We start from the raw sequence: 57,671 nt of genomic DNA on the forward strand, positions 1-57,671 counted from the left end.
TTTTTGGCCAATATTTTATCGGTATAAGAGCGGGCCCAGTGGCGGGCGGTGTTTTCCTGCATAAAATCATAATTGCCGCCTTTTAAGCCTTCGATGCGTACGGTGTCGTCTTTATAGTATTTGAAACGAACGGTATCGAAGTTATACATGCCTTTGCGGGTCGGCAGGTTTTGCGCCCAGTAGTTTTTATCGCGTTGAAATTCGCTTAAGCGCCCGTTTTCGGCTTTGCTTAAACGGTATGGGCCGGAACCGATGGGTATGGCATTGGCGCCGGCGGCCAAGCCTTTGGGGTAGCTTTTGTGTGAGAATACGGGCAGTTGCCCCAAAATCATGTGCAGTTCGGCATTCGGTTTTTTAAAGCGAAACACAACGGTGCGCTTACTGGGTGTTTCCACCCGATCAACATCGGCCCAATAAAATCGGTATTGCGGTGAGGCGGCTTTGTCTTGGGTGAGGGTGTTGAACGAGGCGGCTACATCTTCGGCCAAAACAGGGTCGCCGTTTTGAAAGCGGGCTTTGGGATTGATTTTGAAGGTGACCGCAAGGCCGTCGGGCGCCAGTTCCATATCTTCGGCAATCAGGCCGTACATGGCAAACGGTTCGTCCTGTCCTTTGGCGGTTAGGGTGTCGAGGGTTAACGTGCCGACACCTGCTTCATGGTCGCCTTTTAGCGTAAATGGGTTGAGGGTGTCGAAGCCGCCCGGAAGCGGTAGGGTAAACGTGCCGCCTTTGGGGGCGTTGGGGTTAACGTAATTAAACGATTGGAAGCCGGCCGGATGAAGCACTTGTTGCCCTAATGCCAAGCCGTGGGCGGCATAGGCGGATGTGGAAATGGTGGTAAACAGTAAGAATAGGGCGGTGGAAAGTTTCATTGTCGGGGCGGCGCTTGGTCGATATAAAGGCGTATTGTAGCGCAAAAACGTTTTTTCAGATTGGGGCGGCCGTCTGAAAGAATGAGCCGTCTGAAATTAGTGATCATACCGTTTACTATTCTCTACACAATCAGCACGGTTAATTTGTTACACTTGGCTTTATCTGTTTTGATGCCTGATATTTATGCTGACTTATACGCCGACCCCGCCCCGTTCCTCACCGTCTTTCCGCGAAAGACCATGGCTGCTTTTATTGCTGGCTGTGGCTTGGTTGTTGCCGGGTATTTTTTCTCGTGATTTATGGCATCCGGCGGAACCGGCTGTTTTTACGGCAATTGAGGAATTTTTTGCAGGCGGCAATATGTGGTTGCCGACCGTATTGCAACAGCCTTATTTTGAGGCCTCTCCGGTTTATATTTGGGTGGCTGCGCTGTTTCAGAAACTACTTTATCCTTGGGCGGCCGATGCTTATGCCGCTACCCGCTTTGCCAGTTTGCTGTTTACCGTTATCGGTTTGATGTGTTGCGGAAATGCCGGGTTTCGTTTGTTGGGGCAGCATCAGGGGCGTAGTGTTGCGTTGATTCTGATTGGCTGTACCGGTTTGCTGACGATGACGCATTTTCTTACCGGCTATTCGGTTGTTTTTGCTGCGCTGGGTATGTGTCTTTACGGGTTTTCACTTGCACCGACCCGTGTGATTATGGCGTCGCTATTGCTTGGCGGCGGTTGGGCGTTATTGTCGGTGTCGGTTGGCTTCTTGGTGCCATCGACACTCATGTTGACAGCGTTGGTGTTGCCGCTCAGTTCGCACTGGCGCTTCAAACGTTATTATCTGACTTTAATCGGTGCGTTTGTATTTGCTTGGCCGCTGATGTCTGTTTATCCGTTTGCCTTATTGAAAAGCAATACGGCGGCTTTTTCTCTCTGGTGGAATGATTTTATGTTTGGCCCGTTTGGTGGCATGAATAATTTTCAGACGGCCTTTTCTCTGCCTTATTATTTGAAAAATATATTATGGTTTGCCTTCCCCGCTTGGCCGTTGGCAATATGGACGCTCACCCGTAGCAAGTTGGCGCAACATGGTTGGGGGGTGTTGGCTTCGGCATGGCTGTTGGTTATCGGCTTTTTGCTGGCGATCAATCCGCACCAGTATCAGGAGCATCTGGTTTGGCTGCTGCCGCCACTGGCATTGTTGGGCGCTGCACAGCTTGACGGATTGCGCCGTGGTGCCGCTGCTTTTATTAACTGGTTCGGCATGATGACTTTCGGCCTGTTGGCTATTTTCTTATGGATTGGTTTTTTTGCGATGAATTACGGTTGGCCGGAAAAACTGGCTGAACGTTCGCATTATTTCAGCCCTTATTACACACCTGAAATTAATACCATACCGCTGGTGGTCGCACTTTTGTTTACGCCTATCTGGTTGTGGGCGATTACCCGTAAGCATATTCGCGGCAGGCAGGCGGTGACCAACTGGGCGGCAGGGGTAACATTAGTGTGGGCATTGATGATGACTTTGTTTCTGCCGTGGCTGGATGCTGCCAAGAGCCATGCGCCTGTGGTTCGGCAGATGGAGGCGGCGCTAAGCCCCGAGTTAAAAACAGCCTTATCGAATAAATTGGCCTGTATCGGTGTTGACCGCAATGCGAGAACCGCCCGCATTGCTTGGGCGCAATACGGTACGATAAATTTGGCAACGGATGCGGATGAGTGCCGGTACCGTTTAGTGCAACAGCCTAAAGGCAGTGCTGTGCCGCAAGAGTGGGATTTGATCTGGGAAGGTGCACGCCCTCGAAATAAAACAGAAGGTTTTGCTTTACTGGCCAGACATAAACCGAAAGACGATATAAAGCCAATAGAATAAAGCCGAAGTGATTTAGGCCGTCTGAATTTTTTTCAGACGGCCTAAAAAATAGCCGGAATAGATTGATAATGAAGTTTCTTCGACCATCATGCGCCTTCGCTATATAATACCTACTTGTTTACTTTTATTAATAACTTTTAACCATTATGAATACTTCACAAAACGGTTTATTGGAACGCTTGTTTAAGCTCAACGAACACGGCACCAATGTACGTACCGAGCTTCTGGCCGGATTTACCACGTTTTTAACCATGTGTTATATCGTGATTATCAATCCGAGTATTTTATCAATCACGGGTATGGATTTCGGCGCAGTATTTGTCGCTACTTGTATTTCCGCTGCCATCGGCTGTTTTATTATGGGAGCTTTAGCCAATTATCCGATTGCGTTGGCGCCCGGTATGGGATTGAATGTTTATTTCACTTTTTCTGTGGTGAGCGGCATGAAAGTGCCTTGGCAGGTGGCCTTGGCTGCTGTGTTTGTATCGGGCATTATTTTCCTGTTGTTTAGCTTTTTCAAAATTCGTGAAATGTTGGTTAACGCGCTGCCCATGAGTTTGAAAATGGCGATTGCGGCGGGTATTGGTTTGTTTTTGGCGCTGATTGCCTTAAAAAATGCCGGCCTGATTGTCGGCAGCCCGGATACCCTGGTGAAGATGGGCGAGTTTTTTGTGATAGAAGAGGGCGTTAAGCTGCCTAACTGGCCGGTGTTGTTGGCTTTGTTGGGGTTCTTTTTGATTGTGGTATTGGATTATTTCCGCATACGCGGTGCCATTATTATCAGTATTTTTGCAGTGACTCTGCTTGCTATTGTGATGGGTTTGACCGAATTTCAAGGCGTTATCGATCCGATTCCGAGTGTGGCACCGACATTTATGCAGATGGATTTTAACGGCCTATTTAACGGCAGCATGATTGCGGTGATTTTTGTTTTCTTCTTGGTGGATTTGTTTGACAGTACCGGCACGTTGGTCGGCGTATCGCATCGTGCGGGTTTATTGGTAGACGGTAAGCTGCCACGCCTGAAAAAAGCCTTGTTTGCTGATTCGACCGCGATTGTGGCAGGTGCCGTTTTGGGTACTTCTTCAACCACACCTTATATCGAAAGTGCTTCCGGTGTATCGGCAGGTGGGCGTACCGGATTAACGGCGGTGACTGTGGGCATATTGATGCTGGCGTGTTTGTGGTTTTCGCCTTTGGCTAAAACCGTACCCGCTTTTGCGACTGCACCGGCCTTGTTGTATATCGGTGTTCAGATGTTGCGCAGTGTGATTGAAATCGACTGGAAAGACATCACCGAAGCCGCCCCCGCTTTCCTGACTATTGTGTTTATGCCGTTTACTTATTCGATTGCCGACGGTATCGCTATGGGCTTTATCAGCTATGCGGTCATCAAACTGCTGTGCGGCCGCACCAAGGATGTGCCGCCGATGGTATGGATTGTGGCGATTGCATGGATAAGCAAATTCTGGTTCTTAGGGGCTTGATAGCTGTTTGTTGCCATAAACGGTTGATAATAGAGTAAAGGCCGTCTGAAAGAGATTTCAGACGGCCTTGTTGATTACTGATAAACCGATAGCGGGTTAGAGCACGGCAGTGGGGTAGGAACCGATTACTTTCACAAAAGAAGCACGCTCGGCCAATTCGGCTAAGGCTTCCTGTATTCTCGGTTCGTCTTTATGCCCTTCGATATCGATAAAAAACAGATAATCCCATAAACCCGAACGGCTGGGGCGGCTTTCAAATTTGGTCATCGAAATGCCTTTTTCGGTAAACGGTTTCAGCAGCATACTGACCGCACCGGCTTTGTTGGGGGTGGAAACCACCAGCGATGTTTTATCGTGGTCGGTCGGGGTGGTAGCTTGATGGCCGAGCACTAAAAAGCGGGTGGTATTGTTGGGTTCGTCTTCAATGCTGTCGGCAATTTTGGCGAGCTGGTAGATTTCAGCGGCAATTTGTCCGGCAATCGCAGCAACGGTAGAATCGTCGGATTCTGCGGCTAAGCGGGCAGCTTCGGCATTGCTGGATACGGAAATCCGCATGGCGCCGGGCAGGTTGCGGTTCAACCATTCATGGCATTGTGCCAATGCTTGCGCGTGGGCATATACTTTGGTGATATTGCGGGTGTCGGTATGGTTTTTGCTCAATAAATGATGATGGATACGCAAAACTACTTCGCCGCAGGCATAAAGCGGGGTGACGGAAAGCAGATCAAGGGTACGACCGACGCTGCCTTCAGTGGAGTTTTCAACCGGTGTCACCACATAATCGGCTTGGCGTGCTTCTACCAAGCGGAAACCCTCGTCAATGGTGGCGCAGGCTTGTGTTGTGGCGGCATGGCCGAAATGTTTGATGGCGGCTTGTTGGGTAAACGTACCTTCTGGGCCTAAATAGCTGATGGTGAGCGGCCGCTCTACTGCCAAGCATTCGCTCATGATTTCACGAAACAGGCGGGCAACGGCTTCATTTGGCAGCGGGCCGGGGTTTAAATCTTGAATACGGCGCAACACTGCTGCTTCTCGTTCGGGACGGTAAACCGTGCCGGTGCCTTTTAATTCGCCGATGGCGCGGGCATGGCCGGCACGTTTGTTTAACAGGCTGAGAATGGTGGCATCGATTTCATCAATGGCATTGCGGTGTGGCAGTAATTTATCATCGGCAGACATGGCGTATGATTCCGTGTTGGCTGAATTATAGAAGTGATTATTTTAACATTAATTTTTGTTTTCACCTTTTCTGAACGCATATCATGCCGTATCCGGACAGTTTTATATCAGATGCATGTGTTTTTACGGTATATCGTGTTTGGATTGGATAAAACTTTAATGCGCTATAGCAGAGACGATTTTAAAAATGCCATATCCGGCTGTGTCAGGATACATTAAAAGGCCGTCTGAAATCTTTTTCAGACGGCCTTTGGGCTTTACCGAAATTGCCCAGTCAGAAACTGCATGCTAATCCCGATAGATTTTATTACCGAACCGAATCGGGCAGTTTTTGTGTTTTGATATCAAACTCAGCCAAGCTCATGCCAAGGGTTTCCAAACAAGGTTGCATAATATTGCCCACCACCACATTCACATGATCTTTATTCATGGCATTGGGTTTATAAACAAATAATTTAAATAAATCGGCCAGCTCGATAGATTCGGCATTGGTTTTTAAAACCCAGCCCTGTTTGCCTTGATAAACATAGCCGTGCCGCGCCAGTTTTTCCAATAGTTCGCCCAATTCGTCGTAGCCCATATTAATAGTTGGGCGGATATCTTGTACTTTTAATGCCTTGCCTTCTACTTGGGCTTCGTGGAGCATCAGTAAGATTTTTAATACATCGTCAAAACGCCCGCGGGCATCCAGATTGCGGCGGAACGCTTCACCCTGCCAGTATGACAGCGAAGACGTTAATACCGCGCCTGAAAGCACCAGCATCCATAGCAGGTTTAACCACAATAGGAATAAAGGCACGGCCGCAAAAGCACCGTAGATTAGCGCATAGCCTTGGAATGTGCTGATATACCAAGCAAAGCCGTAGCGGGCAGCTTCGAGTAATACTGCGGTAATCGCTGCACCAATCAAAGCATGCTTCGCAGGAACAAAGCGCTTGGGAATCAAACGGTATAGTAGCCACAATAGAATCGTGCTGAATAACAGTGACATCACCAACCGCACAATAGAAGACAAGAAAGAATATTCGGCACCGAAAAGATTATATTTCAGCATGGAAGACCACAATGATGCCCCAATGGCTAATGCCAACGGCCCTAAGGTTAACAAAGCCCAATACACTAAAAACTGCATCAGCATAGGCCGTTGCGAATTCATACGCCAAATACGGTTGAAGGTTTGGTCGATAGTTTGAATCAGCATTAGCGAAGTCACACCCAGCATAATCACACCGATGGCCGTTAGCTGACTGGCTTTGTCTTTGAATTCGCCGATATATTCAAAAACCGTATCCGCTCCTTGCGGTACAATGGTTTTATTCACAAATTGAATAAAAGAAGCAGAAAGACCGTCGAACATTGGAAAGGCCGACACCACCGCCAAGGTTACCGTTAATACCGGTACCAGTGCCAACAATGTGGTAAAAGTGAGGCTGGCGGCTACCTGAGGTACCCGTATTTCGTTAAAACGTTTCAATACAAACAACAGAAACCCGACCAAACGGGAATCACGCATGGCTTGCACCTTGGATAAATTCGGCATAATCTTCTCTACTTATTTTTAAACAACCCTGCATTGTAACGGAAACTATGATGAATCAAAAACCACTTAAAATACTTGTTGTCTATTATTCGCTACATGGCAGCACCCTCAACCTTGCCCGCCAGATTGTACGCGGTATCGAAAGCGTTGAAGGCTGCGAAGCCGTTTTGCGTACGGTGCCGAAAGTATCGGCTGTTTGCGAAGCTGTTGAAAACGATATTCCCGAACAAGGTGCGCCTTATGCTAGTGCTGAAGATCTGAAAAATTGTGCCGGCTTGGCATTGGGCAGCCCGACCCGTTTCGGCAATATGGCGGCTCCGGTCAAATATTTTTTGGATGGCACCGCATCCGAATGGCTGGGTGGCGAATTAATCGGCAAACCCGCTACCGTCTTTACCAGCACATCCGGCCAACATAGCGGGCAGGAATCGACCCTATTAACCATGATGCTGCCGTTGCTCCATCACGGTATGGTTATCAGCGGGGTACCGTTTAGTGAAGCCGCTTTGATGCAAACACAAGCAGGTGGCACGCCATACGGTGCATCGCACGTGGCAGGGCATGATGGTAGAACACCGTTAAGCCATGAAGAGCAACAGATTGCGTTTGCCCAAGGCAAACGGTTGGCAGAGTTGGCGCTCAAACTGGCTAAAAATTAGCAGCAAAGTACGCATACTGAGTTATCTGTTTCTGAATGTTATAAAATTGATAATATTCAGAAAAGGCCGTCTGAAAAAGTTTCAGACGGCCTTTTTAGCTATAAAGTATCCCTGTATGTGTTTTTATATTTTGTTGATAAACCTATTTATCTGTTTGGTGCAGCATTGTGTTTAATATTTCACTTGGAGTTGTGATTATTTAGCGAATAGCGGGCAGAAACTGGAATATAGTTGGAATTCTGTAAAGAATGATTGGGTATAAGCGGGCTATGGATACTTGAGCAGTGATAGGCAGCCATATAGCTATTACCAACTTCAATAGGGTGTATTGCGATATGCTTCTCATTTGCGATTTCAGGTAAACTCACCTTGCTGTAAAAATTGCCATGAATCTGGGTTACATTCAGATGATACATCCGATAGGCATGAAAAAGTTCGGGATTGGGCGGTGTTGGCTGTTTCCAGAACTGAGCCAAACTATTTTGGTAGGTGATGCCCGCAATATCATAGCTGCAACGACCGAGAACCTTAACCGGCATATTGTGAATCAATGCAGAAAGCCCGCTAGTACTATTGAGCGTTACCATGCCTATGCCATGTCGTAGTAAGGTGGGCAGGGAAGTATCGTGAACATAAAAAATACGTTTCTTAAGCTCGGGGTGTTTTTTTATAAGCTGTTGAATATCTTTACGATAATTGGTAAAGCCTCTATCCATTGGATGATGTTTGACAATCAGGTTGGTATCTTCAGGTGCATGGGTGGCAAAAGAAGTTAAGACATGCAATAGAAAACTTCGTACCGATGAAAAGTCGCTGTGAACACGTACTTGGCTGTCGTTAAACACTTGTAATGGCAAAATATAAAATTTGCCATAGCGCCCGTTTTTAACGGCGCGTGCAAATTTATAATCTTTCAATACATAAAGCAGACGTTTGATACCCGAAAGTGCCCAAGAGCGGATATAAACGGGTATATCCATCATGCGATGGTGAATATAATGCGGATATGATTTACTGCGGCGGTTGGCTGCCCAATAGTAGCGCATAGCGCATTTTGCCATTGGCACAAAGCCGCCTTTGATAACGGGTGGTTCCTGATATACGGTTTGTGGTAGTGATGATAATTGTTTTTGAAAGAAAGTGGCGCAGCGGGGGAGGGGAGAGAAGGCATTCACACCGCTTTTTTCCAAGGTAATATAAAACGGACGGAAATAACCTTCCTCAAATGCCCAAAAATCCAAGCCTTGAGCGGCTGCTGTTTGTTTGGCTATTTGATGATAAGGCCGCGCATCACCAAAGCATACAATTGTATCGATTTCGTGCTCGGCAATAAAAGCAGCCAACTTATCAGGAAAAGCCTGATAAGTATCGCGATAGGCAAAAGTGTTCGGTATATCTTCCGGATAAAAATACTCATCACCATAATTAAAGTTTAATTTAAAAACGGTTTTGGCATGTTTATCCGTGAGCCATTGTGAAAAATCTTTAAAAAAAGATCCGATAGGCCCTTGAAGCAGTAGCAGACGTTTGCTTTGGAACGTTAAAGTTTCCAAATTACTTTTGGTATATATTTTTCCCATATTTATTATTTGTTATTTTTTTAAAATATTTGTAATTATAACATATATTAAACAATTAATTAGGTATTAGTAATGCAGTGAGCTGTTTTAATTTGCCTAATTGCTTGGATAAATAGTTTTTTTGAATTAAATCATTGTTTTTATTGTTTTGTTTGTATAGTGATAGAAGATGTATAGCCGTGTCGACAGAAATAAAACGACGGGTTTCCGGGTGGATATAGCTTGGATAATAAATAAGTGTCCCGGCAATTAATTCCCATAAATCCAGTTTTCGCGTTCTTCTCGTAGCCGATAAATCATCATGGGTTAGCCCCCATCCGGCATAAAAAGGCAAGCCGTAGCAGTGAACCGTTTTACCGCGCAATAATGCTTCAAAGCCTGTCAGCGAAGTCATGGTGTGTACTTCATCTACAACTTCCAAACAGGTGAGGATATCGCAATCCACCACCAATTGATCTGCATATTTTGCCACGTCTTCAACCGAAACCGCCCCGATACGGTTGCCGCTAATCACATCAGGATGCGGTTTATAAATAATATAAGCTTTGGGATTGCATTCCCGAACTTTTTTCAATAAGGCCAAATTGGTGTGAATTTTTGGCGAACCGAAACGGATAGAAGCATCATCTTCCACCTGGCCGGGTACCAGCACGATTTTGCGTTGGGTTTCGGGTATATTGAGCTTGCTCCCACCTAAGTTGTATTTACTGATTTTCGCTTGAGTGAGCATATCCCTGATATAAGTGGCCGTCTGAAAGTCTTGTTCGGTAAATATTTGGTTTTCTAAAATAGACTCCAAGCGGGAGGGGCGGGATGCATCAAAATAAATACCGATATCGTCGGTAACCAATGAAAGCGGCGCCACCAGATTCGATCCCAAGCCGACCGAACGGATAAAGCCGTCTTCCATATGAACCACGGGCAGGCGGCGGTTTTCGGCAAATCTGTTGATTTCATCATTACCACGGCCCCATATTAAAAGCCGTGCATCTTTAGGAAGTTTTTCTTTTTCCAGCTTTTTAATGGAAGAAACAAATTTCAGACGGCATGAGGGTACATTAAAAAAAGGCTTGATAATCGCACGCTTCCACAAAGACATACCGACGCAATAAAAACAACCGCGCAGCTTCTCATTCAGACGGCGGGCAGTAGTCAAATAATCAATCACATCAAATATCGTGCCCGGCTCGCCTGTATTAGGATTGATATAGCGGCTATATTGCAGATAAGCGGCCGCAAAAAGCTGCACAACCGAGCGGGGAGAGCGGCGGTTTTCCCGAATCAGATCAGGTAACGCTTCATGGCGGTCATCTGAAACACCCCAGCCTGCATACCAAGGCAGGCCGAAAGTAACCACATGTTTGTCCAGCAATAATGCTTCAAACCCCATTTGAGAAGTAACGCAATAAACCTTATCGGCTTTTTCTAAAAGGGAAATCGGATTAATATCTTGAGCCAATAAACGGATACGGTTATCCGATAAAGAAATATCAGTCAGGTAGCCGCGTTTTTTACCACTCAAAACATCAGGGTGTGTTTTTACCCAGATTTCCGCATCCGGGTTTTCAGATAAGGCCGTCTGAAACATTTCATAAAACGTATGCTCGTCTGCACCACCATGCTTCACCGCCATATCACCGAAAGTTTGATCAACAACCAAAACAATAGGCCTTTCAGACGGCGATCCTCTTTTGAGGCCGTCTGAAAATTCTGGTGCATGGTTATATTTGGAAAGTTTGTTTTGAATAATGAGGCTGATGGCTTTTTCGGCATCGGCAAGCATTTCAGGCGCAATTGAATCTGCACTCAAAATCAGATGTTCCAAATGAGAGGGGCGGTTAGTGTCATAATAAATCCCCACATCATCGACGACCAAAGAAAGCGGCGGATGGCCTTTCGCACCTAACCCAAGAGATCGGATAAAGCCGTCTTCCAGGGCAATATAAGGAAGACTGTATTGTTTGGCGTAAGCCCGCGCTTTTCGGGTAGATGGACGCAAGCCCCAACCGAAAACAGCATCTGCCTGAGCAATATTTTTCTGAAAATGATATTCGGGAAAAAAATTACAGGCAGAAACTATTTTCCAAATGCCTTTAGAAAGGATAAGCGGCTTTGTTTTCATTTTGAAAAATTTTATTCGTAGCCGTTAGGATTTTTAGTTTGCCAACGCCACGCATCTGTCATCATTTCAGTTAAATTACGTCCTGCGCGCCATCCTATTTGACTTTCTGCAAATTTGGTATCGGCAAAACAAATGGCAATATCACCGGAACGACGTGGCTTCAATTCATAAGTAATATTTTTACCCGAGGCCGTTTCAAACGCTTGAATAATTTCCAATACCGAGTAGCCGTTCCCTGTTCCCAAATTAAAGGTATGTACACCAGGACAACCATTTTTTGCTTCCATTGCTTTCAGATGGCCTTCAGCCAAATCCACTACATGGATATAGTCTCGAATACCTGTTCCGTCAGGTGTCGGATAGTCGTTACCAAAAACTGATAAATAAGGTAGTTTCCCAGAGGCTACCTGACAGATATAAGGTAATAAATTATTTGGAATACCATTTGGTTGTTCACCAATTAATCCACTTTCATGAGCACCGACAGGATTGAAATAGCGCAATAAAACCATACTCCAACGGGGATCCGATTTTTGAATATCACTCAAAATCCGCTCTGCCATATATTTCGAAGTCCCATAAGGGTTGGTTGTTCCGCCTGTGGGCATATCTTCAGTAATCGGTGTACGAATGGGATTCCCATAAACCGTAGCGGAAGAACTGAATACCAAATTAAAAACGCCTGCTGCTGCCATTTCTTCTGCCAATATTAAACTGCCTACAACATTGTTTTCATAATATTTAGAAGGATAGCTATTGCTTTCGCCAACAGATTTCAGGCCGGCAAAATGCATAACGGTTTGTATTTTGTGAGTGGAAAAGATTTTTTTCAGCAGCACACGATCGCGGATATCACCTTTGTAAAATGTAATTTTTTTCCCTGTAAGATGTTCTAATCTAGGGAGAATTTTAATAGATGAATTACATAAGTTGTCTAAAATAACTACTTCATAATTAGATTGGATTAGAGAAATAGCAGTATGGGAACCAATAAAGCCTGTTCCTCCTGTAATTAGTATGGTCATAACATATCCCCTTGATTTTCATAAATATGATGTAAATAAAAATAATCAATATTAATCGGTGTGTCATGATTATCTACGGATAATTCAATTTGCAGAGCATCATATTTTGTTTTAGTAGCATGTAAAGCTATAGAACTTTCAAGCTCATATCCTATTGGATGTTTTATTTTATGTATTTCGGTATGATTAATTGCTCCATTTATAAAATAAAGAACTTTTAGATTAATAAACAAATGGCCTTTTTTATCTTTATTTATATTATTAAATTTAAATGAAATAGATAACCTTGAATTATTTTTAATTTCAATGATTTCTGAGTTGTTTAATTTATTAAATACAACATTTTCAAATTTTATTAATTGCTTTTTATGCTCAACCTTGGAGTGTTTAATAGAAAAGTTATCATTGATATGATTAAACAATATATCTCCTAAAAAATCACTCCCTTTCCAGTTTAAATGAACATTGTCATAAAAATATAATTCAGATTTTGGAATAATATTATCAAGATCTATTAATTTATATCCAAATGAGATGTTATTCCTAATAATATCATTCATGATTTTTAATTGACGTTTTGATGATATAGAACAACAAGTAGCTATACTGAGCTTAATATCATTAATTTCACATAATTTAGATACTAAACAAATATTATTTAAAATTTGTTTAGCATTGTTTTCTATCGTTTCAAAATATGGTGTATCTTTTTCAGAAGAAGGCACTAGATTAGAAAAAAATTTACTATCATTAAAATAGCCTTGTTTATACAGTAATGCGCTAAAATCACAACAAGGTTGTACATAAATAATCAAATCAGGTTTTAAATATACTATTTTATTTAAAATAGTATTTAACATGCCTAATCCAGTCGCCCCCGAAACTCCTGCATTATAAACCTTAACCTTTTTGCCTATATTGAGAAATCTTGTTTCTATTATAGAGTGGATGCGTTTTGATTCATCTACAAAAATATTTTCTACAAATGAATCACCGATGATTACTACTTTAAAATCTTCATTAAAAAATAAATTTGATTGAATAAAGCCATTTTCATCAGTACGTTGAAAATAAGCTTGTTCCTTATTTAATGATGGCGATTTTTTTAAATATTCATCAGTTGGTATATGAATTTTCTCTATATTAGCTTCAAATTCTTTCATTCTAATATTACGTTTAGCCATTTTTTAAAACCTCCGCTAAAAGTCTTTCTGAGTTTTGATTGTCCATATACTGATGAATATTGGAAATACGATTGATATATATATTATCCATATACATATTAGTTTCCATCATTTTTATGATTTCCCAAGTTAAAAGATTTAAATCAGTAATAATTTTACCTGGCGCCATAGTTTCAAAGTCAAAATAACCTTTTTTATAATGATTTCCATAAAATTCGTCTGTATCGAATTGAAAAAATAAACATGGTTTTTTTGTATATGAAAAATCAAAAAAGACGCTGGAGTAATCAGTAACTAGTAAACATGACTCATTAAATAGTTTATTGTAAGAAAAAGATACCTCATCAATAATTTCAATTACATCATTATCTAATGGTTTAAAATATTTAACATATTGTTTAAATCCTGGGTGTAAGATAAATTTGATTTTATATCCATATTCTTTTAATTTTTCATATAATTCTTCATTACTTAATAAATTAAAGAAATTATTAAAATATGCAGAATCCTTAAAAGAATCTATTTCTGCATGTAAACCACTTGGGAGGATCCGTCCACTTAAATAAGAGCGCCAAGTTGGCATAATTAAAATAGTTTTTTCATTTCCTTTTCTGAGTTTATCATAACGAGGGAAGCCAGTTTTATATAAGTCATTGTCTTGATAGAAAAATTTCTTTTGGCTAAATATTTGAGACTCAAAGGTTGCTCCTGTAACAATCTTACTCACTTGTTTATTAAATTTATTTGCAGCAGATTCAATATCGTTCATTGTAATACCGTGTTGCAACCAAACAATTTTAGATTCAATTAAGTCGTTATAATATTTTAAATGCTTAAACGATATGGGTTTAAAAAATGAAGTTGCTAAATGTGAAGTAAAAATATATTTAGCGTTTAAATATAAATACTTATGCTTAAAACTATTTTGAATAACTACTTTTCCAATTTTTCTCATCCTATCTATATCAGGTGAATCTTTACTCAAAATAAAGTAGCATTTTTTTGCAATTTTTTTATGATTTTTGTTGATGTATTCAAAAAAATACTCAGCATTATCATTTGCATTTATTGGACGATCATTAAATAACCAATAGCAGTTTTTCTCTTTTTTCAATAATCGAAGCCATTTAAATGTATTATGCTTTTTTCTTTTTTATAAAATGCTTTAATTCTATTAGATAGTTTATTAAAATAATTTGTTTTTCTATAAGAAACTCTTTGAAATAAGGTCACTGATGTATCTACATCAGAATATAGTTTAAATAATTTACTATTAAAAACACCACTTGGGAGGAAAGGGCTTTCGCTATATGTTCTTATTCTATTAATAATATGTAGGTAGTTATTATATTTACGTTTAAAGTAAAATTTAAATGAGTTGGCTTTCAAAAGAGGAATTTCAAATCTAACATATAAAATATTTTCTGAAGATTTAAATCCAGCAGATTTTTTGATGTAAATACTATCGCATACATATTGTTGTACTGGTTTAATAATGCATTTATGTTTATCCATTAAAACGATATCTAAATCGTTTAAATCATAATTATTAAATAATACTTCAATAATAAAAGTATTTTTTTCTACAGACATGCTTTTAATATCTATAGGTAATTCATTGCATTTGAATATTTTTTCGTTATCTATTGTAATAAATGCATCGTGATTTATAGATATTTTTTTGCTATATATATTTGTTAGAAAAGCAATTTTGTCATCATATTCAGGTAGAAATTTGGTTTTTTTGAGAATAAATTCTTTAGGAATATATGCAATAAATTCTCTATATTTTGAAATAATATAGTTATATTCATCTATACTTTCAAAGATTTCCGGTTTTATATTCTTTAATCGTGAACGAAGCTGATAGATACATAGCTCATAGAATAGATGACTTTGTTGATCAATATTAGTTTGAGTAATAATATTGTTCAATAAATTTATCGGTGTATGGAATGCTTGAGGTTTCACTGAGCTTAAATCAACTTGAGAACCCCCGATTGTTCTTTTTCTATAATGATAATAAACATTGTTTTCACATACATACCCAATTTTATCTATATTTTTATATAAATTAAAATTGAATAAAGTGTCTTCTTCTCCAAATAAGGAAGTATCAAAAGTCATATTTTTTATCATGTCTAGTTTATAGAAAGAACTAGCGGATGATAAAATAAAATTTTGCCCTTCTTTTTGTAAATCTATAATTCGATTTTTATTGCCAAATAATACATACTTAGGATGCATTCCTGATGCTGCTTCAAAAAAAACTAACGGTATAGATACGTGGGCAATATCTTCTTTATTTTCATTAAAGAATTTATTGACTTCATACAGAACTGAATCAGAAAGTTTGTCATCTGGGTCGAAAAAGTTGACGTATTTCCCTCTCGCATGTGTAAGTCCATTATTTCTAGTTGCAGAAAGTCCTTGATTTATCTTGTTCTTTACATAAAAAATATTATTAGGGTAGCGTTTTTGATATTTTAAACAAATATCTTCAGAATTATCGGGACTGCAATCATTAACTAAAATTAATTGTACATCTTTTTCAAAGTTGATATTTTTTTGTGCGAGAATGCTATCAATAGCTTCTGAGAGCCATTGCTCAACATTGTAAATTGGCATAATGATACTAAATAAAAAATGCTTTGAGAGCATGACGATATCCCTTAATTAAAAATTAAATTTGATAATATTTGCGTAGCGTTGATATGAGATTTTCTTGGTAATTAATAATATTATGGGTACTGTTAAAGTCATTGGCGCAAAAAGAATGAGGTTGTTTCCCTATACCATTATTTCTAAGTAATTTTGTATATTTGGCAGGGGCATCTGCGGAACGTATATTGAAGTAATAGCAAATCTCACGGGTAGATACTGCTTTACCCTCACAATAAGTCAGCCAAGGTATTAAAAATGTAGCCATATTTAAGTCATCATTACTACGAAGTTGATTGCTTAAAAAACAGTTAATTTCATGCTCATACAATTTCCATGCTAGTTGATACATACTTTTTTTCAAAGGAACATATGTGTGAACCAATGGCCTGTCTAAATAAATATCATAATGTCGATTTAATAGATTAATACTATTGAATGAGGCGAATAATGTAGGGGTCATTACGCCTTTTTTTTTCATGGCGTTTAATGTTTTCCCTGATAAAAAAATCGAAGCAATACCATTAGGGCGAAAAAAATGCTCTTTACTCAATGGGCGGGCAACAAATACATCATCATTGAAATAGATAAAATTTTCACTTAAATTAGGTATTTTATGTAAATTTGCTTCTATTACATGAGAATTGAAAGTTGGTAAGTATTGGTGCTCAATAATTTCAGTATGATTAATAATAAAGATATTGTCATTGTTGTCATTATTTAACCAAGTTGGTAGCTGATTATCGGTGACTATATAAATATTACGAACCCAAGGCATAAATTTTTTGACGCTATAAATGGAGTAATATAGCTCATTGTGATTATTGAACCTTGCGATATCGTTGTTATAAAGACCCTCATAAGAGATTTCTTTTATACAGTTTTGGTATTTATCTTGCCAATTAGGGTCGCTGTTATCCACCCATGTGAATACAACATCAACAGGGAATTTTGTCTTGTTTATGTTGGATTCAAATGATGATAATTTCAAATCATTTTCAATTAATAATGCTTCATGTTCTTCAATTACCAGTTGCTCTCCGTTGGTAACTGGATATTTTTTGTTTAGAAAGTCTCGAAAAAAAATTCCCGGGTGGTTTGTTAACTTTTTTAATTTCTTCATTTGTATAAAATTTTATATTTTATAATATACATTTATTATAATAAGCATAGTCATTTTTTTAAACATATCTATTGACATTTATTATAAAAATATTACAAATAATTATTTTGGGTATATTTTTTTTACGAGATAGTATTCTAATTTTTCATAAAATGATAATATATTGCAATTGTTTTGAATCTTTTTGTTTTGATATGTAAGGAAATTTTAAAAAATGATTAGCTTGAGGAAGCTTAATATCTGGGTAATATTAGCTGGTTTGACTGCATGTGGTAATTTACCAACATCAGGCCCTAGTCAAAAACAGATTAACGGCCTGCAGTCACAAAATACTCAAGAGCAACAAGTGCCGGATGTGGCTGTTGTCGATATAAATGAGCATGTGGTTTCTTCACTTTATGCTGCCGACTATAAACAGTCGCTTGCTGATTTTGGTGCTTCCGGATCGGGATTTGCCGATAGGGTTGGCGAAGGTGATGTTTTGGAGATTACTTTGTGGGAAGCGCCTCCGGCGGTTTTATTCGGCGGTTCGCTGACTTCATTGGGATCGGGCGCCGCGCAGACGGTGAGCCTGCCGCCTCAGGCTGTGAATTCCCAAGGCATGATTTCCATGCCTTTTTTGGGCAATGTTTCGGTGAGCGGTAAAACACCGGCTGAAATTCGTCGGCATATTATAGGCCGTCTGAAAAAGATGGCGAATCAGCCGCAGGCCATGGTGCGGGTGGTGCAAAATAATTCTAGTAATGTAACAGTGATTCGCAGCGGTAAAAGCCTCCGTATGCCGTTAACGGGGCATCATGAACGGGTATTGGATGCGGTGGCTGCTGTTGGTGGTGCGGATAGCAATATTCAGGATATATCGGTGCAGCTGGCACGGGGTAATATGGTTCGAACGGTGGCGCTGGAGAAGATTACGGCGGATCCGTCTCAAAATGTGGTATTGCGCTCCGGTGATGTGCTGACCTTGCTGAGCAATCCGTTTAGTTTTACCGCTTTGGGTGCATTGGGGCGGAATCGGCAGGTAGGCTTTTCGGCTAAAGGAATGAATTTGGGCGAAGCACTCGGCACGGTAGGCGGTCTGCAAGACAGGCGCTCTAATGCGGGCGGTGTGTTTGTATTCCGCTATCAGCCTGTTTCGGCACTGCCTGATAATGAGCAGGGCAGGTGGTTGGATAAGGGATATAGTTTGGCAATGGATGTGCCTACTGTGTACCGTATGGATCTTTCTAATGCCAATTCTTTATTCTGGCTGCAACGGTTTCCGGTAAAAAACAAAGATATTGTTTATGTGGCAAATGCACCGTTGGCTGAAGTACAAAAATTCCTACAATTTGTGTTTTCTCCAGTTGTTAGCGGTGTGAACAGTATTAATAATTTGGGTGAATAATCGGGAAAAGTGCAATGTCTGAACAAAAATTAGGTACGGAAAAAACACAGTCTGAACAAGCTGCGAAAGAACAAGAAGCAGCTAAGGCAAAACAGGCGGCAGAGCAGGCAGCGAAAGAACAGGACGCGGCCAAAGCCAAACAGGCAGCGGAACAGGCGGCAAAAGAGCAGGAAGCGGCTAAAACCAAACAGGCTACAGAACAGGCAGCGAAAGTACAGAAAAAACGTAAGCCTTTTATACGGCGTTTTAGCAAGCTTTTTTGGGTAACGGTGATTATTCCAACGGTATGTTCCACGGTTTATTTTTCTGCATGGGCAGCTGATCGTTATGTATCTGAATCCAGTTTTGTGGTGCGCTCGCAAAGTAATCAGGCTTCAGTGTCCGGGTTGGGTGCTTTGCTGCAAAGTGCAGGTTTGAGCCGTGCTCAAGATGATACCTATACCGTACGCGAGTATATGGGTTCGCGTACCGCTTTGTCTGAATTGGGTAAGTCAATGCCCGTGCGCTCTTATTATGAAACCCAAGGCGATATTTTCAGCCGTTTTAATGGGTTTGGCTGGCGCGATGGTGAAGAGGCGTTTTATCAATATTATAAGGATAAGGTGAAAATTTCTTTTGATCCGATATCAGGCATTTCCGTTTTGGGAGTTGAATCTTTTAATGCTGCTGAGTCGCAGGCGATTAATAGTGCTCTGTTGCGTGCAGGCGAGGATTTGATTAATAAACTGAACGAGCGAGCGCGAAAGGATACGTTGACTCAGGCAGAGCAGAATGTTTCGGTTGCCGAAGAGCGGGTGAAGCAAGCGGCGGAAGATATGGCGGTGTATCGTACTCAAAACGGTATTTTCGATTTGAAGGCCCAATCGGAAGCGAAAATGGGGCTGGTCTCTAAATTGCAGGATGAGTTGATTGTGATTCAAACCCAATTGGATCAGGTGCGGGCGATTGCACCGGAAAACCCGCAAATATCAGGCCTGCAAGCGCGTGAAAGAAGTCTGAAGCGCGAAATCAGGCAGCAGATGCAAATGATTTCCGGCAGTTCGGATAAATCTATTACTGCTCAAGCCGCATCTTACCAACGCGTGTTTCTTGAAAACGAATTGGCGGAAAAGCAGTTGGCAGCGGCTATTGTGTCTTTGGAAAATGCCAAAGCCGAAGCAGAGCGCAAGCAGCTTTATTTAGAGGTAGTTTCCTATCCGAGTAAACCCGATTTGGCATTAAGGCCGCAAAGGCTTTATAACATCATTGCCACTTTGGTTATCGGTTTGATGCTGTATGGCATTATCAGTTTGCTGACTGCAAGTGTGAGAGAGCATAAAAACTGATGAAAACGTTATATGAAACCTCATTAAAAGAGTCTTTGGCTATTCAGAAAAGGGTGATCGGCGCACTACTGATGCGAGAGATTATTACCCGCTACGGGCGCAATAATCTGGGTTTTCTGTGGTTGTTTGTCGAGCCGTTGATGTTGACTTTGCTGATTGTTTTTTTATGGAAGTTTTTGCGAGCCGACAGAATTTCATCTCTAAATATTGTGGCTTTTATATTGACAGGATATCCGATGGCAATGATGTGGCGCAATGCTTCTAACCGTGCCATTGGAGCGATTTCTGCTAATGTTAGCTTGTTATATCACCGCAATGTGCGTGTGTTGGATACGATTATCAGCCGTACATTATTAGAAGTGGCAGGTGCGACAATCGCCCAAATTGCGATTATGGCAGTGTTGATTGCCATACGTTGGGTTGATGTGCCGAATGATATTTTTTATATGCTCTTGGCTTGGTTGCTAATGGCATTGTTCGCATTCGGATTGGGTTTGATTATCTGCTCAATTGCATTTAAATTCGATGCCTTCGGTAAAATTTGGAGTACTTTGAGTTTTATTTTGTTACCGTTATCGGGAGCATTCTTTTTTGTTTCCTCACTGCCTATACAAGCGCAAAAATATGTATTGTGGATACCGATGATTCACGGTACGGAAATGTTTCGACACGGCTATTTCGGCAGCTCGGTGATAACGATGGAAAACCCGTGGTATTTGTTATTGTGTGATTTGGTTTTATTGTTTGTCGGGTTGGCCATGGTGGCTGGATTCAGTAAAGGGGTGGAAGCGCGATGATTTCGGTAGAGCATGTTTCCAAACGGTATAAAACACGTTTCGGCTGGCGTACTGTATTAAAAGACATTCATTTCCAGCTGCAAAAAGGGGAAAAAGTCGGTATTTTGGGTAGAAACGGGGCGGGTAAGTCAACGTTAATCCGCCTGATTAGTGGGGTGGAGCCGCCAAGTGAAGGTGAAATCAAGCGTACGATGAGTATTTCTTGGCCGCTGGCGTTTAGTGGGGCGTTCCAAGGCAGCCTTACAGGTATGGATAATTTACGCTTTATTTGTCGCATTTATAATGTAGATACTGATTATGTGAAAGCGTTTACCGAAGAATTTTCAGAGCTGGGTCAGTATTTATACGAACCGGTCAAAAATTATTCTTCCGGGATGAAAGCGCGGCTGGCGTTTGCTTTGTCTTTGGCGGTGGAATTTGATTGTTATCTGATTGACGAAGTGATTGCGGTAGGGGATTCGCGGTTTTCGGCAAAATGCCGTTATGAGTTATTTGAAAAACGCCAAGACCGTTCGATTATTTTGGTATCGCACAGCCCGAGCGCGATGAAGCAATATTGCGATAATGCCATGGTGTTGGAAGCAGGCAGTCTTTATCAGTTTGAGAATATGGAAGAAGCTTACCGCTATTATAATAATCAGGCTTAAATAGTATGCTTTATTGGCGTAGCTGAATAATGTGTTTCAGACGGCCTGAAATGAAACATTACTAACCAATCCCTTATTGATGATGTTGCCAGTAGCCTATAAAAAAGCAGCATAAATATGCTGCCGTATCCGTTTTATCTTAGTGATGTTTTTTAACTTCGCCTTCTAATTTGTAGATAGTGCCGCAGTAGGGGCATTCGGCCATACCGTTAGACTCAATCGGCAGAAAGACACGCGGATGTCCGTTCCAAGATTCATTAGTTGGGCCCGAACAGTATAAAGGTAGATCGTCAGGCGTAATCACTACGGTGGATTTGGGTTCGTTCATATTTTTTCCTTTATTTATTATTTATCATCACAAGATAAAGCGGATATATATTGGGCCGAATACTTTGGCAATAATGAATAGCTTATATGGTACGTCATGCCCGCATAATTTAAAAGTATAGCGGGAAACTTTCATCACTGTTTTGAGTGTTTTGTTGCTGATTGATACGGGGATAAATAGTTTGATTATCCGATCGGATACGGTATTGAGCCGCTTGCCGTATCCGGCTTCACATGCTGTTTGAAAACACTTAGAATACTTTTTTCATAAATCACTTTTATTATAAATATTATGCCTGTTTGCACCTGCCCACACTGCAAAACCCGGCTTTGGGTTAAAAACACACAGTTTAACGTTGCCCAAGGCTTCGTGGTATGTAGCAAATGCGATGGCCTATTTCAGGCCAGAGGCCACATTACGGCTACGCCGGACGAACCCGAACCTATTGATTTGCCCAATGCTTTAACCGATACTAAGCTGATACATGCGCTTGGCCCTAAAGTTCGGGCTAAAAAAGTGTTGTCAAAAAACGAAATTGCCGAGTTGTTGGATAATATACATTCCGGGGATGAAACCAAACTTTCGGCCGAGTCTTCTCCGATTGAGCAAAAAGTAGAAGTTGTTCCAACACCGCCTGAAGCAGCCGTAACACCGGTCGTGGTACCTGCTGCCGCACAGCCTGCGAAAGAAAGTGTCAATTGGACGTTGGCGACACTGATTGCGCTAACAGTGCTGATTATGCAACTTTTTTACATAATCTTATTAAATTAATATGACTAATGTTGTCGACTTTATCAGTGATTTTCGGGAAGCCGCGCCTTATATCCAATATTTGCGCGGTAAAACGCTGGTGGTCGGCGTGGCCGATAGTTTGCTTTCCGGTGAAACACTCCGAACGCTGGCAACGGATTTAAATCTGATTGCCGGCTTAGGTGTGCGCTTGGTGGTTGTACATGGTTCCCGTACGCAAATCAATGCCTTAGATACCGTTGCCGGCCGTTCGCCGGAATATTACAATGGCCGTCGCATTACTGACGACGATACTTTAATCCATGCAAAGCAGGCTTGCGGTATGATTCGTAGCGATATTGAAGCTGCTTTGTTGACAGGTATCGCTCACACACCTTTCCGCAGCCGCCCGTTAAGTATTGCCGGCGGCAATTTTGTTTCCGCCCGGCCGCTCGGTGTGATAGACGGAATTGATATGTGCCACACCGGTATTGTGCGCAAAGTCGATACTGAAGGTATCCGCAGCCGTCTGAATGACGGGGCTTTGGTGCTAATCAGCCCGATAGGTCATTCACTCAGCGGTAAAACATTCAATTTGAGTATGGGCGATATTGCCGAAGCGGCGGCGATTGCGTTGCAGGCGGAAAAACTGGTATACCTAATTGAAGAAGAAGGCATTATTGATGCGCAGGGCGAGGTATGGAGCAACCTTTCCGCACAAGAAGCCCGCACCTTACTCGATAATCAAACAGTTTCCCCAGAGCAGCGCAGATTGTTGCAATCTGCTGTGAATGCGGTGGAAAATGGTATTAAGCGTACTCAGATTCTCAGCGGCCGTAAAAATGGCAGCCTGATTGCGGAATTGTTTACCCGTCACGGGGTGGGCACTTCTATTGCACTGGATGCGTTTATGCATATTCGTGAGGCGCAAATCGGCGATATTCCGGAAATTACTAATCTGATACGCCCGCTTGAAGAACAGGGGGTTCTGTTGCGCCGCAGCCGGGAATATTTGGAAAACCATATCGGTGAGTTTTCGGTTTTGGAGCATGATAATCAGATTTACGGTTGCGTCGCCCTGAAAACCTTTCCTGATAGCGATGCGGGGGAGTTGGCCTGTTTGGTGGTGTTGCCTGAAGCGCGAGACAGCGGCTATGGGGAACGCCTGCTCGAACACTTGATTCATCAGGCACGCAAACGCCATATCCTCCGCCTGTTTGCTTTATCAACCCATACCGGGGAATGGTTTATCGAACGTGGTTTTCAGACGGCCTCTTCCGAAGAATTACCTGCGGGTAGGTTGAGTGAGTATCTTGAAAGCAAGCGCCGTTCTAAAGTATTTGTTTATCATATTAAACCTGAGTAGTATTTGAGAATTATTTTTATAAACTCAATAACAAGGCCGTCTGAAATTATTTCAGACGGCCTTGTTTATAATAAACCCGACTTCTACATCATTGCCGTAGATAGCGGCTTAATCCGATTATTCCGCCGAGCGTTTAAATTCAGCACTGAAGCTGACCGGAACTTGTTCAACAATGGAAGACAAGCCCATTACTTCTACCAGTTTGGCCACACCTTGAACCATATCCATTTTTTTCACATCCAATAATACAGGTGCTAAGGTATTCACTGAGATGCTGTCTGCGCTATTGCGTTGAACAGATAAATCGGCCTCAATATCTAGTTTTTGGCCGTGAATATTTAAACTTAGTGGCTGTTTCAGATGTAGGGATTCGCCTACTTCCAGCATATTGACTGCGTTTGGATCTAATTTACCGCTAATTTCTGCTTGTGGGAATTGGGCAATTTCAAAAACCCAATCTTTTAAACGTTGGTCGCGTATATCAATATTGGTTTTTACACTGGATAAGTCCACATTCATGGTGAAATTGCCTTCTTTATCCAAGCGGGCGGTAGAAGTGGTAAAAGATGATTGTTCGGTGATGCTATTGAGTTGTTTGTTGATTTTGCTGCTTAAAAAGATAACTTGGCTGTTTTCTGCTGTCCATGCCGCAGCGTCATGGGGAACTTGTTGAGCGGCAACAGGTGCATTTTCAGCTTGGTTGGTATTGGCTTGGTCGGGGGCACAAGCTGCCAATGCAAAAACAGTCATAATAGCGGCAATACTTTTTTTCATGATAATTTCCTTTTATTGAGAATATAAGAGTAAAAAAATTTCAATGATTATGTAAAAAAGATACGAGTATTATTAATGACGATTTAAAAGGTAATTTCTAACAAATTTTTGAAAAATATTTATAATATTTTGTTTAATAAGAATATTAAATTGAAATAAAATGATAATACCGAACTATTAAATTGGGCATTATTTATATCTTATTAAAAGGCTTGGATATTTTAGATGGCTTGATGATGGCGTTTATGTGCCTTCTGCAAACTCGGAACAAATTCCCAAGACTTCGTCACCAAACTGCTTGATTTTAGCGTCGCCCATGCCGTAGATATGGTGTAAGTCGGCATGGCTGTGCGGCATGTTTTCCACAATTTCCCTAAGCGTGCGGTCACCGAAAATGACATAAGCGGGCACGTTATCATCGTCTGCCCGTTGTTTACGCCAGCTTCTCAGCGCTTGCCAGATACGTTCTTCGCGTTCGGTACGCAGCCATGCTTCTTGCGGTTTTTGGGTGGCGGCTTTGTCGCGTTTGAGTGGTCGCAGCCAAACTTGGGCATCGCCTTTGAGTACTTTTTTGGCTGCTTCGGTGAGTTGCAGCGATTGGTGAAGTAGTGGATTAACGGTCAGATAGCCGAGGCTGATGCATTGACGGATGATGCCGCGCCATTCTTTGTCGGTAAAATTATCGCCGATACCGAAAGTGGATAAACGCTGATGACCGTTGCGGATAATCCAATCATCATTTTTACCTTTGAGTACATTAATCACATAGCCGGTGGCAAATTGCTGGCCGACGCGGTAAATGCAGCTTAATAGTTTTTGTACCGGTATGGTGCCGTCAAAACGGGTAGGGGGATGCAGGCAGTTGTCGCAATGGCCGCAGGGTTCGCTGTCTTCACCGAAATGTTTGAGCAGCAATACGCGGCGGCATTCGGCGGTTTCGCAAACGGCCAGCATGGCATCGAGTTTTTGCAGTTCGACCTGTTTTTGTGCTTCGTCGCTGTTGCCGGTTTGAATGCGCTCGCGTAGTAATACCCAATCGTTCAGGCCGTAACATAGCCAACTGGCGGCGGGTAGGCCGTCGCGTCCGGCTCGGCCGGATTCCTGATAAAAATGCTCTACGCTTTGCGGCATATCAAGGTGGGCGACAAAACGCACATCGGGCTTGTCGATACCCATGCCGAACGCCACGGTGGCAACAACAATTACGCCGTCTTCACGGGTGAAACGTTGCTGGTTGGCTTCGCGAATGTCCATACTCAGGCCGGCATGATAGGGAATGGCATCCAAACCGTGTTCACATAAAAAACGGGCGGTATCTTCCACTTTTTTACGGCTCAGACAATAAACAATGCCGCTTTGTCCGGCCATCTGTTTCATAATGAAATCAAGCAGCTGTTTTTTGCCGTTGTTTTTTTCAATGACTTGATAATAGATATTGGGGCGGTCGAAACCGGCCACAAATTCGGCGGCATCTTCCAAGTGCAGATGGTGCTTGATATCGGCACGGGTGGCGGCATCGGCGGTGGCTGTGAGCGCAATGCGGGGTACATTCGGATAGCGGTTGGCAAGGATGCCGAGCTGTTGGTATTCCGGGCGGAAATCGTGCCCCCACTGGCTCACGCAATGGGCTTCGTCGATGGCAAACAGGCTTAAAGTATGTTGGTCGAGAAAACGCAGGAAGCGTTCGGTAACCAAACGTTCTGGTGCGACATAAAGCAGTTTCAGACGGCCTGTTTGAATATCGTCGGCAATTTGTCTGGCTTCGTCCGGCGTTGTACTACTGTGTACGCATGCAGCGGGCACGCCGGCGGCGTGGAGTGCGGCAACTTGATCGTTCATTAAGGCAATCAGCGGCGATACAACGATGGCTACCCCTTCGCGCATTAGGGCGGGAATCTGATAACAGAGTGATTTGCCGCCGCCGGTCGGCATCAATACCAATAAGCTTTGGCCGCCTGCCAGTGTCTCCACAATTTCGGCTTGGCTGCCGCGAAATTCGGGATAGCCGAAAACATCATGCAGAATCTGGTGGGCGGATGGGGGCATCGGGGGGCGTCCGTATCGGGGAAAATGGGAAATGTGTATTTTAGCGTTTTTTCGGTATGTCTGCCGAAATGAGGGTGATAGAAGTAGGAAGAGGTAGTACTGATAATATATATGAGCTGGTTTGACTAGGTTTTTTTATGACGTTTTTACGATAACTTTTTAAATAGGCCGTCTGAAAGGTTTCAGACGGCCTATATTATAAGCTGAAGGAGTAAATCAGTTAATGGTATAACCGCGTAAATATTGGCTGCGCTCGCGGGTCATGCGGGTGTCGCATTGAAGGCGTAAATATTCTGCCTGTAAGTTGCTATCGGCTTGGGCAGCAGCTTGGCGGCAATGATTGTCTTTACTTTGAATCCAGCTGCGCTGTTCGTTGAGCAGTTCTTTTTGAACATTTTGATCAATACTGCGCCATATTCTGTTGATTTCGTTATTGGCCGCCTGATTGTTGCCTTGAGCCTGCTCCAATTCATTGGCGGAAAACGTAATCTCATTACGGCGGGATTCGGGGCTCAATATTTCGGGTGATGAGGCGGCATTGGCCGATTCATCGAAGACATTACTGGCGGCATTGTTTTCTAAAATATCTTCGGGATCGGCTAATGGCGGATCATCATAAGCTTCTTTGCTCATATTGAGCGCATCTTCACGTTTTACAGCCTTGCCATCGATAATCAAAATATTTTTCACGCCATACGGGAGCAGAGCGGAACTGATGTTTTGAGCCATCACGGTCACGGCATTGTCTTCATAATCCACGGAAGCAGTATTGGTGGAAATTTCTGGGGTGTAGCTGATTTTTTGCGTGAATGCACCTTGATTGTAGTTAAGATTGCTGCCTTGAATACGCTCCTGTATCAGTTGGCCGATGGTTTTGCCACTGCCGTAAATCAACGGGCTGTTGGTTTCGGCCATAGTGAGAATATTGCTCGGAATTTTGATGGTTAAATCAGCACCGCAAATCGGGCTGCCGCTTTGATTATCTTGGGCGGCATTCTCCAATGAGATTTCCAATTGGGTGGCGGCAGCAATCACTTTATCGGCATCGATAAACTGGCGGCTGTCATTGCGGGCAAAGGATTGCGCTTCTTCTTTAATAATGTCTTGGACATTGGTGCGGATATTCTGGGCGACGGCCGGGTTGCTACAGGCCAGTTCGGGGGTGTTTTGTTTAGGCGCATCTTCACTGCAGGCTGCAAGAGAGGCTGCTATGATAGATAAAGTGAGTAGTTTTTTATACATTGTTGTCCTTATGGGTAGGAATGGTTTTCAGACGGCATCATAACAAAAGCACCGACAACAGTTAATATGTTGCCGGTGCTTTTTATTTTGCTTGCATTTTATTGGATGAAATTTACAAAAACGGTGAGAATGGTGGCATTAACTATATCAACGAAAAACGCACCTACCATCGGCACAATTAAGAAGGCTTTGTGGGAAGGGCCGAAGCGTTCAGTAACCGATTGCATATTGGCAATCGCCGTAGGGGTCGCACCCATACCAAAGCCGCAGTGACCGCCGGCGAGCACGGCTGCATCGTAATTGCGTCCCATCAATACATAAGTCACAAAAGTTGCATAAAGCACCATCACCACAACTTGTACGATAAGGATAATGGTAACAGGGCCTGCCAAACCGGCAAGATCCCATAATTTCAGGCTCAATAGTGCTATCGCCAAAAATATCGACAGCGAAGCATTGCCGAATACATCAATGGCACGGTCGAACATATTGAATTTGAATACGAATGTTAGAATATTGCGTAAAATCACGCCGCCGCCCAATGCCCATACGAATTTAGGCAGATTGAATAAATATTCTTCGTCGATACCGTCCATGATTTCTGCAAAGGCCAAACATGCGGCAAACATGGCGATGGTTTCAATGGCTGAGCTAGCGGTAATCAGGCGGGTTTGTTCGGGATGTTCGAATACGTCGCCTGCACTTTTTTCCGGATCATCATCGCTATAACCGGCTGCCTGTGCTTTTATTGTTTCTGCATCTAAAGGCTTGAGCCCCATTCTGTTAATCAAACGACGGGCAACGGGGCCGCCAATCAAGCCGCCGGCAACCAAGCCGAAGGTGGCGCTGGCTATACCTAAACCGGTAGCGCCGGTCAAACCATATTCCTGTTCGAAAATCGGCCCCCATGCGCCTGCTGTACCATGACCGCCGGTAAGGGTGACCGAACCTGTCATCAGGCCGATTAAGGGGTTTTCACCCAAGGCAGTCGCAATACCTACGCCGACGGCATCTTGGATAAAGATAAAGAAGCTGACAATGGCAGTAAATAAAACCAAAGGCACCCCACCGGCTTTCAAGCGTGAAAAGTCGGCACTCAAGCCGATAGAGATAAAGAAAATCAACATAAAGGTATCTTGCAACGGCTTTTCAAATGTAAAGACCACCCCGTAAGCCGCATGCAGGGCATACAGTATAGCGGCGGCAACCAACCCGCCTGCTACCGGCTCGGGAATATTGAAGTTTTGCAAAAATTTGATTTTGTTGACCAACAGTTTGCCCACTAACAAAACGATCGTGGCGGCAATCAGGGTGTAATAACTGTTAAAGACCCATTCCATAATTTCTTCTTTCTGAGGATAAAGCAGTCAAAATAAAAGACGGCGGCAAACACCGTTAGGGAATTGGATATTAGGATAATGGTTAAAGTTTGTCAAAACGTGTTTTTATTATGGGGTGGTAATGTGTTTTAATCGTATGTTTTTATAAATAAAGGTTATTTTGTAAGTATATTGTTTTGTAATCATTTATGCGGTCGGAAGTAGGTAAATTATTTCAGACGGCTTTTATAAAATGTTCAAAATTATTGATTGCCACTATAGGAAAAATCCTTTTATCTGTTGCCGGTTATTTGATTATATAATCGCTCATTTGTGTGTCGGCAAAAGCCGATTAATCCTGATTGAGGTGCTATGTTTTCCGATATATCTGCCGACAACCGCTTACCGCTGCAACGTTGGGCATTGATATTGTCTTACGATGGCAGCGGGTTTCACGGCTGGCAGAAGCAGGCGGATGCCGCTACCGTGCAAGAAACATTGGAATCCGCGCTGGCGCAAATAGCAGGCGAACCGATTCATACCGTTGTGGCGGGGCGAACCGATGCGGGCGTGCATGCTACGGCACAAGTGGTTCATTTCGATACAGTCGTAAAACGCCCGTCTCAGGCGTGGATAAGGGGAGTAAATGCATTTTTGCCACCGACTGTGGCGGTGTGGCATGCTCAAGCGGTAGCACCGCGTTTTCATGCCCGTTTTGATGCTTATGGGCGCCGCTACCGTTATGTATTGTCTTCATCGGCTGTTCGTAATCCGTTGTTGGCGGGTAAAGCAGGGTGGGTGCACTACGGCTTGGATATGCAAAAAATGCGGCAGGCGGCGGCTTTGTTAATCGGACGGCACGATTTCTCAAGTTTCAGAGCTTCCGAATGTCAGGCTAAATCACCGGTTAAGACGATTTACAGTGCCGAATTAAACGGAACGCCCGAGTTAATGACGCTCGACCTACACGGCAATGCGTTTCTTCACCACATGGTGCGCAATATTATGGGCGCGCTGGTATATGTAGGCAGCGACCGTTTGAGTGTTGAGGGGTTTGCCGAGCTGATGGCCGCGCGCAACCGTCAATATGCACCGCCGACATTAATGCCGGATGGTTTATATCTGACCGGTGTAGATTATCCGCCGGAATGGGGCGTGGCAACACCACCTGTTCCGTCATGGTTATGGTGAAGTTGATAGATTAAAAAGCCGTCTGAATATGTTCAGACGGCTTTTTAACTTAAATGCATACTTTATTTATAAATTTATAACAGCTGCCAAATAAAGAAAATAAAAGTATGGATGATAAACAGCGGCACTAAAATACCAAACGACCAAGCCATATAGCCGAAGAAGCTCGGCATCGGTACTTTACGTTGTTCGGCAATGGCTTTCACCATAAAGTTTGGCGCATTCCCGATATAGCTTAAAGCACCCATAAAAACCGAACCCATAGATACAGCCAGTAAAGTATGGAAAAGATGGCCGGTCATTAAAGATTGGGCATCGCCGCCTGCCATATTGAAGAAAACCAAATAAGTCGGTGCATTATCTAAGAAGGCAGAGAGAATACCGGTCATCCAGAAATACATGGCGTTAATCGGTTCTCCTGCATTATTGTGTACCAACGCAATCAAGGCGGAAAAAGCACCGGCTTCACCTGCCTGCAAAATTGCAATAACAGGAGTGATGGTAATAAAAATACCTAAAAACAATTTGCCTACTTCCAAAATCGGATCCCAGTTGAATTCGTTACCGGCACGAACCTGTTTGGGCGTGATGGCTAGAGAAATCAAAGCAAATACCAATAGCAGAATATCACGCAGCAAATTGGGCAATAAATAATGCGTACCTAAAACATCAATACCCGGGTGATCGGGTTTCCACAAGCCGGACATCAATACTGAAGCAACCACACCGGCCAACAATAGGAAGTTCCATTTGCCGAAAATCCGCAAAGGGCTGTCGGGTGAGGGGTCTTCATCAGCGATTTCGTCTTCTTTTGTAAAAAAATAGCGATCAATAAAGTAAAACACGGTCAACAAGCAGGCAGAACTCAATAATACCGGTACCATCATGTGTTGAACGGTCCAAGCAAAGTCTACCCCTTTTAAGAAGCCTAAAAACAGCGGAGGGTCACCTAAAGGAGTAAGCCCGCCACCGATATTGGCCACTAAGAAAATAAAGAAAACAACCACATGAACTTTATGTTTGCGGTTATCGTTGGCTTTCAGAATCGGGCGTATCAATAGCATAGCAGCACCGGTCGTGCCCATAATAGAGGCCAAAACCGTACCGATAGCCAGAATAATCGTATTCATACGCGGGCTACCGTGTAGATTACCCCATACCAAAATACCGCCCGAAATTGTATAGAGCGCAAAGAGCAGTATGATAAACGGGATATATTCTGCAATCATGGCATGGGCAACGGTATGGACAGCTTCACCAAAACCAAACACCATCACAAACGGAATCAGAAACAACAATGTCCAAATGGCCGTAATTTTACCGAAGTGGTGATGCCAGGTATGTGAAAACAGTAACGGGCCGGTGGCAATAGAAAGCAAGATTAATACAAACGGCATGCCCCATAAGAGGCTTAAAGTAGCACCGTCTAACGAGGCTGCCATGGCCGGAACCGGCGCAAGCAGCAGAGGAAGTAGGGCGGCAGAAAGTCGCATTGTGGTTCCTTATGGTGGAGGGTCGTTGAAATATACGGCAAACGACATTGCCGCGCACGGCCGAAACCTAAGGCTTCGTAAAACTTAGAAATTGTAAATGAAAGGCGGCGATGTGTCAGCTTTTATGGTGGTACCTTATAAGGGGGTATCCTAACTTAAATTTCTGTAAACAATACCTTAGCATTATTTGTAAAGTTAATTGTCATATATATTGTATAGGTTAAACAGATATTTTCGTGTCAAAAAAAGCCGTCTGAAACATTCAGACGGCCTTGTTAAATATAATTAGATAGTCGGTTAACCGATTTCAGCAGCATATTGTTCTGCTGTCAGCAAACCATCCAAATCGGCAGCGTTGGCCGGTTTGATTTTGAAAAACCAACCTGCTTCATAAGGCTCGCTGTTGGCAGTTTCCGGCGCATCAACCAATGCTTCGTTAATAGCAACCACTTCACCGGCAATCGGTGCGTAAACATCGGAAGCAGCTTTAACCGATTCCACCACACCGGCTTGCTCTTCGGCGGCTAAAGTGGCACCGACTTCCGGTAATTCGATAAATACAATATCACCCAACAATTCTTGTGCATGATGAGTAATGCCGACGGTTACCGTGCCGTCTGATTCAGGGCGCAGCCATTCGTGGCTGGATACGTATTTCAATTCTGAAGGGATGTTGCTCATGGTTTGTTCTCCATTGGTTAAAGGGTAAAGTTGCCTTACTTTTCACACTGCTTGGTGGTTTCATTGTAATGCCCGCCCTGATCCAAACAGGTATCTTTGGCACCACAACCGGATAGAATCACTGCAGATAATAAGGCAAAAATAAATGTAATACGGTTCATTTTCATTCGTTTTCTATTCAAAATCGGCACAAATATCAAATACTGATTTTCGCACCCAGTAGCTTCACAAACTGAGCCAGCCATGCAGGATGGGCAGGCCATGCAGGTGCGGTGACCAAATGGCCGTCGGTAATGGCATCGGTCACAGCTATATCGGCATATTCACCACCTGCAGCACGCACTTCGGGTGAACAGGCAGGATAAGCGGAGCAGCGTTTACCACGCAATATATCTGCGGCAGCAAGCAATTGCGCGCCATGGCATACGGCGGCAATCGGTTTCTTCGCCGCATCAAATTCACGGATAATTTCCAGCACGCGAGGATTGAGGCGCAGATATTCGGGTGCGCGCCCTCCCGGGATTACCAGGCCGGCATAATCGGCGGTTTGCACTGCCGAAAAATCATAATTCAGCGCAAAATTATGGCCGCGCTTTTCACTATAGGTTTGCTCGCCTTCAAAATCATGTATTGCCGTGGCGACTTTATCCCCTGATTTTTTATCCGGACAAACGGCGTGCACTTCATAACCCAATCCCAATAAAAATTGAAACGGCACCATGGTTTCATAATCTTCGCCATAATCGCCGGCCAGCAGCAAGATTTTTTTACTCATGATGACTCTCCTTATCCTTAATAAAATAAATAGAATGGATTGAATTGATGCTTTTCAGGTTTCAGACGGCCTCTTTATTTATAATCAATGATAGGCCGTCTGGGTGCGTGCAAAACATGATAAATGGAATAAGTGGCGATTAATGACCGAAATTCTTTTTCCATGCATCAAAGTAACGGCGTTCAAGCGTTGTGGGATGGCCATACATCTTTTCCATTTTACGCCCGTTGGCTACATTGCCCTTAGGTAGTGCATAAAGTTGCAAGGCCATGACTTTCTTTTTGTTCATTAAAACCAAAATATCATAATCCCCGCCACAGAAATGTGGTTTACAGGCTTCCATTTTGTAATAAGTTTCATTACCCACTTTGGCTATGATAGCAGGAGAAGTTGTTCCACCGCTTTTCAGCCATGAAAAGTTAGGGTCTTTTTTATTTGGCACTTTATCCCAAACCGTCTTTTTCCATAAATTGGCATAAGGCTGTTTTTTCAGTAAATCAAATAAATAAACAGGTTTTTCAGCAGTTTCTTGTTGCTTCGGAGCGGAGGCCTGATGGGGAGCTGCGTAAAGAAGACCGGGCAAAGCCAAGAGCAGGCTGACGGCAATCCATTCTTTTTTCATAATACTTCTCCTTGCTTGGCATAGAGTTAGGAAAATTTTCCAAGATATCTTATCATTTTTTGGCGGATGCCGGATTTTATGATGTAAGACTTTCAGACGGCCTGATAAGTTTAGAGCCGTTTGAAATATTTCAATCACCAAAATAGAGATAATAACAATGATTTTTTAATTATATAGTTATTTTAATTATTATTCCTACCTTATTTCCATTGATAGGAAATGTATTGACTATCTAAGCCCTGTAGGTTTTGGCTGTTAATCACCAAACACTGTTTGGCCATCTCTTTATTGTCTATTTCTTTATTTTTTTCAGCGTTGTCAAATTTTACCTGTTCGGGGCAGAAAATTTTTATATCACCAAAATTCCATGCCATATAACCATATAGCGCATTTGGCCTTTCGTCCGCTTCTGTGCCACATTTCTTGGTTTTTTTATCTGCTTCTTCAGCTGAACATGCAAAATTTTTTTTGAGCTTTTTTAAATCAAACTGATTGATTCCGTTGACTTCTTTTGAATCATTAGACTGTCGGAAATTATTGTACAATAAATACCAGCTTGAATTATTAGGTAATTCGATAAAACCTAGAGGGTAAAGTAGTCTTTGTGGGAAGTTTGCAGTAAACATTGCTAAAATAAACAAATAAATAAAAGCAATTATCAACGGAGGAGTAAAAGCTATATATCCATTCAGCTTAACTTGGCCGGAAAGTATTAAAAAATATGCAAACCATGTGTTTATTATCATTGTGGCAATTGAAATAGCAAGTCCGATCCACAGCTTTACTTCACCATCAACCCATTCGGCATAGAAAGGTAAGAAAATAAGAAATATAGAAAATAAGTTTGAAATAGATACTATGAAAATAGTAAGGCCTAAATCTATTCCTATGCTCAAAGAAAATTTATTTTTCCATTTAATTGGGTCTGTATTTGGAATTTTAGGTTGGCTTTTTTTATTAAGAAAATACCAAAAAATGCCATAGGCTATAGTTGGTACAAATATACTTAAATAAACTAAAATATTTAATATGTTACTAATTATAGGTTTTATTTCCGAACCACTAGCACAATAAAGCATGATTATAATGACAATACTGACAATAATGGAAAAGTATGAAGAAGTAAAAAAAATAGTCTTTTTTTTCAAAAAAACATTTGCTTTCTTCATATCCCATGCTAATTTATAAGGGATAGCAAAAGTAGAAAAAAATATAAGTATCAAGAAAGCACATATTAATAAAATTAATATAAAAATCGATGGCTGATTGATTATGTTGATAAAAAAGTTTTTCTGGTTAATAAAATTTAAATAGAAGTAGGTAATGGTTGAGCCAAAAACTGTACTTGTTACCGTTATTATGGGTACTAATTTATTTATGAGGTTCAAATAATTATTGATGAGCTTGTACATAATTATTATTCTAAAATAAAACCTATATTATTTTTTAATTTTATTTATTCAGACGGCTTCATGGTAATGATTGCTATGAAGCCGTCTGAAAAAACTCGTATCAATCAAACTGCTTCTTGCCATTACGCACAAACGGCAGCTTTAATACACGTACTTCCACTTCTTTGCCGCGCATAAGCACTTTGGCCGTGTCACCGCTAAAGGCTTTCGGAACGCGGGCGATGGCGATGGATTGTTTTAAGCTGGGTGAGAAAACGCCGCTGGTGGTGATGCCTTTGCCTTGATCGGTAATCACTTCCATGTGATCACGCAATACGCCGCCTTTGGCGAGCAATAGGCCGACTTGTTTTACGTCTACGCCTTTTTCTTTTAAGGCAATCAGAGGGGCTTTGCCGACAAAATCGCGGGTTTCGTCTTTTAAATCAACCGTCCAACCCATACCGGCCTGAAGCGGGCTGGTGTCGTCGTCCATATCGTTGCCGTAGAGGTTCATGCCGGCTTCCATGCGCAGGGTATCGCGTGCACCTAAACCGCAAGGCTGTACGCCAACCGCTTGCAGGGCTTTGAAAAAGGCAGTGGTTTCGGTTGCAGGCAGCATCACTTCTACACCGTCTTCGCCGGTATAGCCGGTGCGTGCTACAAACCAATCATTACCGAGATCAGCACCTTGGAATACGGCCAGATTGTTCACGGTTTCCGCCCATTCGGGTTTGACTTTTAGCAGCTTGGCAATGGCATTGGGGCCTTGTACGGCCAGCATGGCCAGATCATAGCGCGGGTTGAGACTGATACCGAATTCGGTGCCGATTTTGGCAAACTGAGCCGAATCTTTTTCACGGGTTGCGCCGTTGGATACGATGCGGTATTGAGTTTCAGCTTCATTGGCGCGGTAAACGATTAAGTCGTCTATCACACCGCCGTTGTCGTTGAGCATGGCAGAGTAGAGGGCTTTGCCGACAAAACCGAGTTTGTTGACATCATTGGCCAGCAGTTTGCGGAAAAAGGCTTTAGCCTTGTCACCGCGCACATCGGTAATCAGCATGTGGGATACGTCAAACATACCGGCATCGGTGCGTACGGCTTCGTGTTCTTGGATTTGCGAGCCGTAGTTAACCGGCAGATGCCAACCGGCAAAATCGACAAGTTTGCCGCCGGCTTCTTGATGGGCTTGATAAAACGGGGTGGTTTTCAGGGTGGTCATGTCTCGGTTTCTCCATAGATAAAGGGCGGCGTTTTTCGTCCGCAGCCCTATCTGTCCTTGAACCTGAGATTTTCGATATACCGAAAAATGTATCGGTGATCTTTTCCCCTTCGGTGGGCGCAGCCGCGCCGCTCTCCAGATGTGTTTGATTCGTGCAGTCCTTTTACCTGAGCGATTTAAGGGTTTCTGCGCCTTCGGTGGCCTTGCCGCATGGGCATTGAGGCTCTCTCCTGCACGTTTTGGAATTATGGCGGCAATTGTGCGTTCGGGCAAGTATTGCGGTGTAGGGAGTAATGTTTATTTTATGGCAGTTAAATTTGTTAGTTATAACAATACAACAGATGAGTGTGAATATTGTATTTTATTGAAATGAAAAGAGCGTTTGCAGGCTTGGGTTGGAGAGGGGATATTTTTCAGACGGCTAATTAGCTAATAGACAAGCCAATTTATAGAAAAATAAATTTATATTTTTATAATAAACAATTTGTTATCGTTTTCTGTTGTCTGTGTGTCGGTTTTTTTCCTGTTATTGTAAAAACAATATATAGCTGAAAATTGTTTAGATTGTCACAGATTATCTTAATAAAATATGTTTTTTAAGCCATTGTGCGTTAAGTTAAATTATTTTATATTAAGGTATAATTGAAGCAGAGGTCGTTCATATCAATAAGAAAAAGGTAAAAAAAGTATGGCACAAATCACTTTAGATAAAACCGATTTAAAAATTTTACAGGTATTGCAGGAAAATGGCCGCCTGACTAATGTCGAGCTTTCCGAGCGCGTAGCATTATCGCCGTCTCCCTGTTTGCGCCGTTTAAAGCAATTGGAAGATGCGGGCATTATCCGCCAATATGCGGCTTTATTGGCACCTGTTTCGGTTCATCTTGGCTTGCAGGCATTTATCCGGGTTTCTATTGATAAAGCCATAGAAGCGCGTAATGATTTTTCAGAGGCGGTACAAAACTGGCCGGAAGTATTGAGTTGTTTTGCGCTCACCGGTGAAACCGATTATCTGCTGCATGCGTTTTTTACTGATATGAATGCTTTTTCGCATTTTGTGTTGGATACCCTGCTGTCCCATCCGGGTGTGCAAGATGCAAAATCCAGCTTTGTTTTAAAAGAAATTAAAAATACTACAGCGTTGCCGCTGGGGCATTTGCAGCAAGATTAAATCCGATAAGGCTATTACATATCTTGAAACAGGCCGTCTGAAATTGTTTCAGACGGCCTGTGTGCTTATGGCATGTTTGTGGTTGGTTTCATTGTAGTTAAAAAACTTTATAATACTCCGTCTTTTATATAGAGCAACTTTAAAATGCTTCCTGAAATACCTGATGATAAAACGATTGTCAGCCAAACAAAAGAATGGCTTGAAAAAGCCGTGATTGGTTTGAACCTATGTCCGTTTGCCAAAGCCCCCTATGTTAAAGATTTGGTACGCATCGAAGTGAGCCATGCTAAGCATTTGGATGGTTTTTTAGAAGATCTGGATAGAGAATTACAACTGTTGGGCAATACGCCGCCGGAGGAAATTGAAACAAGCTTATTGATCCATCCGGCTTTATTCGGCGACTTTTTCTTATTTAACGATATGCTGGTTCTTGCCGATCAGGCCATACAAGATAATGGTTTGGAAGGTGTGATTCAGATTGCGCCATTTCATCCTGATTTTCAATTTGAGGGAACCGATGCCGACGATATTACCAACTATACCAACCGCTCGCCTTATCCGACGCTACATCTGATTCGAGAAGACAGCATTAGCAAAGCGGCTGAAGCTTTTCCTGATGCGGAAGCGGTTTTCGGTAGAAATATGGCACTACTCACCGAAATGGGGAAAGAGGGTTGGGATAAGCTGGGTATACCGGGTTGCCCTATGCATCATAGTGCTACACATTCCGAAGAAGATAAATCCTAAATCCAATAAATATTTGAATTTCAATAATAAAAGGGAAAACATGATTTTACGTTCATTATTTTGGTTGTTTGGTGCGATTGCTCTCTTATTGGGCATTATCGGTATTTTTTTACCGATATTGCCAACCACGCCGTTTGTTATTTTGGCAGCAGCCTGTTGGGCGCGGGCATCGCCCCGTTTTCATCGTTGGCTGCACCAACACCGCTTTTTCGGCCCGATGGTGCAAAACTGGGAAGAGCGCCGTGCCGTTCCCCGTCGGGCAAAATATTTTGCCTTCTCAATGATGGCGCTTTCTTGCAGTTGGATGTTTTACCGATTCCCCGAAAGATGGTGGGTGGCCGCGATAACTTCAGTATTCTGTTTCTGTGTTGCCGTATGGATGTGGCGTCTGCCGGATGCGTAGGTTTATTTAAGCATGTGGCTTCCCCTTTCAGGCGGCTTGTCTTTAAAATGAATAAATTTCTTTAAAAGAATCAAAATATAGAAATTAAATTCATGCGGAAAAGAATATTTTTCACATTTAAAATCTGATGATTGTTTGGTCTTTAAATTGTTTACGTGCATAATTCCGTAATACCCCTCATTATTGAAAAACATATAGCCCTATCGGGTAGCCAATTGTTTTCATAAATAAAATAAGAGCCATTATCTATTTTTTTAAACATAAAGGCTTTCAGCACGGAACAATGATAAAAAAGGTGCCGCTATGACTTCGACACACAAACGACTCAGTTTTGAATTTTTCCCGACACGAACCCCCGAAGGCCGTGCCAAACAGGTGATCACCCGCAAACAGTTGAGTCAGTTTTCCCCTGAATTTTTTTCGTGTACGTCAGGCGCGGGCGGTTCGACCAAAGAAGGCACCATGCAGACGATTAAGGATATTTTATCCGAAGGCGTGGCAGCCGCGCCCCATCTGCCCTGTGTTGGTATGCATCCGCAAGAACTTATTGATTTATTAAACGAATATAAAGCACTTGGTGTGCGCCATATCGTTGCCTTGCGCGGCGATATCCCGTCGGGCATGGGCGGCGGTTTGAGCGGTTTGCGCTATGCCAACGAATTGGTTTCTTTAATTAAAGAAGAATTCAACGATGATTTTTATATCGAAGTGGCGGCCTATCCCGAGTATCACCCGCAGGCGCGCAGTGCAGAAGACGACTTGAATAATTTCGTCCGCAAAGCCAAAGCCGGTGCCGATTCGGCCATTACCCAATATTTTTACAATGCCGATTCTTATTTCCGTTTTGTAGACGATGTGCGCGGGCGTGGTGTCGATATTCCGATTATTCCGGGCATTATGCCGATTGCCAGCTTTTCCAAACTGGCACGCTTTTCCGACACCTGTGGCGCCGAAATTCCTCGTTGGTTGCGTTTGAAACTGCAATCTTATGCCGACGATACCGCATCTATTAAAGCCTTGGCATTGGATGTGGTAACCGAGATGTGCGAACGGCTTTTGCGCGAAGGTGCGCCCAGCTTGCATTTTTATACATTAAATCAGGCGGGGCTGGTGTCTACCATTTGCCAACGGCTTGGCTATTAAAACTTATTCAAACATCGTTCAAGATACTGGATAACGTTGAAATAAGGCCGTCTGAAAGCCTTTCAGACGGCCTTTGTATTGTGAGGATATGTTGGTTATATCCGCTTATGCTGATACCCGAACCTATATCGGTTTTTAGGATAAATCAGGCGGAAATGCGTTTTATTGTATTTAGCCCGCTGTTTATTCGGTACAATTTACGCTACAATAAACGGCTTTCAAGTTGGAACGGAAAGTCGGCAAAAGGCTGTCTGGGTCTGATTCAGACGGCCTTATTATTTGCAGCACGCCCGAACCTAACCCTACACCCCAATAAACGAATCAAATATATTATGGAAAATGTAAACCGTATCGTTGCGGAAGGTATTGCCGCTATCGAAGCAGCAGCCGATTTTCAAGCACTGGAGCTTGTTAAAGCCCGCTATATGGGCAAAAGCGGCGAACTCAACGCCCTGCTTAAACAGCTCGGCCAAATGCCGCCCGAAGAGCGCAAAACCGCCGGTGCCTATATTAACGAATCCAAAAACCGTTTTCAGACGGCCTATAACGAAAAGCGCGATGCGCTCAACGCCGCCAAACTGCAAGCCCGCCTTGCTGCTGAAGCATTGGATGTTACCTTGCCCGGACGCGGCCAGACTTCAGGCGGCCTGCATCCCGTTACCCTCACTTTGCAACGCGTAGTCGAACTCTTTCACGGCATGGGCTTTGAAGTGGCCGACGGCCCCGAAATCGAAGACGATTTCCACAACTTTCAAGCCCTCAATATTCCAAAAAACCATCCCGCGCGCGCCATGCAGGATACCTTTTATGTAGAAAACGGCGATGTTTTGCGTACCCACACCTCGCCGATTCAAATCCGCTATATGCTGGATAAAAAAAACCCGCCTATCCGCATTATCGCCCCCGGTCGAGTTTACCGCGTCGATTCCGATGCAACCCACTCGCCGATGTTCCACCAGGCCGAAGGTTTATGGGTGGAAGAGGGCGTAACCTTTGCCGATCTCAAAGCCGTGTTTACCGAATTTATCCGCAGCTTTTTCGAGCGCGACGATTTGCAGGTACGCTTCCGCCCCTCGTTTTTCCCGTTTACCGAGCCTTCCGCCGAAATCGACATTATGGGCGATAACGGCAAATGGCTGGAAGTCGGCGGCTGCGGCATGGTACACCCCAATGTGTTGACCAACGTGAATATCGACCCTGAAAAATACACCGGCTTCGCATTCGGTATCGGCCTAGACCGCTTCGCCATGTTGCACTACGGCGTGAATGACTTACGGCTGTTTTTTGATAACGATTTAGCGTTTTTGAAGCAGTTTGGGTGAATATAGCTTCATAAGAGAGATTTTAATTATGGATATTAATTTAAAAGTTGCTGCTCCACGCCTTTTTCCTCAGTCTCGTTTCGAAATGGTGTATTTCGAAGCGGTGGCGAATGCTTTAGATGCTCAAGCTACAGAAATTAATATCGAAATTGAAATGGAAAATAGCAATTTAGAAAAATTTATTATTAAAGATAATGGTATCGGATTAAATGAAGAGAATTATTGGAGATTCTCAGAATTGATGGAAGCTAAAGATAACGTTCACAAAGGACAAGGAAGGTTAGTTTATTTGTTATATTTTGATGATATAAAAATTACAAGTCAATTTTTAGAAGGAGATACATATCAACAACGTAGTTTCAATTTTAATGATAATTTTAAAAAAGAAAATCATCATTTAATCAAAAATATTAAAGAATATAAATCAGGTACAACATTATCTTTTAATGGAAAAAGAAAGAAAATGCGTACAAATAATTCTTTAGATGCAAATTATATAAGAGAACAAATTTTTGCTGAATTTTTACCTTGTTTTTTTGAAATGAAACAAGAGAATAAAAATTTTCAAATTAATATAAAAAGTAAACTTAATGAAGAACAAAGACAAACAAGTATTAATGTAAAAGATATTCCTGATTTCCAGAGTATAGAAATAGATGCTACAGATTTGCTTGAAGAGGACAGTAACAATGCTGGACAAAAGTCATTATTAGAACCTACAGCAAAGTTATATTATTTTTTAAAATCTCATGATATTAAAAGTAATATTTCTTCTGTAGTTACTTCTTTTGCGATTGATAATAGGGCTAAGAAAATTGATATTATTGATGTGCAAAATTATTTACCAAATGTTGAAGCAATTTTTTTCTTAGTCTCTAAACATTTTGAAGGGTGTGTAGACCCAACTAGGCAAGAGTTGACCCTTAAGCCTGAGCATCTTAAGAGGGTCAAAAATATTTTTAGAAATAAAGTAAAGGATATTCTTAAAAATAACTTCTCTGAATATCAAAATATCCTTCATGAAAGGCAAAGTTTCTTATGGAATAGATTTCCACATTTAATTGATTATATTGATTTAAGTGAAATTGGCTTTAAAGCTAATAGAGATATTGTACAAGATGCACAAAATCAATTTTTCAAAGAACAACGGGACATACTAGAAAAAGATAAACTAACTGAAAGTGATTATATAAAGGCTTTAGATTTGTCTGCAAAAAATTTATTAGAGTATATTTTATTCAGACAATTACAAATTAAAAAATTAAAAAGTATTGGGAAAGAAGACAGAGAAGAAACTATTCATAATATTATTAGCCCTATGAGAACAACATATTCATCGGGACATAATAATGATCTATTTAATAATAATGCTTGGATATTAGATGATAGATTTATGACTTATATTCAAGCAGCAAGTGATACTACCCTAAAAGATATTACGGAAAAGTTTGATGAAATTTTCTATCAATCTACAAAATCTAAAAGCCGACCAGATTATTTAATGTTTTTTTCTAATAAAATTACGCATAAATCGGATAAGGTTGATTTAGTTTGTTTTGAATTTAAAAGATTGGGTACTAAATTAGAGGAAAATACTAAGGCTATTACTGAGTTAACAAAATATATTAAACAGTTAAAAGATGTATGTGAAAAGATACAAAGAGTATGGCTATATGCATTAGTTAATTTCGATCAGAATTTAGAAGAGTCTTTAGAATCCCAAGATTTTAAAATGAAATTTTCTACCCAAGGTAAAATTTGGTACAGATATTATGAAAATATTGGTGCTGAGTTGGCTTTTTTAGATTTTGAGGCGGTTGTTAGTGATGCGGATAGTCGTAATAAAACATTTATGGAAATTTTAAAAAATGGTTTTTCATATAATGAATAACATAAGATGTCTTTATTAATAATTTCAAAATTTAGAAGAATACAATTATGCAATTTTCTTATTCTTGGCTAAAAACTCAAGCCAATCCTAATCTTTCTGCCGATGAGTTCGCCCATTTGCTGACTATGTCCGGCTTGGAAGTGGAAGAAGCCGATTCAGCGGCACCGGCGTTTTCCGGTGTGGTGGTGGCCGAAGTGAAATCGGTAGAAAAACACCCTGATGCCGACCGTTTGAATATTACCCAAGTGGATGCGGGTACCGGTGAGCTGATTCAGATTGTTTGCGGTGCGCCGAATGTGTGCGCGGGGATTAAAGTGCCGTGTGCTTTGCCGGGTGCGGTATTGCCGGGCAATTTTAAAATCAAGCCGACGAAAATGCGCGGGCAGGTTTCCAACGGTATGTTGTGTTCTGCCAAAGAGTTGGGTTTGCCTGAAGATGTAGACGGTTTGCTGGTGTTGCCCGAAGATGCGCCGGTCGGCCAAAATATCCGCGAATATCTGGATTTGGACGATAGGTTATTCACTTTGAAAATCACGCCGAACCGCACTGACTGCCTGAGCATTAAAGGCTTGGCACGCGAAGTGGCGGCGTTAACGCAATGTGATAATCAGCCCGTTACCATTCAGACGGCCTCTGTTGAAAGCAAGAAAACCCAACCGGTTCGCATTGATGCGCCCGAAGATTGCGGCCGTTTTTTAAGCCGTGTAATCGAAGGGGTGAATGCACAGGCACCTACACCTGCTTGGATAAAGCAGCGTTTGATTCGCAGCGGTGTGCGCAGTATTTCCGCATTGGTGGATATCGGCAATTATGTGATGCTTGAGCTCGGTCAGCCGATGCATATTTTCGATGCCGATAAATTGAGCGGCAGCCTGATCGTGCGCAGAGCGAAAGAAGGTGAAACGCTGGCGTGTTTGAATGATAAAACGGTAACTTTAGCCGATAATACTTTGGTGATTGCCGATGAGCGGCAGGCTTTGAGTATGGCCGGCTTGATGGGCGGCGAATACAGCGCAGTAACGGACGATACCCAAAATATTGTGCTCGAATCGGCTTGGTTTGCGCCGGCGGCGATTGCCGGAAAATCGCGCCAATATGGTTTCGGTTCGGATTCTTCGTTCCGTTTCGAGCGCGGCGTAGATTTTGAATTGCAACGTGATGCGATTGAGCGTGTGAGCGAGTTGGTATTGTCCGTTTGCGGCGGGCAGGCCGGTGAGATTGTGGAAGCCGTCGGCAATCTGCCCGAGCGTAATAAAGTATCGGTGCGTACGCAGCGTGTTGAAAAATTATTGGGCGTGGCCATTGATGAGGCGCGTATCCAAACCATTTTAGCCGCACTCGGATTGCAGCCGCAAAAGATTTCAGAAGGCCTGCAAGTCACTTCGCCGAGCTTCCGTTTTGATATTGAAATCGAAGCGGATTTGATTGAAGAAATCGCCCGTGTGTACGGCTATGAAAATATTCCTGATGATTATACCGATGGCTGCCTGTCTATGATGGCGCTGCCGGAAAACCGCCGTTCCCGCTTTGCGGTGTATAACCACATGGCGGCGCGCGGTTATCAGGAAGTGGTGAGTTATGCGTTTGTGAATGAGCAATGGGAACATGACTTCGCCAATAATGACAACCCTATCCGTTTGCAAAATCCGTTGGCGGCACAATACAGCGTGATGCGTTCTACCTTAATCGGCGGTTTGGTGGAAATTTTGCAAAACAATCTCAACCGTAAACAAAACCGCGTGCGTTTATTTGAAATTGCCCGTGTGTTCAATAAGGATTCAGACGGCCGTTTTATTCAAAAAGAGCGTTTGGGCGGTTTGGTTTATGGCTCTGCCTTGCCGGAACAATGGGGCGAAAAAACACGTGCCGCTGATTTCTATGATGTGAAAGGCGATTTGGAAGATATTTTAGCGGGTCGTGAGGTATCGTTTATAAAAGCCGAGCATCCGGCACTACACCCCGGCCGTACTGCCGAAATGGTTTCTGATGGCCGTGTTATCGGTTTTATCGGTGAGTTGCATCCGCAATGGCTGCAAAAATATGATTTGCCGCAAGCGGCTTTGGTGTTTGAAGTCGATATGGATGCGGTGTCGGCTCGTGAAAAAACGGTTTATTCCCCAGTTTCCAAATTCCAACCGGTGCGCCGTGATTTGGCATTCGTGATGCCCGAGCAGACTACGCACGATGAACTGATTCATGCGCTGAAAACAGTGAATAGCGCCTTATTGCGCGACATCTCTATATTCGACGTTTACCGCGGAACCGGTTTGCCCGAAGGCATGAAGAGCATGGCGGTGAAAGTGACTTTGCAAGATATGGAAGCCACATTGACTGATGAGGCTGTCGAGCAAGTGGTGGAAAAACTGGTGAAAGCCGCTGAAAGTGCGGGCGCGCAACTGCGACAATAAAAAATATGATATTCTCTTGAATTCTAATAAAAAATTAGTGATAATCCACATCTGTTAAAAAATGAAGGTAATAACATGACATTAACGAAAGCAGAACTGGCGGATATTTTGGTTGAAAAAGTAAGCAGTGTCACCAAAAATGATGCCAAAGAAATCGTCGAACTCTTTTTTGAAGAAATCCGTGCTACTTTGGCGCGCGGTGAAGAAATTAAAATTTCCGGTTTTGGCAACTTCCAATTGCGCGATAAACCGCAACGCCCCGGACGCAATCCGAAAACCGGAGAAGAAGTACCCATTACCGCACGTCGGGTAGTGACTTTCCATGCAAGCCAAAAGCTTAAAGGCATGGTGGAGCATTACTATGACAAACAACGCTAATATTGCTTTAACGGTTCCTGCTAAACGCTATTTTACGCTGCATGAAATGTGTGAATTGCTTCAAATCAGTCCTGCACAGTTTGCACAATGGCAACATGAAAACGGCGTGGTTGTCGGCTATGGCGGAAATCACTATAGCCGTTCGGATGTTGTGAAACTGTTAAAGCTGAAAGACACTTTCGCGCCATTCGTTGATCCGTTCAATCACAATGCTTTAGATGCGTCCGGCCAACCCGCTATTCAGGCTGAAGAAATGCGGGCCGAATTAGAGAAAATGTTGGGCGGCATCGAAAAAGTGCTTGCCAGTTGAATGATGTGATTCTATAATCGCGTTCTCTTTCGTGTCGGAGTGTGGCGCAGTCTGGTAGCGCACTTGCATGGGGTGCAAGGGGTCGAAGGTTCGAATCCTTTCACTCCGACCAACAATATTGAAAAGTCAGCTACACATTAGCTGGCTTTTTTTCTTTGTGAAATGAATGTTTTCCCCTTAGCTTGGGAAAGCAGTTAACCATAATCTTCTGATATCGGGCGTTTATCACAGCGGCTATGTTGGAATTGATTAAGCGTATTGTTTCATATCAGCTTTTTATGCCGTCTGAAAGTATTATTCAGACGGCCTCAAGATGGAAAAATAATGATGAAACCGTCTATTTTAGAAAAACTGCAACAATTGGCAGAACGTTTGGAAGAGGTAACCCATCTGCTCGGGCAGCCGGAAGCGACCGAAGATATGGATAATTACCGCAAACTCACCCGCGAGCATGCGGAGATTACACCGGTGGCGGAAGCGTTCCAGCAATATCAACTGGCGCAAAGCGATTTATCCGATGCACAGGAAATGCTTGCCGATCCTGAAATGAAAGAATTTGCGGCGGAAGAAATAGAGGCCGCCGAAGCGCGTATCGAAACGTTGGAAACAGAATTGCAAAAATTATTGCTGCCTAAAGATGCCGACGACGATAAAAATATTTTTATCGAGGTGCGTGCGGGCACGGGGGGCGATGAAGCAGCTTTGTTTGCCGGCGATTTATTGCGTATGTATAGCCGCTATGCCGAGCGTAATAACTGGCAGGTTGAAGTGATTTCGTCTAATGAAAGCGATTTGGGCGGGTTTAAAGAAGTAATTGTGCGCATTGTCGGCTTGGGTGCATATAGCAAGCTGAAATTCGAATCGGGTGGTCATCGCGTTCAAAGAGTGCCGGCTACGGAAAGTCAGGGCCGTATCCATACTTCGGCTTGTACGGTTGCGGTAATGCCGGAAGCGGACGAATTGGAAGAAATTCAGTTGAATCCGGCCGACTTGCGTATTGATACGTTTCGCGCATCGGGCGCAGGTGGTCAGCATATTAACAAAACCGATTCTGCTGTGAGGATTACTCACTTGCCGACAGGGATGGTGGTCGAATGCCAAGACGGGCGTTCGCAACACAGTAATAAAGCGCAGGCAATGAAAGTATTGGCGGCAAGGCTGAATGATGCGCAAAAACGTGAAGCACAGGCTAAAGAGGCGGCCGAACGTAAAAGTTTAATCGGTAGCGGCGACCGTAGCGAACGTATCCGAACTTATAATTATCCTCAAGGCCGTGTCACCGATCACCGCATTAATTTAACCTTGCACAAATTAGATTTTATTATGGATGGTGATTTGGATGAGTTAACCTCGGCATTGATAGCCGAACATCAGGCAGAATTGTTGGCGAAGATGGGGGAGTAAGTCTATTATCGAATCGGATTAAATTATTTTGTAATAGATTTTATATGGAAAGGCCGTCTGAAATATTTTAGACGGCCTTTCCATTTTATGATATTGATATATCTGAAGTATTTTTATACTGATGAAATTTTAAGAATTGCCGGGTATTGATATTTTATAAAGGTGTGTTTCTTATCTTTAATTTACATTTTTCGCACAATTATCCTTTTAATTATCTTTTTTTAACAATATTTGTGTTTTTGAAAAGAAAATACTTGTTGTTATTGTATATATTTGTTAATATTCGTTTCGTAACAAAGGCAGGCAGTTTCAGCCGGTTTACATTCCTTTTCATCGATTTTTTTATAGTGCCGCCGGATGCGTATTCAGGCGGCCTTTTTTTATAATTAAAAAATCTATTTGTCATATATTGTTTATTTGCAATAAGTGATAAGTTAAGAATGCTGTAAGGACGGTTGCTTTTCCTATCTAGCGAGTTTCAGACGGTCTACATGATTTGTGTACGGATGGTTTGCTCCATATTTCATTTCATAAGACAATAACGGCAAATCCATCTTTAATATAAAGGAAAATTTATGACCACCTTCCCAATCGCCCGTGTCGGTGAGAAAACGCTTGAGATTCAAGGAAAGATGGCCAATCGGCACGGATTGGTTGCGGGTGCGACCGGTACGGGTAAAACCGTTACCTTACGCCGTATGGCCGAGGCTTTTAGTCAGGAGGGTATACCGGTATTTCTGGCCGATGTGAAAGGTGATTTATCCGGTATGGTTGGTGCGGGCAGCGATACTGGTAAAGTTGGCGAGCGTATGGCTGATTTTGGGTTGGGTAGCGATTGGCTACAAGGTTTTCCGGTACGTTTTTGGGATGTTTTCGGTGAAACCGGCATTCCTATACGGGTAACCATATCTGAAATGGGGCCGATGTTGTTGGCTCGACTGATGAATTTGAATGATACCCAAGAAGGCTTACTTAATCTAGTTTTCCGTGTTGCAGATGATCATGGCTGGCACCTGATTGATTTAAAAGATTTACGCGGATTGCTCAAGCATGTTGCCGATAATGCTGCAGAATATCGGAGTCAGTATGGTAATGTTTCCTCTGCCAGCGTCGGGGCAGTACAACGGCAATTGTTAACGCTGGAAAACCAGGGTGCGGAAAAATTGTTTGGCGAACCTGAATTAAATTTAGAAGATTGGATGCAGACGGAAGACGGTAAAGGCATCATTAATATTTTGAATGCTGAAAAATTGATGCGTTCGCCAAGAATGTATAGCGCATTTTTATTGTGGATGTTGGCAGAGTTGTTTGAAAACTTACCGGAAGTAGGTGACTTAGAGAAGCCGAAATTCGTGATGTTTTTCGATGAAGCGCATTTATTATTCGATAATGCGCCGCCTGTGTTGGTGGAGCAAATCGAGCAAGTGGTTCGGCTGATACGTTCTAAAGGCGTGGGTGTGTATTTTGTTACCCAAAATCCTTTGGACTTGCCGGATACGATTTTGGGGCAGCTAGGCAACCGCGTCCAACATGCCTTGCGTGCATTTACACCTCGTGATCAAAAGGCGGTAAAGGCAGCTGCGGAAACGTTTCGTAGCAATCCGGATATTCAAGTTGCGGAAGTGATTGCAGAGTTGGGCATAGGCGAAGCATTGGTTTCTTTCTTGGATGAAAAAGGTATGCCCGAACCGGTAGAGCGTGCATTGATACTGCCGCCCCAATCGGCATTAACACCGTTAACGGCATCTGATCGTAACAGCCGTTTTCAAAACGATATGCTGTTTAGCCATTATAAAGACAGCATAGATAATTATTCGGCTTATGAGGCGCTGGCCGAATTGGAACAAAAAGCGGCAGAACAACAAGCTGAAGTTGCTGAGAAAAAAACGGCTAAACCCGCTAAGCAAAAAGATAATTCATCACAAGATGCCGGTATAATTAGTGGTTTTTTGGGCGGGTTATTCGGTAGCCGTAAGAAGTCTCGTCAGGGTGCCGCTTATAATTTGGCCGATAGTGTTGGTGATCAGATTAATAAGCAGGTTACCCGTACGATTTCAAGAAGTGTGATGGGTGTGATTAAAAATATGCTGAAATAAAAACGGAGTCATTTTCTTATATGATTAAAGCCGTCTGAACGATTCAGACGGCTTTTTTGGTAGTGATTGCAATGATGATGAATAAAGCTAAGTAATGATTTTCTATGTTTGGTTTATATGAAAATTATACAACATAGAATAATCTTATTGCATATTACAACCTATCGGGAGTGGTAAGCTTATTAAATCAGGCAGGCAATCCGTTATTTGTCAGGTATGAACAAAGCGGCTTTTTAAGAATATGGATACTATTCTATTAAAGTTAAAGTGCCAAGCAAATAAGCGTACCATTACAAGTTAATGCATGACGGCCTTGCCATGTAGAGCCATCATGAGTTCGGCGCCGATAAGTGCCGGCAGCTCCGATTTGTGTGCCCATAAAACCAAAAGTGTTAAGACTTTTGCCATGTCGACGGTAATTTCTTCTGGAGGCAGATGTTGTAGAGCATGAACAACAAATTCACGTTGCTCACCGTTAATGGCTTCAGCATCATCCAATAAATATAATAAGCTGATAACATCCTGTGGCAGACTTTTTAGCTCTTCTTCACAATATACGCGAATGGCGTCTCGATGATATTGAGTCTCAGAAACTTCTGGGCAGTTCGCCAATACTTCAAGCAACATTAAAGCTTGATTAATTTCAATATCATTGAACCCTATATCTTCTAAAATCTGCCCTAGATCAGAAGGAGGCGGGCAGGCATCTAAGTCGTAAAAGTGTTTGATTAAAAATGCAATGACATCAGCCATGATATTTCCTTGTTGTTATTTGATTCTCTGATAACGTCCACCGGGCAGAGAGGCAACGATATTGTCGAGTTCAAGCTCGAGCAGTTGTGCATATATATCTGCTGTGGGCATATTGAGTGTCTGTGCCAAATTATCGGGATGAGTAGGGCCATAGCCTAAAGCTGTTAAAATCGGATTTTCAGACGGCTTGGTTTCCGTCATATTATCAGGTGCCTGCTTCGGAACCGGTTTATTTTGCCGAACAATGTGTTTGACGGGAGCAGGTTTTGAAAGTGAAGGGCACTCAGATAAAATATCATCCAAGCACTCTACCAATTTGGCACCTTCTTTAATCAATTTATGACAGCCTTTACTATGAGGGTTGTCGATGGAACCGGGAACGGCCATGACTTCCCGCCCCATTTCTCCGGCCAGTCTGGCTGTAATCAACGAACCTGATTCAGGTGCGGCCTCAACAACCAGTACGGCTTTCGATAATGCAGCAATAAGGCGGTTACGGCGGGGAAAATTACCGGCTAAAGGGCGGGTGCCCAATGGAAATTCACTGATAATTAACCCTTTTTCGGCAATTTGGTAGGCAAGATCTCGATTAGACTGCGGATAAATGCGGTCTATGCCTGTGCCCCATACGGCGATGGTGCCGCCATTTTCTGACAATGCACCTTGATGTGCTGCCGTATCAATGCCTGAAGCCATACCGGACACTACGGGAATATCATGCTTGCTTATGGCTTTGCCAAAGTCATGGGCAATCCGCAATGCTTGTGGTGTGGCATGACGGCTACCGACAATGGCAATAGCAGGCTGTTGCAGTAATTCGACACAGCCGCGTAAAAACAATAATGGCGGCGGTGTGATTCCTTCTGTCAGCATGGTAGGGAAATCATTGTCACACAACAACATCAACCGGCATTGTTTTTGCTTTTCCCAAGTAAAAGCGGCTTCAGCTGCTGCAATGGCCTGACCATTTTTCCCTTTCCATGCTTCAACGGCCTGCTTATGACGAACGAGTTTGCTGACTGCTTCTGCAGGTGCGGCCAGGGCAGCTTGTGCGGAACCATAATGTTGGATGAGGGCTAAAAAGCTTTCCGGTCCGATATATGGTGTTAATGCGAGTTGTGCCCAGGCAAACCGTTCTGAATGAATCATGGCAAGCCCCGTAATGTGTTTATTTATTTTTAGTAAAGTAAGTTATATTTTTTATGTTTTGTATTTTATCTTTTTTGTAATTATTTGTTAATAATTTGATGTGTAAATTAACAAATAATTTTATTAGATACTCGGTAATAAATGACCGAAAAGGGGCGTGTGTCTTGAAAGATAAGGCAGCAAAGGAAAGTAAATAAATAAAGTTAATAAATAATATATTTTCTTTCAATAAGTTAATTTCATATATGCTAAGTTGTTTTGATAATTTATAGTCAAATAATAGTCTGTAAGCTTTATGGTGTATCAAGTGTATATTGTCTCTAAAATACCAATAAAAAACACACGGCCTGATTAATGCCGTGTGTTTTTGTATATAACGATTAATTAAGGGTTGATATTACTTTTAATGTTATATTCATTATGCTCAGTATCATGAGATTCCTGTGGTGTATTAACTACATGGCGCATATCATTTGCCATATTATCTAAATCTTGACCTGGCTCTGATGCTGTATCGCCAATGTTGATGTTAGTCAGGCTTTCTAAAATAATGGCAGAGGCTAGATTTTTACCGGTACGGTAAACCATTGCCAATCCGGCTTCTTCAGCAGGAATGGAAACATATTTCACTACACTGCTATTGCCTCGTACCCCATTTTCCAGATCTACTCTAACTTGACGATCACGTTTATAAAGGCTTAATACTGTGCCTTTATCTAGACCATCAGCTTCACCTTTGTTAAGGGTGATTGTTTGGAATTGCCCTGCTTCACTGATACCATCGAAAATAGAAACGACAGTTGCATTAATATGACGGCTTGGCGCATGAGGCATGATTTGAAAACTATCTCGCTCATCGGTCATTTTTAATAAAAAGTCGCCTTTACGTACTTCAGATATAGCCTCTTCAACAACCATCGGTTGGGCGGTTTCGGTCGGTACTTTTAATAGAGGATGTAGGCGGGTATAGTATTGGTTTTCCTTCAAATATTTGGCATCTTCTTCACTACGAGCATCTAGCGCACTGTTGGTATAAGGTAAGGTGCTGACAATGCCGCTGAATACGACTTCTTGCCCAAGGTATTTATGAGTTTGCGGATCTAAAATATCTTTACGGGCACGGTAAACCAAATAGCGACCGGGTTCAGTAATACCGTAAGCGTAAACACGATCCCCTTTGCTATATAAAATGCTATTGTCCGGTCCGTCGATCAGACGCGGCGCATCTTGGGTTTGCATTTGTGGGATAACTTGAGGGTGTTGCATAAACATACGATAGAAGTCGACATTGACGGTTTGAATGCCGTAGCCGGAAGACACTTCGCGTACACGAGGTGCCAGTTTGATTACGGGAATGCCATCTGCATTAGATGTTTGGTTTTCAAACTCTAATCTTGGCTGTCCGTTAATATAGCGTAAAACCAACACTTGGCCCGGATAAATCATATGCGGATTGCGAATAGTTTGGCGATTGGCACCCCATAAGCGGTTCCATTGCCAAGGACTATATAAAAACTTGCCTGATATACCCCATAAAGTATCCCCTTGTTTAACAACATAACGCTGAGGCGCATTTGGGCGGAGTTTTAGCCCAGCTGCTACAGATTGGCCTGAAATAGCCAAACCCAAGGCGCAAAGCAAGGTTATAATACGTTTGTGCATGACTGCTCCCCTTGAAATTGAATCGGTTATCTTTAAATTAAAAGAGACAGATTAATTTAAATAATGAGTTTAATGACTCTCTATACTAAATTTAGGTTAATATTTTACCACCGAATATTGCTAATATCATAGCGCTATACACACATATTTTTACATTTGAGATTAAATTATGGCATTACTTAACATTCTTCAATACCCTGACGAACGGTTGCATACCGTCGCCAAACCGGTAGCTGAAATTGACGACCGTATTAAAACGCTGACAAAAGATATGTTGGAAACAATGTATGAAGCCCGTGGTATCGGGTTGGCAGCGACACAGGTAAACGTGCACGAGCGGGTTGTAGTGATGGATTTATCGGAAGAACAAAACGAGCCACGGGTATTTATTAATCCGATTATTACGCATAAAAATGGTGAAACCACCTACGAAGAGGGGTGTTTATCGGTGCCGGGTATTTATGACACGGTTACTCGTGCCGAACAGGTAACGGTTGAGGCATTTAATGAAGAAGGTGAAAAGTTTACTTTAGAAGCCGACGGATTGCTGGCCATTTGTATTCAGCATGAATTAGATCATCTTGCGGGTAAAGTCTTTGTCGAATATCTGTCTAATTTGAAGCAGAACCGTATTAAAACCAAGCTAAAAAAACGTGCTAAGCATAATTTATAAATTTTCAGACGGCCTATTCCAAACATGAAAGTTATTTTTGCAGGTACCCCTGATTTTTCTGCTGCCGCTTTAAAAGCGATTGCTGCAGCGGGTTTTGAGATCCCTTTGGTGTTGACGCAACCGGATCGTCCGAAAGGGCGGGGAATGAAACTCCAGCCATCTGCTGTTAAGCAAGCAGCTATTGAGCTTGGGTTAACCGTTGCACAACCAGTGAGCCTGAAAAATGAAGATGCTCAGGAATTGTTACGTCAACAGGAAGCTGATGTGATGGTAGTTGCCGCATACGGATTGATTTTGCCAAAAAGTGTTTTGACTATCCCAAAGCACGGCTGCCTGAATATTCATGCTTCGCTATTGCCACGCTGGCGTGGTGCGGCTCCGATACAACGAGCGGTTGAAGCCGGTGATGCCGAAACGGGTATTTGCATTATGCAGATGGATGAAGGGCTGGATACCGGGGATGTGGTGAGCGAGCACCGTTATGCGATTAAACAGCATGACACAGCAGGTGATGTACATAATGCTTTAATGTTATTGGGTGCACAGGCGATTGTTGCTGATTTGCAACGTTTAGAGCAAGAAGGCCGTCTGAAAAGCATGCCTCAACCTGAAAACGGTGTAACGTATGCCCATAAATTAGCTAAAGAAGAAGCTAAAATCAATTGGCATGAATCTGCCGAAGTAGTAGAGCGTAAAATTCGTGCTTTTAATCCGGTACCCGCCGCTTGGACGGAATATCAGGGCAAACCTTTAAAAATATGGCAGGCCGAAGTGGTAGATTATAGCGATGTTGCCGGCGAAGTTTTGTATTGTGGTTCAGACGGCCTGATTGTGGCTTGTGGAGAGCAGGCACTAAAAATTACCGAACTCCAACCCGCAGGAAGCAAGCGTATGTCGATTGCTGCGTTTGCAGCAGGTAAACGTATTGAAGTAGGGGAACAGTTATGAGTATGGCGCTGGTTCAAAAACTGGCGGCAGAAAGTGTGGCGGCAGTCCGTTCGGGACAAAATTTGCAAGATGTATTGGCGGCTATCCGACAGCGTTATCCTGATTTAAGCCCGCAAGAAAATGGTGCTCTACAGGACATTGCCTATGGTACTCAGCGATATCGTGGTAGTTTGCACTTTATGCTGAGTAAAATGCTGAAAAAGCCGGCTACAGATTTGAAGTTGGAAAGTTTGTTGCTGGTAGCGTTGTATCAGCTGGCTTATACACGAAATGCCCCTCATGCGGTCGTCAATGAGGCAGTGGAGGGTATTGCTGCTATTGGTAAGGGTCAATACCGATCTTTTGCTAATGCGGTTTTACGTCGGTTCTTGAGAGAGCAGGAGCAGCTTACTGCCCTATGTAAGAAAAATGATGTAGCCAAATATAATTTGCCAGAATGGTGGATTCATTATTTGCAAAACCACTATCCTAAGCATTGGCATAATATGGTTGCGGTTTCGCAACAATTACCACCAATGACTTTACGTGTTAACCGTCGCCGGCTTAATGCCGAACAATATATAGAGTTGCTTCAGCAGGCCAATATTAATGGTAAGGCTTTAGATGACTATGCGGTCATACTGTCGGAGGCAGTGCCGGTTCATCGGTTGCCCGGTTTCTCGGAAGGCTTAGTGTCTGTTCAAGATTTTGGTGCGCAACAGGCGGCTTATCTATTAAAACCTAAAAATGGCGAACGGATTTTAGATGCATGTGCTGCACCCGGTGGTAAAACGGGGCATATTTTAGAATATGCTGATTGTGAAGTGACCGCATTGGATATTGATAAAGGCCGTCTGAAACGGGTGACTGATAATTTGCAACGCTTAGGGCTTCAGGCGGCTGCCTTGCAATGTGCCGATGCAAAAGATATAAAAGCTTGGTATGACGGCCAAGCATTTGATGCTATATTAGCTGATGTACCTTGTACTGCTTCCGGTGTGGTTCGGCGTAATCCTGATATTAAATGGTTGCGTAGGCCGGGAGATGCTGTAAAAACTGCCCGTCAGCAAGAAGCACTTCTCGACATACTCTGGCAGACCTTGACAAAAAATGGCAGGATGCTTTTAGCGACCTGTTCAATATTTGTTGAAGAAAATGAGCAGCAACTACAAAAATTTTTAAACCGCCATGCCGATGCCGTTTGTTCGGAATCGCATGTCCTTCTTCCGAATAAACAGCAAGATGGCTTTTATTATGCGCTTATTCAAAAACAGTAGGCTTCTGTTTTTGCTTATCTTATCGGTGTGGTCTTTTCATACATCAGCCGAGGGTATAAGTGCAACCCGATTTCGGGCTGTATTGACTGACTCTGGGCAAATGTCAGTTAGCAGCCGCTTTCAAACTACCTTGCCAAACCAGTTAAAACAGGTTTTAAATCAAGGTGTACCACTGAATTTTACTTTAAGTTACCAGCTTTCTGCGCCCACTGTAGCGGCATATCGGTTTAAATTTGGACAACTTGTAAGCGGTGATACCACGATCCATTATAAGCTTTCTTATCATCCATTAACCAATCGCTATCGTGTAACCGTAGGCACTTTTTCTACAGAATACAACAGCTTGGAAACAGCACTACGTGCAATTGGTGCAGTAGCAAATTGGCGGGTGCTGGGCAGTGGGGCTCTTGATGGTATTTCGGCTAAAGAGGCTAAAGCAGAAATCCGCTTGGTTCTCAGCACTTCTCAGTTACCTAAACCGTTCCAAATCAATGCACTTAATTCTAAAAACTGGCAGCTTGACTCAGGGTGGCAATCTTTGAGTATTTCACAGGAATAAGCAATGCGCTATTTTCTTTTAACGGCAGGGTTGCTTTCCTTTTTATCGCTTTATATTTTAACGTTGGCAACCAAAAATGATAGTATTTTAAGTGATTATTTTTGGTGGATTATCGCATCAAGTATAGGGTTAATTGTTGTTTTACTAACCGTATTGATACGTTATGTTTTGCTATTGATGCATGATTTACGGAATGGTATTTTCGGCTCACAAATAGCCCGTAGATTGGCAGGCATGTTTACACTGGTTGCTGTATTACCAGGATTGTTTCTTTTTGGTGTTTCTTCCCAGTTTATTTCTAACAGTATTAATTCTTGGTTTGGTAATGATACGCATGAAGCACTTGAGCGCGGAGTAAATCTTAGTAAGTCAGCGCTAAACCTGGCTTTAGATAATACGATACGTGATGCCTCTGTATTACAAGTAGATTTAATCAGTACATTTTCTACTGGAGCGGATTTAAGTAAAAAATTAGCAACCATTCCTGATATTGATAAATTTGATCAATTAGTGATATACGATTTAAATGTTGGTAATGTCGATGTTGTTCGTAATCTCAATAGATTACCTCCCCCTGTTTTAGATAATGCTTCTCGTAGTTTATTGGAAGAGACTGGCTCTGCAGGGAGTATAGAAAATCATAATAATATTTTATATGCAAGAGGATGGTTGCCTTTAGGTAGTGATGCTGGTCATGAGTATGCACTCTTTTTTCGGCAGGTTATTCCAGAAAATGTCGCCCAAGATGCTACGTTAATTGAAGCTGC

50 protein-coding genes, 1 tRNA gene, 2 pseudogenes and 1 riboswitch (2 of these 54 running past the window's edge) are annotated in these 57,671 nt (G+C 42.5%); of the genes and pseudogenes, 27 read left to right on the forward strand and 26 right to left on the reverse strand.

Translation table 11 applies throughout. The annotated features are described in order from the left end of the window. Positions 1-872: the beginning of an extracellular solute-binding protein gene (locus D0T92_RS03135; RefSeq protein WP_151050135.1), read on the reverse strand. It extends 910 nt beyond the left edge of the window; 872 of the gene's 1,782 nt are visible here — the first part of the coding sequence; it begins with the start codon at positions 870-872; its stop codon lies beyond the left edge, outside the window. 184 nt (positions 873-1,056) lie between these two features. On the opposite strand from D0T92_RS03135, the gene D0T92_RS03140 reads away from it, so the two are divergent. Further along, complete coding sequence (locus D0T92_RS03140) at positions 1,057-2,736, forward strand: ArnT family glycosyltransferase (protein WP_151050137.1); 1,680 nt, start codon at positions 1,057-1,059, stop codon at positions 2,734-2,736. A gap of 146 nt (positions 2,737-2,882) precedes the next feature. After that, positions 2,883-4,223 (forward strand): NCS2 family permease, encoded by a 1,341-nt coding sequence (locus D0T92_RS03145; RefSeq protein ID WP_151050139.1) that lies wholly within the window; start codon positions 2,883-2,885, stop codon positions 4,221-4,223. 96 nt (positions 4,224-4,319) lie between these two features. Here D0T92_RS03145 and pheA read toward each other — a convergent pair whose 3' ends face one another. Beyond that, positions 4,320-5,402 (reverse strand): prephenate dehydratase, encoded by a 1,083-nt coding sequence (pheA, locus tag D0T92_RS03150; protein ID WP_151050141.1) that lies wholly within the window; start codon positions 5,400-5,402, stop codon positions 4,320-4,322. Between the two features lie 307 nt (positions 5,403-5,709). Beyond that, on the reverse strand, positions 5,710-6,915 hold the full coding sequence (locus D0T92_RS03155; protein ID WP_404821666.1) for a YihY family inner membrane protein: 1,206 nt from the start codon (positions 6,913-6,915) through the stop codon (positions 5,710-5,712). A 77-nt stretch (positions 6,916-6,992) separates the two neighbouring features. Here D0T92_RS03155 and wrbA point away from each other — a divergent pair, with 77 nt between their 5' ends. Continuing rightward, positions 6,993-7,601 (forward strand): NAD(P)H:quinone oxidoreductase, encoded by a 609-nt coding sequence (wrbA, locus tag D0T92_RS03160; protein WP_151052953.1) that lies wholly within the window; start codon positions 6,993-6,995, stop codon positions 7,599-7,601. A 179-nt stretch (positions 7,602-7,780) separates the two neighbouring features. Here the strand turns inward: wrbA and D0T92_RS03165 are convergent, their stop codons facing one another. From D0T92_RS03165 to D0T92_RS03195, 7 genes are read right to left on the reverse strand one after another with little or no spacing between them, the layout of a single operon-like run. Continuing rightward, on the reverse strand, positions 7,781-9,181 hold the full coding sequence (locus D0T92_RS03165; RefSeq protein WP_151050145.1) for a capsule biosynthesis protein: 1,401 nt from the start codon (positions 9,179-9,181) through the stop codon (positions 7,781-7,783). Between the two features lie 55 nt (positions 9,182-9,236). Next, a complete protein-coding gene (locus D0T92_RS03170) occupies positions 9,237-11,303 on the reverse strand; it encodes a capsular polysaccharide biosynthesis protein (protein ID WP_151050148.1) in 2,067 nt (688 codons plus the stop codon). A gap of 11 nt (positions 11,304-11,314) precedes the next feature. Then, positions 11,315-12,328, reverse strand: a complete 1,014-nt coding sequence (gene galE / locus D0T92_RS03175) for a UDP-glucose 4-epimerase GalE (protein WP_151050150.1) — start codon at positions 12,326-12,328, stop codon at positions 11,315-11,317. After that, complete coding sequence (locus tag D0T92_RS03180) at positions 12,325-13,512, reverse strand: SGNH/GDSL hydrolase family protein (RefSeq protein WP_151050152.1); 1,188 nt, start codon at positions 13,510-13,512, stop codon at positions 12,325-12,327. The genes galE and D0T92_RS03180 overlap by 4 nt, the downstream gene beginning before the upstream one ends. Next, positions 13,505-14,626, reverse strand: a complete 1,122-nt coding sequence (locus D0T92_RS03185) for a CDP-glycerol glycerophosphotransferase family protein (protein ID WP_151050154.1) — start codon at positions 14,624-14,626, stop codon at positions 13,505-13,507. Before D0T92_RS03185 ends, D0T92_RS03180 begins: the two co-directional genes overlap by 8 nt. Beyond that, complete coding sequence (locus tag D0T92_RS03190; protein ID WP_151050156.1) at positions 14,623-16,173, reverse strand: glycosyltransferase family 2 protein; 1,551 nt, start codon at positions 16,171-16,173, stop codon at positions 14,623-14,625. Before D0T92_RS03190 ends, D0T92_RS03185 begins: the two co-directional genes overlap by 4 nt. 22 nt (positions 16,174-16,195) lie before the next feature. Further along, positions 16,196-17,296 (reverse strand): stealth family protein, encoded by a 1,101-nt coding sequence (locus D0T92_RS03195; protein ID WP_151050159.1) that lies wholly within the window; start codon positions 17,294-17,296, stop codon positions 16,196-16,198. 214 nt (positions 17,297-17,510) lie between these two features. Here D0T92_RS03195 and D0T92_RS03200 point away from each other — a divergent pair, with 214 nt between their 5' ends. From D0T92_RS03200 to D0T92_RS03215, 4 genes are read left to right on the forward strand one after another with little or no spacing between them, the layout of a single operon-like run. Further along, on the forward strand, positions 17,511-18,683 hold the full coding sequence (locus D0T92_RS03200) for a polysaccharide biosynthesis/export family protein (protein ID WP_151050161.1): 1,173 nt from the start codon (positions 17,511-17,513) through the stop codon (positions 18,681-18,683). Positions 18,684-18,697: 14 nt separating this feature from the next. Further along, the gene (locus D0T92_RS03205; RefSeq protein WP_151050163.1) at positions 18,698-20,008 is read left to right on the forward strand and encodes a capsule biosynthesis protein; all 1,311 of its coding nucleotides are present in this window, start codon (positions 18,698-18,700) and stop codon (positions 20,006-20,008) included. Continuing rightward, positions 20,008-20,805 (forward strand): ABC transporter permease, encoded by a 798-nt coding sequence (locus tag D0T92_RS03210; protein WP_151050165.1) that lies wholly within the window; start codon positions 20,008-20,010, stop codon positions 20,803-20,805. The genes D0T92_RS03205 and D0T92_RS03210 overlap by 1 nt, the downstream gene beginning before the upstream one ends. Next, positions 20,802-21,452: an ABC transporter ATP-binding protein gene (locus D0T92_RS03215; RefSeq protein WP_151050167.1), complete on the forward strand. Its 651-nt coding sequence runs from the start codon at positions 20,802-20,804 to the stop codon at positions 21,450-21,452. The genes D0T92_RS03210 and D0T92_RS03215 overlap by 4 nt, the downstream gene beginning before the upstream one ends. A 139-nt stretch (positions 21,453-21,591) precedes the next feature. Here D0T92_RS03215 and D0T92_RS03220 read toward each other — a convergent pair whose 3' ends face one another. After that, on the reverse strand, positions 21,592-21,780 hold the full coding sequence (locus tag D0T92_RS03220) for a zinc-finger domain-containing protein (protein WP_151050169.1): 189 nt from the start codon (positions 21,778-21,780) through the stop codon (positions 21,592-21,594). Between the two features lie 291 nt (positions 21,781-22,071). Between D0T92_RS03220 and D0T92_RS03225 the strand changes: the two genes are divergently transcribed. Both D0T92_RS03225 and argA read left to right on the forward strand, forming a co-directional pair. After that, entirely contained in the window at positions 22,072-22,551 is a 480-nt protein-coding gene (locus tag D0T92_RS03225; protein ID WP_151050172.1) for an MJ0042-type zinc finger domain-containing protein, read from the forward strand. Between the two features lies 1 nt (position 22,552). Beyond that, positions 22,553-23,875, forward strand: coding sequence for an amino-acid N-acetyltransferase (gene argA / locus D0T92_RS03230; RefSeq protein WP_151050174.1), 1,323 nt, complete (start codon positions 22,553-22,555; stop codon positions 23,873-23,875). A gap of 117 nt (positions 23,876-23,992) precedes the next feature. Here argA and D0T92_RS03235 read toward each other — a convergent pair whose 3' ends face one another. From D0T92_RS03235 to gltS, 4 genes are all read right to left on the reverse strand, one after another. After that, positions 23,993-24,649, reverse strand: coding sequence for a YceI family protein (locus D0T92_RS03235; protein WP_191963662.1), 657 nt, complete (start codon positions 24,647-24,649; stop codon positions 23,993-23,995). A gap of 243 nt (positions 24,650-24,892) precedes the next feature. Next, a complete protein-coding gene (gene recQ, locus D0T92_RS03240) occupies positions 24,893-26,695 on the reverse strand; it encodes a DNA helicase RecQ (protein WP_151050179.1) in 1,803 nt (600 codons plus the stop codon). A gap of 216 nt (positions 26,696-26,911) precedes the next feature. Next, the gene (locus D0T92_RS03245) at positions 26,912-27,937 is read right to left on the reverse strand and encodes a lysozyme inhibitor LprI family protein (RefSeq protein WP_151050181.1); all 1,026 of its coding nucleotides are present in this window, start codon (positions 27,935-27,937) and stop codon (positions 26,912-26,914) included. A gap of 98 nt (positions 27,938-28,035) precedes the next feature. Beyond that, positions 28,036-29,277, reverse strand: a complete 1,242-nt coding sequence (gene gltS / locus D0T92_RS03250; RefSeq protein ID WP_151050184.1) for a sodium/glutamate symporter — start codon at positions 29,275-29,277, stop codon at positions 28,036-28,038. Positions 29,278-29,628: 351 nt separating this feature from the next. Between gltS and truA the strand changes: the two genes are divergently transcribed. After that, complete coding sequence (gene truA / locus D0T92_RS03255) at positions 29,629-30,447, forward strand: tRNA pseudouridine(38-40) synthase TruA (RefSeq protein ID WP_151050186.1); 819 nt, start codon at positions 29,629-29,631, stop codon at positions 30,445-30,447. Positions 30,448-30,521: 74 nt separating this feature from the next. Here truA and D0T92_RS03260 read toward each other — a convergent pair whose 3' ends face one another. The 7 genes from D0T92_RS03260 to gcvT form a co-directional block, all read right to left on the reverse strand. Then, positions 30,522-31,940 carry a sodium:proton antiporter gene (locus D0T92_RS03260; RefSeq protein WP_151050188.1) on the reverse strand — a complete coding sequence of 473 codons (1,419 nt, stop codon included), beginning with the start codon at positions 31,938-31,940 and terminating at the stop codon, positions 30,522-30,524. Positions 31,941-32,237: 297 nt separating this feature from the next. Beyond that, complete coding sequence (gene gcvH, locus D0T92_RS03265) at positions 32,238-32,621, reverse strand: glycine cleavage system protein GcvH (RefSeq protein ID WP_151050190.1); 384 nt, start codon at positions 32,619-32,621, stop codon at positions 32,238-32,240. Between the two features lie 35 nt (positions 32,622-32,656). Next, complete coding sequence (locus D0T92_RS11500; RefSeq protein ID WP_225315131.1) at positions 32,657-32,782, reverse strand: lipoprotein; 126 nt, start codon at positions 32,780-32,782, stop codon at positions 32,657-32,659. 35 nt (positions 32,783-32,817) lie between these two features. Further along, complete coding sequence (locus tag D0T92_RS03270; RefSeq protein WP_151050192.1) at positions 32,818-33,396, reverse strand: DJ-1/PfpI family protein; 579 nt, start codon at positions 33,394-33,396, stop codon at positions 32,818-32,820. A gap of 139 nt (positions 33,397-33,535) precedes the next feature. After that, positions 33,536-34,018: an Ivy family c-type lysozyme inhibitor gene (locus D0T92_RS03275; protein WP_151050194.1), complete on the reverse strand. Its 483-nt coding sequence runs from the start codon at positions 34,016-34,018 to the stop codon at positions 33,536-33,538. A gap of 200 nt (positions 34,019-34,218) precedes the next feature. Beyond that, positions 34,219-35,187: a hypothetical protein gene (locus D0T92_RS03280; RefSeq protein ID WP_151050196.1), complete on the reverse strand. Its 969-nt coding sequence runs from the start codon at positions 35,185-35,187 to the stop codon at positions 34,219-34,221. Between the two features lie 343 nt (positions 35,188-35,530). Then, positions 35,531-36,631: a glycine cleavage system aminomethyltransferase GcvT gene (gene gcvT / locus D0T92_RS03285; protein WP_151050198.1), complete on the reverse strand. Its 1,101-nt coding sequence runs from the start codon at positions 36,629-36,631 to the stop codon at positions 35,531-35,533. A gap of 145 nt (positions 36,632-36,776) precedes the next feature. Continuing rightward, a riboswitch (glycine riboswitch) is annotated at positions 36,777-36,874 on the reverse strand. Between the two features lie 445 nt (positions 36,875-37,319). Between gcvT and D0T92_RS03290 the strand changes: the two genes are divergently transcribed. From D0T92_RS03290 to D0T92_RS03345, 12 genes are all read left to right on the forward strand, one after another. Then, entirely contained in the window at positions 37,320-37,802 is a 483-nt protein-coding gene (locus tag D0T92_RS03290) for an Lrp/AsnC family transcriptional regulator (RefSeq protein WP_151050200.1), read from the forward strand. A gap of 144 nt (positions 37,803-37,946) precedes the next feature. Beyond that, positions 37,947-38,549, forward strand: a complete 603-nt coding sequence (locus D0T92_RS03295; RefSeq protein WP_151050202.1) for a DUF1415 domain-containing protein — start codon at positions 37,947-37,949, stop codon at positions 38,547-38,549. A 40-nt stretch (positions 38,550-38,589) separates the two neighbouring features. Further along, the gene (locus D0T92_RS03300) at positions 38,590-38,952 is read left to right on the forward strand and encodes a YbaN family protein (RefSeq protein ID WP_151050204.1); all 363 of its coding nucleotides are present in this window, start codon (positions 38,590-38,592) and stop codon (positions 38,950-38,952) included. A 303-nt stretch (positions 38,953-39,255) separates the two neighbouring features. Continuing rightward, on the forward strand, positions 39,256-40,095 hold the full coding sequence (gene metF, locus D0T92_RS03305) for a methylenetetrahydrofolate reductase [NAD(P)H] (RefSeq protein WP_151050206.1): 840 nt from the start codon (positions 39,256-39,258) through the stop codon (positions 40,093-40,095). Positions 40,096-40,427: 332 nt separating this feature from the next. Continuing rightward, complete coding sequence (gene pheS, locus D0T92_RS03310) at positions 40,428-41,417, forward strand: phenylalanine--tRNA ligase subunit alpha (RefSeq protein ID WP_151052954.1); 990 nt, start codon at positions 40,428-40,430, stop codon at positions 41,415-41,417. Between the two features lie 28 nt (positions 41,418-41,445). Next, the gene (locus D0T92_RS03315) at positions 41,446-43,308 is read left to right on the forward strand and encodes an ATP-binding protein (protein WP_151050208.1); all 1,863 of its coding nucleotides are present in this window, start codon (positions 41,446-41,448) and stop codon (positions 43,306-43,308) included. A 47-nt stretch (positions 43,309-43,355) separates the two neighbouring features. Next, on the forward strand, positions 43,356-45,716 hold the full coding sequence (gene pheT / locus D0T92_RS03320; RefSeq protein WP_151050210.1) for a phenylalanine--tRNA ligase subunit beta: 2,361 nt from the start codon (positions 43,356-43,358) through the stop codon (positions 45,714-45,716). Positions 45,717-45,791: 75 nt separating this feature from the next. Then, entirely contained in the window at positions 45,792-46,094 is a 303-nt protein-coding gene (locus D0T92_RS03325; protein WP_054598949.1) for an integration host factor subunit alpha, read from the forward strand. After that, positions 46,078-46,404, forward strand: a complete 327-nt coding sequence (locus D0T92_RS03330; RefSeq protein ID WP_151050212.1) for a hypothetical protein — start codon at positions 46,078-46,080, stop codon at positions 46,402-46,404. The genes D0T92_RS03325 and D0T92_RS03330 overlap by 17 nt, the downstream gene beginning before the upstream one ends. Positions 46,405-46,439: 35 nt before the next feature. After that, positions 46,440-46,516 (forward strand) — tRNA-Pro (locus tag D0T92_RS03335). A 215-nt stretch (positions 46,517-46,731) separates the two neighbouring features. Continuing rightward, positions 46,732-47,808, forward strand: coding sequence for a peptide chain release factor 1 (prfA, locus tag D0T92_RS03340; RefSeq protein ID WP_151052955.1), 1,077 nt, complete (start codon positions 46,732-46,734; stop codon positions 47,806-47,808). Between the two features lie 575 nt (positions 47,809-48,383). Beyond that, positions 48,384-49,904 carry a helicase HerA-like domain-containing protein gene (locus tag D0T92_RS03345; protein WP_151050215.1) on the forward strand — a complete coding sequence of 507 codons (1,521 nt, stop codon included), beginning with the start codon at positions 48,384-48,386 and terminating at the stop codon, positions 49,902-49,904. Between the two features lie 297 nt (positions 49,905-50,201). Here the strand turns inward: D0T92_RS03345 and D0T92_RS03350 are convergent, their stop codons facing one another. The 4 genes and pseudogenes from D0T92_RS03350 to D0T92_RS03360 all read right to left on the reverse strand — a co-directional run bounded on the left by D0T92_RS03350 (position 50,202) and on the right by D0T92_RS03360 (position 53,468). Beyond that, positions 50,202-50,657: a DUF494 domain-containing protein gene (locus D0T92_RS03350; protein WP_151050217.1), complete on the reverse strand. Its 456-nt coding sequence runs from the start codon at positions 50,655-50,657 to the stop codon at positions 50,202-50,204. Positions 50,658-50,672: 15 nt separating this feature from the next. Further along, positions 50,673-50,825: pseudogene (locus D0T92_RS11825) on the reverse strand (DprA-like winged helix domain-containing protein); the annotation flags it as partial. 108 nt (positions 50,826-50,933) lie between these two features. After that, positions 50,934-51,806 (reverse strand): annotated as a pseudogene (dprA, locus tag D0T92_RS03355) (DNA-processing protein DprA); the annotation flags it as partial. A 384-nt stretch (positions 51,807-52,190) separates the two neighbouring features. Next, positions 52,191-53,468 carry a LysM peptidoglycan-binding domain-containing protein gene (locus D0T92_RS03360; RefSeq protein WP_151050221.1) on the reverse strand — a complete coding sequence of 426 codons (1,278 nt, stop codon included), beginning with the start codon at positions 53,466-53,468 and terminating at the stop codon, positions 52,191-52,193. A 169-nt stretch (positions 53,469-53,637) separates the two neighbouring features. Here D0T92_RS03360 and def point away from each other — a divergent pair, with 169 nt between their 5' ends. The 5 genes in view from def to D0T92_RS03385 are tightly spaced (at most 24 nt apart) and all read left to right on the forward strand, a layout consistent with a single transcriptional unit that may run on beyond the window. After that, on the forward strand, positions 53,638-54,141 hold the full coding sequence (gene def / locus D0T92_RS03365; protein ID WP_151050223.1) for a peptide deformylase: 504 nt from the start codon (positions 53,638-53,640) through the stop codon (positions 54,139-54,141). 24 nt (positions 54,142-54,165) lie between these two features. Next, a complete protein-coding gene (gene fmt, locus D0T92_RS03370) occupies positions 54,166-55,089 on the forward strand; it encodes a methionyl-tRNA formyltransferase (RefSeq protein WP_151050225.1) in 924 nt (307 codons plus the stop codon). Then, positions 55,086-56,345 carry a 16S rRNA (cytosine(967)-C(5))-methyltransferase RsmB gene (gene rsmB, locus D0T92_RS03375; protein ID WP_151050227.1) on the forward strand — a complete coding sequence of 420 codons (1,260 nt, stop codon included), beginning with the start codon at positions 55,086-55,088 and terminating at the stop codon, positions 56,343-56,345. The genes fmt and rsmB overlap by 4 nt, the downstream gene beginning before the upstream one ends. Continuing rightward, positions 56,311-56,904: a DUF4390 domain-containing protein gene (locus D0T92_RS03380; RefSeq protein WP_151050229.1), complete on the forward strand. Its 594-nt coding sequence runs from the start codon at positions 56,311-56,313 to the stop codon at positions 56,902-56,904. The genes rsmB and D0T92_RS03380 overlap by 35 nt, the downstream gene beginning before the upstream one ends. Before the next feature lie 3 nt (positions 56,905-56,907). Next, positions 56,908-57,671, forward strand: partial view of a sensor histidine kinase gene (locus D0T92_RS03385; protein WP_151050231.1) — the 5' portion only. 1,360 nt of this gene lie beyond the right edge of the window; 764 of the gene's 2,124 nt are visible here — the first part of the coding sequence; it begins with the start codon at positions 56,908-56,910; its stop codon lies beyond the right edge, outside the window.

The organism is Neisseria zalophi (assembly GCF_008807015.1).
Lineage (GTDB): Bacteria > Pseudomonadota > Gammaproteobacteria > Burkholderiales > Neisseriaceae > Neisseria > Neisseria zalophi.

Excerpts from the sequence above, each read along its gene's own strand:
- D0T92_RS11500 (WP_225315131.1), bottom strand. The coding sequence starts at position 32,782 with ATGAACCGTATTACATTTATTTTTGCCTTATTATCTGCAGTGATTCTA.
- D0T92_RS03155 (WP_404821666.1), bottom strand. The coding sequence starts at position 6,915 with ATGCGTGATTCCCGTTTGGTCGGGTTTCTGTTGTTTGTATTGAAACGT.
- D0T92_RS03315 (WP_151050208.1), top strand. The coding sequence starts at position 41,446 with ATGGATATTAATTTAAAAGTTGCTGCTCCACGCCTTTTTCCTCAGTCT.
- D0T92_RS03195 (WP_151050159.1), bottom strand. The coding sequence starts at position 17,296 with ATGAAGAAATTAAAAAAGTTAACAAACCACCCGGGAATTTTTTTTCGA.
- D0T92_RS03300 (WP_151050204.1), top strand. The coding sequence starts at position 38,590 with ATGATTTTACGTTCATTATTTTGGTTGTTTGGTGCGATTGCTCTCTTA.
- D0T92_RS03215 (WP_151050167.1), top strand. The coding sequence starts at position 20,802 with ATGATTTCGGTAGAGCATGTTTCCAAACGGTATAAAACACGTTTCGGC.
- D0T92_RS03325 (WP_054598949.1), top strand. The coding sequence starts at position 45,792 with ATGACATTAACGAAAGCAGAACTGGCGGATATTTTGGTTGAAAAAGTA.
- D0T92_RS03360 (WP_151050221.1), bottom strand. The coding sequence starts at position 53,468 with ATGCACAAACGTATTATAACCTTGCTTTGCGCCTTGGGTTTGGCTATT.
- D0T92_RS03295 (WP_151050202.1), top strand. The coding sequence starts at position 37,947 with ATGCTTCCTGAAATACCTGATGATAAAACGATTGTCAGCCAAACAAAA.
- D0T92_RS03260 (WP_151050188.1), bottom strand. The coding sequence starts at position 31,940 with ATGCGACTTTCTGCCGCCCTACTTCCTCTGCTGCTTGCGCCGGTTCCG.
- D0T92_RS03245 (WP_151050181.1), bottom strand. The coding sequence starts at position 27,937 with ATGTATAAAAAACTACTCACTTTATCTATCATAGCAGCCTCTCTTGCA.
- gltS (WP_151050184.1), bottom strand. The coding sequence starts at position 29,277 with ATGGAATGGGTCTTTAACAGTTATTACACCCTGATTGCCGCCACGATC.
- D0T92_RS03190 (WP_151050156.1), bottom strand. The coding sequence starts at position 16,173 with ATGCTCTCAAAGCATTTTTTATTTAGTATCATTATGCCAATTTACAAT.
- pheA (WP_151050141.1), bottom strand. The coding sequence starts at position 5,402 with ATGTCTGCCGATGATAAATTACTGCCACACCGCAATGCCATTGATGAA.
- pheS (WP_151052954.1), top strand. The coding sequence starts at position 40,428 with ATGGAAAATGTAAACCGTATCGTTGCGGAAGGTATTGCCGCTATCGAA.
- D0T92_RS03330 (WP_151050212.1), top strand. The coding sequence starts at position 46,078 with ATGACAAACAACGCTAATATTGCTTTAACGGTTCCTGCTAAACGCTAT.
- truA (WP_151050186.1), top strand. The coding sequence starts at position 29,629 with ATGTTTTCCGATATATCTGCCGACAACCGCTTACCGCTGCAACGTTGG.
- D0T92_RS03180 (WP_151050152.1), bottom strand. The coding sequence starts at position 13,512 with ATGGCTAAACGTAATATTAGAATGAAAGAATTTGAAGCTAATATAGAG.
- D0T92_RS03235 (WP_191963662.1), bottom strand. The coding sequence starts at position 24,649 with ATGAAAAAAAGTATTGCCGCTATTATGACTGTTTTTGCATTGGCAGCT.
- D0T92_RS03350 (WP_151050217.1), bottom strand. The coding sequence starts at position 50,657 with ATGGCTGATGTCATTGCATTTTTAATCAAACACTTTTACGACTTAGAT.
- D0T92_RS03205 (WP_151050163.1), top strand. The coding sequence starts at position 18,698 with ATGTCTGAACAAAAATTAGGTACGGAAAAAACACAGTCTGAACAAGCT.
- D0T92_RS03345 (WP_151050215.1), top strand. The coding sequence starts at position 48,384 with ATGACCACCTTCCCAATCGCCCGTGTCGGTGAGAAAACGCTTGAGATT.
- D0T92_RS03140 (WP_151050137.1), top strand. The coding sequence starts at position 1,057 with ATGCTGACTTATACGCCGACCCCGCCCCGTTCCTCACCGTCTTTCCGC.
- D0T92_RS03280 (WP_151050196.1), bottom strand. The coding sequence starts at position 35,187 with ATGAAGAAAGCAAATGTTTTTTTGAAAAAAAAGACTATTTTTTTTACT.
- D0T92_RS03145 (WP_151050139.1), top strand. The coding sequence starts at position 2,883 with ATGAATACTTCACAAAACGGTTTATTGGAACGCTTGTTTAAGCTCAAC.
- prfA (WP_151052955.1), top strand. The coding sequence starts at position 46,732 with ATGAAACCGTCTATTTTAGAAAAACTGCAACAATTGGCAGAACGTTTG.
- D0T92_RS03270 (WP_151050192.1), bottom strand. The coding sequence starts at position 33,396 with ATGAGTAAAAAAATCTTGCTGCTGGCCGGCGATTATGGCGAAGATTAT.
- def (WP_151050223.1), top strand. The coding sequence starts at position 53,638 with ATGGCATTACTTAACATTCTTCAATACCCTGACGAACGGTTGCATACC.
- D0T92_RS03170 (WP_151050148.1), bottom strand. The coding sequence starts at position 11,303 with ATGAAAACAAAGCCGCTTATCCTTTCTAAAGGCATTTGGAAAATAGTT.
- rsmB (WP_151050227.1), top strand. The coding sequence starts at position 55,086 with ATGAGTATGGCGCTGGTTCAAAAACTGGCGGCAGAAAGTGTGGCGGCA.
- D0T92_RS03220 (WP_151050169.1), bottom strand. The coding sequence starts at position 21,780 with ATGAACGAACCCAAATCCACCGTAGTGATTACGCCTGACGATCTACCT.
- wrbA (WP_151052953.1), top strand. The coding sequence starts at position 6,993 with ATGAATCAAAAACCACTTAAAATACTTGTTGTCTATTATTCGCTACAT.
- recQ (WP_151050179.1), bottom strand. The coding sequence starts at position 26,695 with ATGCCCCCATCCGCCCACCAGATTCTGCATGATGTTTTCGGCTATCCC.
- D0T92_RS03225 (WP_151050172.1), top strand. The coding sequence starts at position 22,072 with ATGCCTGTTTGCACCTGCCCACACTGCAAAACCCGGCTTTGGGTTAAA.
- argA (WP_151050174.1), top strand. The coding sequence starts at position 22,553 with ATGACTAATGTTGTCGACTTTATCAGTGATTTTCGGGAAGCCGCGCCT.
- D0T92_RS03200 (WP_151050161.1), top strand. The coding sequence starts at position 17,511 with ATGATTAGCTTGAGGAAGCTTAATATCTGGGTAATATTAGCTGGTTTG.
- D0T92_RS03380 (WP_151050229.1), top strand. The coding sequence starts at position 56,311 with ATGGCTTTTATTATGCGCTTATTCAAAAACAGTAGGCTTCTGTTTTTG.
- metF (WP_151050206.1), top strand. The coding sequence starts at position 39,256 with ATGACTTCGACACACAAACGACTCAGTTTTGAATTTTTCCCGACACGA.
- fmt (WP_151050225.1), top strand. The coding sequence starts at position 54,166 with ATGAAAGTTATTTTTGCAGGTACCCCTGATTTTTCTGCTGCCGCTTTA.
- gcvT (WP_151050198.1), bottom strand. The coding sequence starts at position 36,631 with ATGACCACCCTGAAAACCACCCCGTTTTATCAAGCCCATCAAGAAGCC.
- D0T92_RS03275 (WP_151050194.1), bottom strand. The coding sequence starts at position 34,018 with ATGAAAAAAGAATGGATTGCCGTCAGCCTGCTCTTGGCTTTGCCCGGT.
- pheT (WP_151050210.1), top strand. The coding sequence starts at position 43,356 with ATGCAATTTTCTTATTCTTGGCTAAAAACTCAAGCCAATCCTAATCTT.
- gcvH (WP_151050190.1), bottom strand. The coding sequence starts at position 32,621 with ATGAGCAACATCCCTTCAGAATTGAAATACGTATCCAGCCACGAATGG.
- D0T92_RS03210 (WP_151050165.1), top strand. The coding sequence starts at position 20,008 with ATGAAAACGTTATATGAAACCTCATTAAAAGAGTCTTTGGCTATTCAG.
- D0T92_RS03290 (WP_151050200.1), top strand. The coding sequence starts at position 37,320 with ATGGCACAAATCACTTTAGATAAAACCGATTTAAAAATTTTACAGGTA.
- D0T92_RS03165 (WP_151050145.1), bottom strand. The coding sequence starts at position 9,181 with ATGGGAAAAATATATACCAAAAGTAATTTGGAAACTTTAACGTTCCAA.
- galE (WP_151050150.1), bottom strand. The coding sequence starts at position 12,328 with ATGACCATACTAATTACAGGAGGAACAGGCTTTATTGGTTCCCATACT.